The organism is Undibacterium sp. Tian12W (genome assembly GCF_049339405.1).
In the GTDB taxonomy this organism is placed as follows: domain Bacteria; phylum Pseudomonadota; class Gammaproteobacteria; order Burkholderiales; family Burkholderiaceae_D; genus Undibacterium.
The window spans coordinates 1-57671 of record NZ_JBMPPK010000012.1 but is presented as its reverse complement, the minus strand read 5'-3'; the positions used below and the strand labels follow the sequence as shown (position 1 = coordinate 57671).

General features: G+C 51.5%; 52 protein-coding genes (1 of these 52 running past the window's edge). 24 read left to right on the top strand and 28 right to left on the bottom strand.

Annotated features, from left to right (window positions below; translation table 11 throughout):
* The 3 genes from kdpD to ACO0LI_RS16280 form a co-directional block, all read left to right on the top strand.
* Positions 1 to 1540, top strand: the 3' portion of a protein-coding gene (gene kdpD / locus ACO0LI_RS16290) for a two-component system sensor histidine kinase KdpD (protein WP_423033737.1). It extends 1178 nt beyond the left edge of the window; the window shows 1540 of its 2718 coding nt (coding positions 1179-2718); the start codon falls outside the window, past its left edge; its stop codon occupies positions 1538 to 1540.
* A gap of 14 nt (positions 1541 to 1554) precedes the next feature.
* A complete protein-coding gene (gene kdpE, locus ACO0LI_RS16285) occupies positions 1555 to 2262 on the top strand; it encodes a two-component system response regulator KdpE (RefSeq protein WP_423033735.1) in 708 nt (235 codons plus the stop codon).
* A gap of 96 nt (positions 2263 to 2358) precedes the next feature.
* Positions 2359 to 3093 carry a TorF family putative porin gene (locus tag ACO0LI_RS16280; protein WP_423033733.1) on the top strand — a complete coding sequence of 245 codons (735 nt, stop codon included), beginning with the start codon at positions 2359 to 2361 and terminating at the stop codon, positions 3091 to 3093.
* Positions 3094 to 3247: 154 nt separating this feature from the next.
* Here ACO0LI_RS16280 and ACO0LI_RS16275 read toward each other — a convergent pair whose 3' ends face one another.
* The 11 genes from ACO0LI_RS16275 to ACO0LI_RS16225 all read right to left on the bottom strand — a co-directional run bounded on the left by ACO0LI_RS16275 (position 3248) and on the right by ACO0LI_RS16225 (position 14499).
* The gene (locus tag ACO0LI_RS16275) at positions 3248 to 3814 is read right to left on the bottom strand and encodes a hypothetical protein (protein ID WP_423033731.1); all 567 of its coding nucleotides are present in this window, start codon (positions 3812 to 3814) and stop codon (positions 3248 to 3250) included.
* An 11-nt stretch (positions 3815 to 3825) separates the two neighbouring features.
* Positions 3826 to 4251, bottom strand: coding sequence for a hypothetical protein (locus tag ACO0LI_RS16270; RefSeq protein ID WP_423033729.1), 426 nt, complete (start codon positions 4249 to 4251; stop codon positions 3826 to 3828).
* Between the two features lie 63 nt (positions 4252 to 4314).
* Entirely contained in the window at positions 4315 to 4962 is a 648-nt protein-coding gene (locus tag ACO0LI_RS16265) for a hypothetical protein (protein ID WP_423033727.1), read from the bottom strand.
* A gap of 17 nt (positions 4963 to 4979) precedes the next feature.
* Positions 4980 to 5924: a 4-hydroxy-tetrahydrodipicolinate synthase gene (gene dapA, locus ACO0LI_RS16260; protein ID WP_423033725.1), complete on the bottom strand. Its 945-nt coding sequence runs from the start codon at positions 5922 to 5924 to the stop codon at positions 4980 to 4982.
* A gap of 43 nt (positions 5925 to 5967) precedes the next feature.
* Entirely contained in the window at positions 5968 to 6372 is a 405-nt protein-coding gene (locus tag ACO0LI_RS16255; protein WP_423033723.1) for a hypothetical protein, read from the bottom strand.
* Between the two features lie 125 nt (positions 6373 to 6497).
* Positions 6498 to 7928, bottom strand: coding sequence for a hybrid sensor histidine kinase/response regulator (locus tag ACO0LI_RS16250; protein ID WP_423033721.1), 1431 nt, complete (start codon positions 7926 to 7928; stop codon positions 6498 to 6500).
* A gap of 136 nt (positions 7929 to 8064) precedes the next feature.
* Complete coding sequence (locus tag ACO0LI_RS16245; RefSeq protein ID WP_423033719.1) at positions 8065 to 9129, bottom strand: ABC transporter ATP-binding protein; 1065 nt, start codon at positions 9127 to 9129, stop codon at positions 8065 to 8067.
* Between the two features lie 68 nt (positions 9130 to 9197).
* Positions 9198 to 10976: an ABC transporter permease gene (locus ACO0LI_RS16240; RefSeq protein ID WP_423033717.1), complete on the bottom strand. Its 1779-nt coding sequence runs from the start codon at positions 10974 to 10976 to the stop codon at positions 9198 to 9200.
* Between the two features lie 130 nt (positions 10977 to 11106).
* On the bottom strand, positions 11107 to 12222 hold the full coding sequence (locus tag ACO0LI_RS16235; RefSeq protein ID WP_422953876.1) for an ABC transporter substrate-binding protein: 1116 nt from the start codon (positions 12220 to 12222) through the stop codon (positions 11107 to 11109).
* 81 nt (positions 12223 to 12303) lie between these two features.
* Positions 12304 to 13329, bottom strand: coding sequence for a Bug family tripartite tricarboxylate transporter substrate binding protein (locus ACO0LI_RS16230; RefSeq protein ID WP_423033715.1), 1026 nt, complete (start codon positions 13327 to 13329; stop codon positions 12304 to 12306).
* Positions 13330 to 13383: 54 nt separating this feature from the next.
* On the bottom strand, positions 13384 to 14499 hold the full coding sequence (locus tag ACO0LI_RS16225; protein ID WP_423033713.1) for an ABC transporter substrate-binding protein: 1116 nt from the start codon (positions 14497 to 14499) through the stop codon (positions 13384 to 13386).
* Between the two features lie 354 nt (positions 14500 to 14853).
* Here ACO0LI_RS16225 and ACO0LI_RS16220 point away from each other — a divergent pair, with 354 nt between their 5' ends.
* From ACO0LI_RS16220 to ACO0LI_RS16195, 6 genes are all read left to right on the top strand, one after another.
* On the top strand, positions 14854 to 15168 hold the full coding sequence (locus ACO0LI_RS16220; protein WP_423033711.1) for a hypothetical protein: 315 nt from the start codon (positions 14854 to 14856) through the stop codon (positions 15166 to 15168).
* Positions 15169 to 15331: 163 nt separating this feature from the next.
* Entirely contained in the window at positions 15332 to 16006 is a 675-nt protein-coding gene (locus tag ACO0LI_RS16215; RefSeq protein WP_422953873.1) for a response regulator, read from the top strand.
* Entirely contained in the window at positions 16006 to 17439 is a 1434-nt protein-coding gene (locus ACO0LI_RS16210; RefSeq protein ID WP_423033709.1) for a sensor histidine kinase, read from the top strand. Before ACO0LI_RS16215 ends, ACO0LI_RS16210 begins: the two co-directional genes overlap by 1 nt.
* A gap of 88 nt (positions 17440 to 17527) precedes the next feature.
* Positions 17528 to 17842, top strand: a complete 315-nt coding sequence (locus tag ACO0LI_RS16205; protein WP_162044126.1) for a metal-sensitive transcriptional regulator — start codon at positions 17528 to 17530, stop codon at positions 17840 to 17842.
* Positions 17843 to 17871: 29 nt separating this feature from the next.
* Entirely contained in the window at positions 17872 to 18720 is an 849-nt protein-coding gene (locus ACO0LI_RS16200; protein WP_423033707.1) for a substrate-binding periplasmic protein, read from the top strand.
* 4 nt (positions 18721 to 18724) lie between these two features.
* The gene (locus tag ACO0LI_RS16195) at positions 18725 to 19174 is read left to right on the top strand and encodes a hypothetical protein (RefSeq protein ID WP_423033705.1); all 450 of its coding nucleotides are present in this window, start codon (positions 18725 to 18727) and stop codon (positions 19172 to 19174) included.
* 158 nt (positions 19175 to 19332) lie between these two features.
* Here the strand turns inward: ACO0LI_RS16195 and ACO0LI_RS16190 are convergent, their stop codons facing one another.
* Entirely contained in the window at positions 19333 to 19932 is a 600-nt protein-coding gene (locus ACO0LI_RS16190; RefSeq protein WP_423033703.1) for a TetR/AcrR family transcriptional regulator, read from the bottom strand.
* Between the two features lie 9 nt (positions 19933 to 19941).
* Between ACO0LI_RS16190 and ACO0LI_RS16185 the strand changes: the two genes are divergently transcribed.
* Positions 19942 to 21132, top strand: coding sequence for an aldo/keto reductase (locus tag ACO0LI_RS16185; RefSeq protein WP_423033701.1), 1191 nt, complete (start codon positions 19942 to 19944; stop codon positions 21130 to 21132).
* Between the two features lie 4 nt (positions 21133 to 21136).
* Here the strand turns inward: ACO0LI_RS16185 and ACO0LI_RS16180 are convergent, their stop codons facing one another.
* Positions 21137 to 22690 carry a DUF4080 domain-containing protein gene (locus tag ACO0LI_RS16180; RefSeq protein WP_423033699.1) on the bottom strand — a complete coding sequence of 518 codons (1554 nt, stop codon included), beginning with the start codon at positions 22688 to 22690 and terminating at the stop codon, positions 21137 to 21139.
* Between the two features lie 801 nt (positions 22691 to 23491).
* Here ACO0LI_RS16180 and ACO0LI_RS16175 point away from each other — a divergent pair.
* Positions 23492 to 23821, top strand: a complete 330-nt coding sequence (locus ACO0LI_RS16175) for a hypothetical protein (protein ID WP_423033697.1) — start codon at positions 23492 to 23494, stop codon at positions 23819 to 23821.
* A gap of 157 nt (positions 23822 to 23978) precedes the next feature.
* Here ACO0LI_RS16175 and ACO0LI_RS16170 read toward each other — a convergent pair whose 3' ends face one another.
* Positions 23979 to 24998 carry an HDOD domain-containing protein gene (locus ACO0LI_RS16170; protein ID WP_423033695.1) on the bottom strand — a complete coding sequence of 340 codons (1020 nt, stop codon included), beginning with the start codon at positions 24996 to 24998 and terminating at the stop codon, positions 23979 to 23981.
* A 259-nt stretch (positions 24999 to 25257) separates the two neighbouring features.
* Between ACO0LI_RS16170 and ACO0LI_RS16165 the strand changes: the two genes are divergently transcribed.
* The 3 genes from ACO0LI_RS16165 (at position 25258) to ACO0LI_RS16155 (ending at position 27542) form a co-directional block, all read left to right on the top strand.
* Positions 25258 to 26280, top strand: a complete 1023-nt coding sequence (locus tag ACO0LI_RS16165; protein ID WP_423033693.1) for an alpha/beta hydrolase — start codon at positions 25258 to 25260, stop codon at positions 26278 to 26280.
* Between the two features lie 122 nt (positions 26281 to 26402).
* Complete coding sequence (locus ACO0LI_RS16160; RefSeq protein ID WP_423033691.1) at positions 26403 to 27224, top strand: NIPSNAP family protein; 822 nt, start codon at positions 26403 to 26405, stop codon at positions 27222 to 27224.
* A gap of 72 nt (positions 27225 to 27296) precedes the next feature.
* Complete coding sequence (locus ACO0LI_RS16155) at positions 27297 to 27542, top strand: hypothetical protein (protein ID WP_423033689.1); 246 nt, start codon at positions 27297 to 27299, stop codon at positions 27540 to 27542.
* Positions 27543 to 27552: 10 nt separating this feature from the next.
* Here ACO0LI_RS16155 and ACO0LI_RS16150 read toward each other — a convergent pair whose 3' ends face one another.
* Positions 27553 to 28941 (bottom strand): glycoside hydrolase family 18 protein, encoded by a 1389-nt coding sequence (locus tag ACO0LI_RS16150; RefSeq protein ID WP_423033687.1) that lies wholly within the window; start codon positions 28939 to 28941, stop codon positions 27553 to 27555.
* A gap of 126 nt (positions 28942 to 29067) precedes the next feature.
* Here ACO0LI_RS16150 and ACO0LI_RS16145 point away from each other — a divergent pair, with 126 nt between their 5' ends.
* The gene (locus ACO0LI_RS16145) at positions 29068 to 29319 is read left to right on the top strand and encodes a SlyX family protein (RefSeq protein ID WP_423033685.1); all 252 of its coding nucleotides are present in this window, start codon (positions 29068 to 29070) and stop codon (positions 29317 to 29319) included.
* Positions 29320 to 29467: 148 nt separating this feature from the next.
* Here ACO0LI_RS16145 and ACO0LI_RS16140 read toward each other — a convergent pair whose 3' ends face one another.
* The gene (locus ACO0LI_RS16140) at positions 29468 to 30691 is read right to left on the bottom strand and encodes a M20 family metallopeptidase (RefSeq protein ID WP_423033683.1); all 1224 of its coding nucleotides are present in this window, start codon (positions 30689 to 30691) and stop codon (positions 29468 to 29470) included.
* A 28-nt stretch (positions 30692 to 30719) separates the two neighbouring features.
* Positions 30720 to 31952 (bottom strand): urate hydroxylase PuuD, encoded by a 1233-nt coding sequence (locus ACO0LI_RS16135; RefSeq protein WP_423033681.1) that lies wholly within the window; start codon positions 31950 to 31952, stop codon positions 30720 to 30722.
* 362 nt (positions 31953 to 32314) lie between these two features.
* On the opposite strand from ACO0LI_RS16135, the gene ACO0LI_RS16130 reads away from it, so the two are divergent.
* A complete protein-coding gene (locus tag ACO0LI_RS16130; RefSeq protein ID WP_423033939.1) occupies positions 32315 to 33253 on the top strand; it encodes a LysR family transcriptional regulator in 939 nt (312 codons plus the stop codon).
* Positions 33254 to 33364: 111 nt separating this feature from the next.
* Here ACO0LI_RS16130 and uraH read toward each other — a convergent pair whose 3' ends face one another.
* On the bottom strand, positions 33365 to 33718 hold the full coding sequence (gene uraH, locus ACO0LI_RS16125; protein ID WP_186954319.1) for a hydroxyisourate hydrolase: 354 nt from the start codon (positions 33716 to 33718) through the stop codon (positions 33365 to 33367).
* A gap of 209 nt (positions 33719 to 33927) precedes the next feature.
* Here uraH and ACO0LI_RS16120 point away from each other — a divergent pair, with 209 nt between their 5' ends.
* The 5 genes from ACO0LI_RS16120 (at position 33928) to ACO0LI_RS16100 (ending at position 41999) form a co-directional block, all read left to right on the top strand.
* Positions 33928 to 35685: an allantoate amidohydrolase gene (locus ACO0LI_RS16120; RefSeq protein WP_423033679.1), complete on the top strand. Its 1758-nt coding sequence runs from the start codon at positions 33928 to 33930 to the stop codon at positions 35683 to 35685.
* Positions 35686 to 36330: 645 nt separating this feature from the next.
* Positions 36331 to 37719, top strand: coding sequence for a nucleobase:cation symporter-2 family protein (locus tag ACO0LI_RS16115; protein ID WP_423033677.1), 1389 nt, complete (start codon positions 36331 to 36333; stop codon positions 37717 to 37719).
* 35 nt (positions 37720 to 37754) lie between these two features.
* Entirely contained in the window at positions 37755 to 39113 is a 1359-nt protein-coding gene (locus ACO0LI_RS16110; RefSeq protein WP_423033675.1) for an 8-oxoguanine deaminase, read from the top strand.
* 117 nt (positions 39114 to 39230) lie between these two features.
* Positions 39231 to 40574 (top strand): hypothetical protein, encoded by a 1344-nt coding sequence (locus ACO0LI_RS16105; protein ID WP_423033673.1) that lies wholly within the window; start codon positions 39231 to 39233, stop codon positions 40572 to 40574.
* A gap of 75 nt (positions 40575 to 40649) precedes the next feature.
* On the top strand, positions 40650 to 41999 hold the full coding sequence (locus ACO0LI_RS16100; protein ID WP_423033671.1) for a hypothetical protein: 1350 nt from the start codon (positions 40650 to 40652) through the stop codon (positions 41997 to 41999).
* Between the two features lie 67 nt (positions 42000 to 42066).
* Here ACO0LI_RS16100 and ACO0LI_RS16095 read toward each other — a convergent pair whose 3' ends face one another.
* From ACO0LI_RS16095 to ACO0LI_RS16075, 5 genes are all read right to left on the bottom strand, one after another.
* Positions 42067 to 42900, bottom strand: coding sequence for a hypothetical protein (locus ACO0LI_RS16095; RefSeq protein ID WP_423033669.1), 834 nt, complete (start codon positions 42898 to 42900; stop codon positions 42067 to 42069).
* Positions 42901 to 43117: 217 nt separating this feature from the next.
* Complete coding sequence (locus ACO0LI_RS16090; protein WP_422953847.1) at positions 43118 to 43948, bottom strand: LytR/AlgR family response regulator transcription factor; 831 nt, start codon at positions 43946 to 43948, stop codon at positions 43118 to 43120.
* A 48-nt stretch (positions 43949 to 43996) separates the two neighbouring features.
* Entirely contained in the window at positions 43997 to 44881 is an 885-nt protein-coding gene (locus ACO0LI_RS16085) for a sensor histidine kinase (RefSeq protein WP_422953846.1), read from the bottom strand.
* Positions 44882 to 44916: 35 nt separating this feature from the next.
* The gene (locus ACO0LI_RS16080) at positions 44917 to 45174 is read right to left on the bottom strand and encodes a hypothetical protein (RefSeq protein WP_422953845.1); all 258 of its coding nucleotides are present in this window, start codon (positions 45172 to 45174) and stop codon (positions 44917 to 44919) included.
* A gap of 259 nt (positions 45175 to 45433) precedes the next feature.
* Complete coding sequence (locus ACO0LI_RS16075) at positions 45434 to 46069, bottom strand: ATP phosphoribosyltransferase regulatory subunit (protein WP_423033667.1); 636 nt, start codon at positions 46067 to 46069, stop codon at positions 45434 to 45436.
* A gap of 708 nt (positions 46070 to 46777) precedes the next feature.
* On the opposite strand from ACO0LI_RS16075, the gene ACO0LI_RS16070 reads away from it, so the two are divergent.
* Positions 46778 to 49021: a collagenase gene (locus ACO0LI_RS16070; RefSeq protein WP_423033665.1), complete on the top strand. Its 2244-nt coding sequence runs from the start codon at positions 46778 to 46780 to the stop codon at positions 49019 to 49021.
* 236 nt (positions 49022 to 49257) lie between these two features.
* Positions 49258 to 49632 carry a VOC family protein gene (locus ACO0LI_RS16065; RefSeq protein WP_423033663.1) on the top strand — a complete coding sequence of 125 codons (375 nt, stop codon included), beginning with the start codon at positions 49258 to 49260 and terminating at the stop codon, positions 49630 to 49632.
* An 11-nt stretch (positions 49633 to 49643) separates the two neighbouring features.
* Here the strand turns inward: ACO0LI_RS16065 and pyk are convergent, their stop codons facing one another.
* From pyk to gcl, 5 genes are all read right to left on the bottom strand, one after another.
* Positions 49644 to 51068, bottom strand: coding sequence for a pyruvate kinase (gene pyk, locus ACO0LI_RS16060; protein ID WP_423033661.1), 1425 nt, complete (start codon positions 51066 to 51068; stop codon positions 49644 to 49646).
* Between the two features lie 84 nt (positions 51069 to 51152).
* Complete coding sequence (locus ACO0LI_RS16055) at positions 51153 to 52421, bottom strand: glycerate kinase type-2 family protein (RefSeq protein WP_423033659.1); 1269 nt, start codon at positions 52419 to 52421, stop codon at positions 51153 to 51155.
* A gap of 264 nt (positions 52422 to 52685) precedes the next feature.
* Positions 52686 to 53573, bottom strand: a complete 888-nt coding sequence (gene glxR / locus ACO0LI_RS16050; RefSeq protein ID WP_423033657.1) for a 2-hydroxy-3-oxopropionate reductase — start codon at positions 53571 to 53573, stop codon at positions 52686 to 52688.
* 188 nt (positions 53574 to 53761) lie between these two features.
* Positions 53762 to 54541 (bottom strand): hydroxypyruvate isomerase, encoded by a 780-nt coding sequence (gene hyi / locus ACO0LI_RS16045; protein WP_423033655.1) that lies wholly within the window; start codon positions 54539 to 54541, stop codon positions 53762 to 53764.
* A gap of 108 nt (positions 54542 to 54649) precedes the next feature.
* On the bottom strand, positions 54650 to 56425 hold the full coding sequence (gene gcl / locus ACO0LI_RS16040) for a glyoxylate carboligase (protein ID WP_423033653.1): 1776 nt from the start codon (positions 56423 to 56425) through the stop codon (positions 54650 to 54652).
* 210 nt (positions 56426 to 56635) lie between these two features.
* Between gcl and ACO0LI_RS16035 the strand changes: the two genes are divergently transcribed.
* Entirely contained in the window at positions 56636 to 57544 is a 909-nt protein-coding gene (locus tag ACO0LI_RS16035) for a LysR family transcriptional regulator (RefSeq protein WP_423033651.1), read from the top strand.
* Positions 57545 to 57671 lie beyond the last annotated feature (127 nt).

The following is a 57671-nucleotide window of genomic DNA, read 5'->3' as shown; positions in this document are numbered from 1 at the left end:
AAAAAATGCAGCGCCTGGCAGTGCCAGTGAGCTGCCCAGCCCGCGCGTACCAGCACGGCATTGGCGTTATGTTTATGCGGTGCTGGCCAGTGTTTCCACCGGCCTGATAGCTACGCCCTTATTTGAGGTATTCAATCTCGTCAATATCGCCATGCTGTTTTTATTGACGGTGGTGCTGGTGGCCGTCAAATTTGGGCGTGGCCCTTCGGTACTTTCCACCATTGTTGGTATTGCTGTATTCGATTTCTTTTTTGTACCACCACGTTTTTCATTCGCAGTCAGCGACCTGCAATACCTGATGACATTCGCAGTCATGCTTTTGGTCGGTCTGATCACTGGTCATTTGACTGCTGATCTGCGCTATCAGGCCAGGGTGGCATCCCACAGGGAATCGCGGGCGCGTGCCTTGTATGAATTCGCCCGTGACTTATCCGGGGTTTTATTGGCAGAACAGATTTCAGAAACCACCCAGCTCATCATACAAAGAGCTTTCCGCGCCCAGGCAACCCTGTTGTTACCGGATGATAACGGGCGTTTGCTACCTCCCAACAATACGGTGAGCGGCCTGGACATGGGCATCGCGCAATGGGCTTTCGACAAGGTAGAAGCCGCAGGCATAGGCACAGACACCCTGCCCGCCAGTAATTTCTTTTACCTGCCGCTGGTGGCCCCTATGCGTACCCGTGGCTTGCTGGCGATACAGCCAGAGAGCAAGCGCTGGATCATGATCCCCGAGCAAAGGCAGCAACTCGATACCTTCGCCGCCCTGGCAGCTATCGCGCTGGAACGCGTGCACTATATCGAGGTCGCGCAAGATGCCCTGATCCATATGGAATCTGAACGCCTGCGCAATTCATTGCTGGCTGCGTTGTCGCATGATTTGCGCACGCCCTTGACTTCGCTGGTAGGCATCTCGGAATCCCTGGCCATGTCCAAACCCACGCTGGCAGATGCACAATTGCATATGGCGCAAGCCCTGCGTGATGAGACCTTGCGCCTGTCTGCCCTGGTGACTAATCTGCTCGACATGGCAAGGATAGAAAGCGGCGAAGTCAAACTGAATCTGCAATGGCAGACTTTTGAAGAAGTAGTCGGCACTTCCCTGCGCATTTGCAGCGCGCAATTGCAAACACATCAAGTGGAAACCAGGCTGGAAGCTGCTTTACCTCTCATCAATTTTGATGCTGTGCTGATAGAACGGGTTTTGTGTAACCTGCTGGAAAATGCCTGCAAATATACGCCAGAAAATTCTCGCATCACCATTTCAGCCGAGCTCAACGGCAGCATGTTGGAAGCCAAGGTCTATGACAACGGGCCGGGTTTGCCAGCCGGGCGTGAAGAAGCCATATTTGAAAAATTTACCCGTGGTGAACGTGAATCTGCACTGCCCGGCGTTGGCCTTGGGCTGGCAATTTGCCGTGCCATTATCGCTGCCCACAAGGGCAGCATGCATGCTGGACATTCGCCCGATGGTGGAGCCTGCTTTGTCTTCACCTTGCCTCTGGGTACACCACCAGCGATGCCAGACCTGGAAGAATAATCAGAAACAAAAAAATGAATACAACTAACCAAGCAATGCCAGTTGCCCTTCTGGTGGAAGATGAGCCGCAAATTCGCCGCTTCGTCCGCAATGCGCTGGAAGAAGAGGAATGGCAAGTCCATGAGTCAGTCAACCTGCAACGCGGCCTGGTGGACGCCGGTACGCGCCAGCCTGACCTCATCATTCTTGATCTGGGTTTGCCAGATGGCGACGGCATCGACTTCATACTTGATGTACGCAAATGGTCTAACGTACCCATCATCGTCTTGTCTGCCCGCGTCAGTGAACAAGACAAGATCAAGGCGCTGGACGCCGGGGCGGATGATTACCTCAGCAAGCCTTTCGGTGTCGGTGAATTACTGGCACGCGTACGCGCCACCTTCAGGCGTCAGCGCCAGCCTGGTGTCAATCTGGATGGCATAGTCCAGTTCGGTGATGTCAAGGTCGATATGAAAGCCCGCCTGGTCACCAAGGCTGGCAATATGGTGAAGCTGACACCGACAGAATTCCGGCTGCTGATGGTGCTGGTCACCAATGTGGGCCGTGTTGTCACCAACCCGCAATTACTGCGTGAAGTCTGGGGGCCCAGCCATTCCGAAAGCGGTCATTACCTGCGCATCTACATGGGACATTTGCGACAGAAACTCGAAGATGACCCGGCGCAACCGCGTTATCTGCTGACTGAGACAGCGATAGGTTACCGCCTGCTCTTACCTAGCTAAAAACATACAAATATTGAATAACCGGCAGCAGTCTTTGCTAGTCGGTGGGACTTTTGCATCCTTAAATTTTGCAAATACTTTTTTGAGAGGACTCAAATGAAAAAACTCATCATGGCAGCAGCCATCAGCACCGTCTTTTTTGCAGGATACGCCAGCGCAGAAGATGCCAAGCCTGAGCATGAAGTCAGCTTCAATGCAGCAGTGACTTCTGACTATCGTTATCGCGGCATTTCGCAAACACGCCTGCAGGCAGCATTGCAGGGTGGTGCTGACTATACTCATAACCCCAGCGGCTTTTATGTCGGCACATGGGCATCGACCATCAAATGGACCAAGGATGCCGGTGGTGGTGGTGATGTAGAAATTGATCTGTATGCCGGCAAGCGCGGTGAAGTCGCTAAGGACATCAGTTATGACGTCGGCATACTCAGCTACGTCTATCCATCAAATGGACTAGCAGTCAGTGCCAACACGACAGAAATTTATGGCCAGCTTTCTTACGGCCCGGCCTATGCCAAATATTCACACTCTGTGACTAACCTGTTCGGTTTTGCCGATAGTAAAAACAGTGGTTATCTGGACCTGGGCGCAAATGTAGAAATGGCCACTGGCCTGACACTGAACCTGCATGCCGGTCGCCAGCAAGTGAAGAACAATGGCGTTTACAGTTATACAGACTGGAAGTTGGGCCTGACCAAAGACTTTGGTATAGTCACAGGTGCAGTAGCCGTCATCGGCACCAATGCCGGTGAAGTCGCTTACGCATCGCCAGCCAACGGCAAGTTCCTGGGCAAGACAGCGCTGGTAGTCACGGTTAGCAAAACGTTTTGAATAAATCCTGATTAACATTGTAGGGTGCGCCATGCGCACCGTTTCCCTTGTCAAAAATGGTGTGAGTGTACGAGAAATGGTGCGCACGGCGCACCCTACAAAACTCAGGTCTCTTTTTTTGAATAGCTTTATTTGTGAATATGGAACAAGGCAATCATGGCAAATAGATTGCCTTGTAAAGCTGTTTCATCGACATATCATTTGCTACATCGAGGTAAATGAACTTGATATGGCACAGATGTTGACATAGCTGACTGACAAATCCCTGGCTTTGCATGCAAGCGATTTTATCTATAGTGATCAGCACTGGTAAATGCGTATTTTTACTGCGTGCCAGTCTGATGCATTTATAGAGTTTTGCCTGTTTTTCTTTATCCCATGTATCCAGTTCTGTATGACAGATCAGCAAATCACTACAAGATAAAGCAGTGACTGCATCTGCATAAAATGGCTTCGGAATATCCATCACAATATCGTGAAAATCGGTATGTCCGGGCACCAGCTCTTTGGTCATGGCATTGGCAGAAAGTAAACTGGATCTGGCGCCCGCTTTGATCTCCAAACGCGACCAAGCAATATTTTCAGCTTTGTTCCGGTATTGATTCGCCTGTTTTCTCTCGCAATTTTGTTTGAGCAATAAAACGTTCCTGCCCGAATGTGCCCGGCGTTCAGCCAGCCTGGTCGCAGTGCTAGAAGTTGCTGCCGCAAAGTCTGCAGTCACTATTGCCACTCTCATGGCAGGTGCAACCCTGAAGAAAACTGCTCATGCATGCCAGCCAACAGTTCTTGAGTTGCCAGCATGATTATTATCAGGGCCAACAATTTTTGCAAACTGATGAGTAGCAGTGCATAGTTCTTTTGACGCGGTCGTTGCTTACCCGGAAGTGCGATTACTAGCTGTATGAAGCTGGGAAAGACGAGCAACAGCATAGCTTCTATTAGCCAGCCATTTCTATTCGTTTGATACGCTGCGAGTGAAGACAGAGATGCTGCGGCCATCAAGCAAACCGAGATGCCAAAGCCCTGCTCAGTTTCTTTATTCTTTTGCTTGATCCCCATGAAGATGCCGATAGCAGTTGCGAGCAGTATCAGTCCAGAAATTATCTGCAATCTCAGGTCTTGTATCTGCAAACAGGCAAGTACAGCAAAGCCAGACAAAGTCATGCTGCTGTATGCAGCCAGTGCAATAAGCAGGCGTTTCATTGCGTGGGTATATATAACTCAGTGACTGGCAAACACTTTGCCGGACAAGACATGCATGGCCTTGATGGTCATAGGGTGAGCAGCAGGGTATTCGCAGACTGACAAGCCATGCTGATACGCCTGATGAAAACTGCCACCGCAGAATAAGGGGTAGGGAAATAATTCTGCAGAGTCCAGCTTGCTGACGAAATCTTTTACCCTGGCCACTTTATCGGCAGCAGCCTGCACATCACTACAGCTCATGACGACCAGGGTGCGCATGCGCGTGTTTTCTGCCTGTGCAAGTTGCATACGCGTGCCTAGTTCATGCTCTTGTAATTGCTCCAGTTGATCAAGGTCGATGACGAGTATCGTGACATGCGCCGCCTGCAAGGCGCTGCGGCTGCCCATACAGTCGCGTGCTTCTGCATCAATGACGATATCCTGGTAATGAAAACCCAGGTTTTCCAGTTCAGCCTGCATGCCCTTGCCGCTGACCCTGCGTACCGTGACTGGTGTGCAATCTATACTGCGGCGGCGGGCACGGCTCCAGTCCAGTGATGAATGACGGGCATCGTTATCGAGCAAGATGAGTTTGCTGCCTGACAGTGTACGCAAGGTAGCGAGGTTGTCGGCCACGATGGATTTGGCGCAGTCTCCCGAGCCATGTGCAATGGTGATGATCATAGGTAATTTCTTTGTGCTTAGCGCACCATGCGCAGCGAGCGGATATTATTGATAACTGGAGCAGGCAAGCGCCTGGCTTTGACAGGCAGGGGTAAATCTGCCAGCCTCTCCAGTTCCTGTGCGAGTTTGATTTTCCCGGCGAGGGACATGGCTGTCATGGGCAAGCGCAGTTCTTCCTGTATCAAACCCTGCATTGCCAGTGCCGCCTTGACAGGTGCCGGATTGGATTCAGAAAACAGCAGACGTATGAGATTCTGCATTTCGGCGAACAGAGCCTGTGCTTCAGGAAAATAATCAGCGCGCATGAGTTCATACAATTGCACGAACAGATCAGGCCGCACATGCGCCGCCGCAGAAATCGCTCCTTGGCCGCCCATGTTCAGCGTATCAAGTAACATGGCATCGTCACCGCATAAAACTTTCAGGTGGCTGCAATTTACCAGGCCCATCATTTGCGTGAGATTGCCGCTACTCTCCTTGATGGCGACAATATTTTTTTGCTTTTCCAGTGCGATAACGGTGCTCAGGTCTATATTCACGCCTGTCCTGGCTGGCACGTTATACAGGACGATATTTTTCTCAGTCGCTCTGGCAATGGTCTCAAAATGCAGGCGCACACCTTCTTGCGAAGGCCGCAGATAAGACGGTGCGCTGACCAGAAATCCTTGCAGATGCTGGTCATCATAGTCGTGCACTTTTTCAGCCAGCAAGTGCGTATCACTACCACTGATACCCATGAGCACAGGGCAAGAATTTTTCGTCACTTCCAGCACGGCAGCCAACAACTGCTTTTGCTCATGCTGAGTCAATGTCGCAGCTTCACCGGTCGTACCACAGACCACCAGGCCGTGCACGCCTGCAGCCATCAATTGCGTAGCAAGTTGCTGTATTTTATCGAGCTCAGGTTTGCCATTTTTAAATGGCGTGACGAGCGGAACCCAGATGCCTTCATAGATAGACATGGTGATCTCTTTTTAAAAATGGTAGTGAGAGTGATGCTGTGAATCAGGCCGCCAGCAGCGGTGTAATTTTCCCGAATTCAGCTTGCGGCAAGGCGCGCATGATGTGACTGATGATGGTATCGACCGAGGACTTGCTCAGGCATAACCATACCTTCATTTTGCTCGCGTGGTCTATCGGTTTGACGCGCATGAACAGAACCAGTTCGCCACAGGATTTGAGTATCAGATGACGCAATTCAGTGATGCTGGCAGCATCAACCGTGATGCGCATGACGAAATCATTTTGTACCAATTTCGCCGGCGTTTTATAAGTAACCAGAGGTTGATTCAGCGCATAGGCGCTTTTACGCTGGCGATGATTTTCAAATAAAAATTTCTCGCGTTTGCAGGACTTTAATACGTCTGAATAATTTTCAGAGGTGTAGGTGTTGTCAGGGTAGTGATTCATCATAATCTCGTGTTGTTTGACACAAAACAAGATTAGCAGCCACGGCGTAAAGATTCTCTAAAAAACAGGGGTAAAAGTCGTAAACAGTATGTAAATTCTTTGCACCCATATCTTACTAATGGTTCTTACTCTTTCGTCTCACTCAGTAATTGCTTGAGGTTCATATGCAGGTTTTCTGCCTGTATGGGTTTGTGCATCAGTGTCAATGCGGCAGCCTTGGCAGCTTCTGACAATTGTGGCGAGATATTGCCGGTGATGAGTATGGCGGGTATCTGCAGATTGAATTCTTCACGCAGCTTGGCAACCAAGTCTATGCCGTTTTCATTGGAACCGAGGCGGTAATCACAGATCAGCAAATCAGGAATCTTGATTTCTTCACTGCACAGTGCCATCGCCTCTTTGCCGGACGTGGCGGTAATGACGCGGGCATCCCAGAGTTCCAGCAAGGCACGCATGGCTGTCAGTATGCTTTCATCATCATCGATAACGACGATCAGGGCTTGCAGCAAGGAGGCGCTGTTGCTGGCCTTGCTGCGGCCATGTTTGTCTGTTACATCCTGGCTGGCAGCCAGAGGCAGACTGATGGCAAATGTCGAGCCCTGGCCAAGTTGAGATTGCAATTTGATGGGGATATTCAAAAGCCGCACCAGTCTTTGTACGATGGCCAGGCCCAGCCCCATGCCTGCGGTGCTGCGTCGGGATTCAGATGCTGACCCTACTTGGAAGAATTCTTCAAAGATGGTTTCCTGGTCATGTTTGGAAATGCCTATGCCGGTATCTTCCACGGCGATTTGCAACTGCTGGTCAAACTCCAGGCACTTGACCACGACCTGGCCTTTTGGAGTATAACGCAGGGCGTTCGCAATCAGGTTGCGCAGGATCTGTTCGACGAGGTCGGCATCGCTATTGACGATGGCCATGCTGTGGTTGATTTCAAAATGCAGGCCCTTGGCGATTGCCTGGGGAGTGAATTCCACATCGAGTTTGCCGAGTACTTCGGCAATCGCAAATTCCTGCAATTGCGGTTCGACGATTTCCGCATCCAGCCGCGACAGGTCGAGCAGATTCGCAAACATGTCATCCATGGTACGTGCGCAGTTTCTGAGATTGTTCACGACAGGGCGCACAGCGGCTGGCAGCTCAAAATTAAACAAGGCACCGAGATAAAGATTCAGCGCATGCATGGGCTGGCGCAGATCATGGCTGGCAACGGCGAGAAAGCGTGTCAGTTCGCTTTGTTGCGCTTCTTGCCGTTTGTTCACTTTCAGCAAGGTCTGGTTGATTTTTTCGAGTTCTTCTTTTTGCGCCTGTATTTCCGCAGTCCTGAGCCTGATTTCAGTTTCCAGCGCCCGCTTCTGCCGTTTCAGGGCGCGCACATGCCAGGTATAAGCCGCAGTAATGATAACAAGTGCCACCAGGGTCAGCGTCAGCCAGAACCAGATGTCTTGCCCTTGCGGCGATATCAGACCAGCGGCAGGCGTGGCCGCGCTGGCCACTTGCCAGGGGCAGACCAGCATGGCAAAGACTGTTAGCAGGCGTTCGCGGAAATTAGCCATCTTGAGGGCATGTGGGGCAAATTAGATGAAATAAGTCCTCAGTATACAGTCTTGAGCAAAATTCCTGCCCTGAATGTAAAAAAGCCCCACATTGTTATTCAATGTCGGGCTTTCCTGGACCGTACAGTGGCTACTTTTAGTATAACCAGAGTTTGTCGGCATCCAGTTGCAGATAATACTCACCGGGACTCAGCTTGAAAGGCGAGTAAGCACGCAAGCCGCCTTCTGTCTGACCAAACAGGCATTCCCAGCGGTCACCGAGATACATGCAGGTCGTCAGTGGCAATTTGATGGCGTTTTCAGTCTGGCTGTCAGTGATCCTGACTTTTTCAAGGCGGATGATGGCAGTCGCTTCTTCTCCGACATTCTTGCCACGCACAGTCGCCCTCAATTGCGCGCCGTTGACACTGATGGTCGCGGTGTCGCCATTGCGCTGGATTACCTTGCCTTTGAGCTTGTTATTGCTGCCCATGAATTCAGCCGTGAACAAGGTGTCCGGCGTTTCATACATGCTTTGCGGTGTGCCCTGTTGTTCTATGACACCATTGTTCAATAACAGGATACGGTCAGAGATTGCCATCGCCTCGCCCTGGTCATGCGTGACCATCAGGGCAGACAGATTTAACCTGACGATCAGTTCACGCAAGAAGGCACGTGCTTCTTCACGCAGCTTGGCATCGAGATTGGACAGGGGTTCATCCAGCAGTATCACTGGTGGGTTGTACACCAGTGCCCGGGCAATCGCCACGCGCTGTTGCTGGCCGCCTGACAATTGATGCGGGAAGCGTTCACCCAGATGACCCAGGCCCAGCTGGCCCAGTACATCCTTGACCTTGTCACTGATTTCGCTGGTGCCCAGCTTGCGCAACTTCAGACCGTAGGCGACATTGTCGAATACTGTCTTGTGTGGCCACAGGGCATAGGACTGGAATACCAGACCCAGGTTGCGCTGTTCTGCTGGTATTTCCAGATTCTTGCTACCATCAAAAATGGCACGTTCACCCAGGGTGATGGTGCCGGTCTTCGGTGATTCCAGCCCCGCTACGGCGCGCAACAAAGTGGTTTTGCCACTGCCAGAGGGGCCCAACAGGGCAACTACCTCGCCACGCTGCAAATTCATCGACACCCCTTTGAGGATGGGGTTGGCGTTCGCGCCGGAACCATATTCCAGGGTTAAATCTTGTACGCTTAATTCAGACATAGTGTGCTCTCGTATAATTTTTTAAGGCTATGTAATGTTTTGTTCTTGTCGCGCTATCAGTGGCTGGCTCAATGACTCAGTTTCACGCCAAAGCGTAAGGCCAGACCCAAACCTATGGCAACCAGAGTGATATTGATAAAGGACAGCGCAGCTACCAAATCAACAGAACCACCCGCCCACAACGAAACGATGAGCGCACCAATGACTTCAGTACCTGGTGACAGCAGATACACGCCAGTTGAATATTCACGCTCAAAAATCAGGAAGACCATGAGCCAGGCACCGAGCAGACCAAACTTGACCAATGGCAGCGTAACGTCCCGCGTGACCTGACCGCGGCTGGCACCAACGGCGCGCGCCGCTTCTTCAAGTTCAGGGCCAACTTGCAGCAAGGCGGTGGAAATCAGGCGCAGACCATAAGCCATCCAGACCACGGAATAAGCAATCCAGACCGAGAAAATGGTGGACCGCAAGGCACGCAATTGCGGTATCACATTTTCTATGAGCCAGATGCAGAAGGCATTATCAAAACCTTTCAGGCCACCTTCGAGCCAGCTGGGCACGAACAGGAACACCCACAGGAAAGACAAACCAGCCAGCAAACCAGGAATTGCACGTGGTACCAGCACGCTATAGTCAAGCAGGCGGGTAATGCCGTCAGGTTTCCTGTGCATCGCCAGCGCGACACCGGCATAGCAAATCACGGCAAGTGCACCACCGATGATACCGATCAGCACGGTATTGAAAATGCCGCGCATCAGCGAAGGTTGCTCAAGTATGTCCTTGAAATGCTGCAGCGTGATCACGTCAGCCAGTTTGACACCCTCACCCCAGTACGAGACAAAGGCACGCAGGACGATGCCGGATAATGGCAGCACGATAGTGAAGATCAGCCAGGCAGCCAAAACAGCAAAGGCCAGCCATTTCCATTTACCCAGTGGCAGCGGTTTTTGGCGCGAGCCCTTGCCCTTGATCGAAACATATTTATTCGCAGACTTCAACAACCAGCGCTGCACCATGACCAGCGGCATGGTCACCGCGACCAGGCAGACTGCGGCTGCGGCCATCAGGTGATAAGACGGCGTACCCAGTTTATTGGTCAGCTTGTACAAATAAGTCGCCAATACCAGATGGCCTTCAGGGTCACCGAGCACCAGCACCAAGCCGAACACTTCAAAGCCAAGGAAGAACACCAGCACAGCAGCAAAGGCCAGCGCAGGCATGATCATAGGCAGGGACACATGCATGGCAACCTGGAAAGGCGATGCGCCAGCGACCCGTGCTGCTTCTTCCACGTCCGAGCCCAGGCTTTTCAAAGCTGCGGATGAATACAGGTAAACGTGGGGCACATGCGTCAGGCCAGCGATCATGACTATGCTGAAGAAGGAATAAATATTCCATGGCTCAACCCCGGTTAATTGCTTGACCCACAGGGTATAGAAACCGACCGGCCCCATCGAGACGACATAGCCAAAACCCATCACCATGGGTGAGACAAAGATAGGTACCAGCAACATTGGTTCTATCCAGCTACGGCCTGGCAAGTCGGTACGTATCATCAAAAAGGCCAGCAAGGCACCGAGAGGCACGGCGATGCCAGCGAGACCGGAGGCAAGAATCAGGCCATTCCAGAAAGCCTGACGGAAGTCAGGGTCGTCAAAAATAAAGCGATAAGAATCCAGTCCCAGTTCTTTTACCGGCGAAAAGAAGGGAGCATTTAAAAAACTCTGGAACAAAATCAGTGACAGCGGCGTAAAAATCGCCAACAGCGTCAGGGTCACCACCAGGCCACGCGGCCAGTTGATTTGCGACCACCGGCTGCGCGGAGGGAGACTCAGGGTGCTCATGCTTAGCCCAATATCAAGGGTTGAGATTCAGTAGTAATGCGGTTCGCCATACAGGCGGCGCGGAGAAAATGTCCCGCAGGAAGAGCCGTTTGGCACCGTACCGTTTGGAGCTGGCACGGTGCTCGCAGGCTTATTTTTTACCGGCAGCTTCTTTCCATTGTTTGAGGAAAGCGAGGCGTTTGTTTTGATCGAGGTATTGCAGCAACATCGGATTGACTGGCAAAGGTTTGAGGCCAACGCCGATAAGTTTTGCCAGGTCAGAGTAAGTGGTTTCACCCTTGACGTCAGCACGTATCGCATACAGCTTGGCTTCATTGGCAATCATTGTCTGGCCGCGTTTTGACAAGGTGTAATCCAGCCACAGCTTGGCTGCATTCGGGTGCTTGGCTGCCTTGCTGATGAACATCACGCGTGACAGCACCAGGGTGTAATCTTTAGGGATTTGCACACCTATCGACGGGTCTTTGGCAGCGCGTACCAGGGCATAAGAGCCGAGGATGTTATAACCGAGCAGGTTCTCGCCGGAAGACAGGCGTTCCAGCATGGTGCCGGTAGATGACTGCACGCGCACGCTGGCATTGCCAAAGGCTTTCGCCAGGTCCCAGAATTCCTTGTTTTCACGGCTGTCCTGGGTAATGAACATGAAGCCTACGCCAGATTTTTCGATGTCGTAAGTCGTGACCTTGTTCTTGAACTTGTCGAGTTTGCTGTTGATGAGCTTGGCAAATTCGGCATGGGTTTTGGGTACTTCATCGGCGGTTACCAGGCGTTTGTTATAGACGAAGACCGCTGGTTCAAAAGTTGTGCCGTAAGCAGAATTATTCCAGATCGCCCATTGCGGAATGCCACTGATTTCTGGTGATGCATACACCAGGCCATAACCGTCAGAGACCAGCTTGGTCTGCAAATCCATGGCAGATGACCACATCAGGTCGGCGCTATTGCCACCAGCGGCCATTTCCGAGATATAGCGGTTATACACTTCGGTGGAATTCATGTCATTGTATTCAACCTGCACGTCCGGGTACATGCTGCGGAAATCCTTGATCAGCGGTTCCACGGCCTTGGTGTCGGTCGCGCTATAGATGACCAGTTTGCCCTCTTTCTTGGCTCCATCGACGATCTTGCTGTAGTCAGCGGGGTAACCAGCTGGTGCCTGCGCTTGCGCCGTAGTCTGGGTACTCAGCAGCACGCTGCCCGTAGCCAGTGCCAGCATGCTCTTGACGAAAAGTCTTTTTGTTTGCATTTGTCTTCTCCTGTTATTGTTTGTACTTTAGTACCAAGTGATGAGGGTTATAGGGTTTATAGGGTTCACTACTGACAGGCACTAACGCACCATGCCAAATTCTTTTGCCTGCAGACGGTAATTGTTGACGGCTTTCTGTATGTATTCGGTCAGTTCCTTGCCTGTCATGGCGAAAGGAAACAGGCCGTGAATTTTTCTTTGTTCATCAAAGGCTGGGGTATTCATGGCTTGCTGGAAATGCTCCACCCATTTCTGGTAATCGCGGTCGCTGACCTGCGGGCCCATATAGACGCCGCGTATGATGGGCCAGGTCACGTCAAAACCCTGTTCGCGCGCGGTAGGCACATTCGCCAGCGGGCCGGGCAGGCGGGCATCGGACAACACTGCCAGCACACGTATTTTGTCATCCCGCGCATGCAGGCTGGCTTCCGATGCATCGCCGGACACTGCCTGTACATGGTCAGCCAACAGGGCGGTGAAAGATTCGCCGCCGCCTTCAAACGCTACCAGGCGCATGCTCTTGGGGTCTATACCCACCTGTTTGCCGACCTGGGCCATTTTTAACCAGTCCTGGCTGCCAACCGTGCCGCCGGCACCGATGGCGATATTTGCGGGCTTGCTCTTGATCGCATCCATCAGTTCGCGCAGGTTCTTGTAGGGGGAATCCTTGCGTACCGCGATCATGCCGTAATCAGTACCGATAGCCGCGACCCAGCGCACATGGCTGGCGTCGGATTTACCAAACTTGCCTTCTGCCAGATTCAGCAGCGAGCCGCCGGAATAGGCAACCAGGGTATTTGCCTCGGCTTTTCTCTGGGTGATGATGGTAGTCCAGGCAATCGCGCCGACGCCGCCGGGCAGGTAATTGATCTGCATGGGCTGGCTGGTGTTTGCATGCTGTGTCTGTTGCGCCTGCTGTGCCAGCTTGCAGGTCAGGTCCATGCCGCCGCCGGGTTTGGCCGGGACTATGCAGGTGGCTGCTTCATGCTTTTCTGTTGCTTCCGGCCTGGCGGCAAGCGCCTGCAGGCTGGCCAGCAGGCTGCAGAGCAGGAAAGTCAGATTGGCAGGCCGGATATGCATGTTAAGACCATAGGCTAGGGGTTGCATGGATCATACCTAATTGAAACTTTCAGTAGGCTTTCATATCAATACTGACATAGCTTACCTTAGTATGATGCCATTTTTACCAACAATGGTCAGCTCTACAAAATGCGAACCATCATGGTCCCTGGGGCCATAGCTGACTTCCACCCCGCCGAGATCGACATTGCGCATGTTCTCCAGCGCCTGTAGCAGTTTTTTGGAATCTGGATTATTGCCGGCCCGGCGCAAGGCTTCTGCCATTAATTTTGCAGCAACATAACCTTCCAGTACAGCATAGGACAAAGGCGGCGGATTTTTGGCTGATTTCAGTACTTTTTGCAGTTCCCTGACCACAGGGATACCTATATCGCGCGGATAAGGCATGACTTGCATGACACCGATGCCACGTCCCTCCGCCCCCAGAGATTTGAAGAAATCATCAGAATTGACATTCGACAGCATCAAAAATTGCGGTCTTTGCCCCAGCTTCTGCATTTGCCGTATGAAGTCGGCGCAGGCGGCTGGGGTACATGCCATTAATACCGCCTGTGGTGATGCGGCCGCGATACTGGCAACGGCGGCATCGACTTTCATTTCTTTCCTGTCATATTTGGCGATGACGGCGGCACGCATGCTGCGTTTTTCCAGGTTGCTGACAAAACCGTTCAGGCCATCTTTGCCAAAGCTGTCATCCTGATGCAGGATGGCCAGTTTGCTGAGCTTGAGTTCCGCCAGCGAAGCCACCATCTTGGCCGCCTCATCCTGATAGCTGGCACGCAGATTAAATACCTGGGCATGCAGTGGCTGGTGCAGGCTTTGCGCGCCAGAGAAAGGTGCAATCAGCGGTATCGCATGCTTTTCCAGCAGCGGCAGTATGGCTTCTATGGTCGGTGTGCTGCGGTAGCCAAACAGGGCAATCGCATGGTCTTCATTGATGAGTTTTAAGGTATTTTCTTTGGTCAGCGCCGGATCGCGCTTGTCGTCATAGCTGATGAATTCTATATTCTTGCCGTGGATGCCACCCTGGCGGTTCAGTGCATCGAAATATAATTGCGCACCTTCGCGGTTTTCTTTGCCGGTGGCCTGACCGGATAATTCTACGGACTGGCCGATGACGATCTTACCGTCTGCACTGGCGAGGGCGGGGCAGATCAAACAGGCGAGCAGGAAGAAGCTGAGGCGCAGGGGCATCATGATGGTAGTCTCCGGAATTTTTTTGTAAGGGAGCATAGAGCCCGGGAGCTTTCAGTTTGCTTGCAGTCAGGGGCTTTTGGGAGATTTGTGATTCGAGAATATTCAAGCATTGTGTGCATTGGGATAATCTTATTAATGTCATTCCTGCGTGCTTTTGGCAGGAATCTAGTGGCGTTCATCGTATGCCGTATTGCTCGTTACATGACGTACTTTGACAAAAGCGTTTGCCCTCCGTGGATACAAGCCGGGTCTCGGCCCGGCAGCCGAAATTCTTTCTTTGCGTCGCCAAAGAAAGAACTCAAAGAAAGGCGACCCAGGCGTAGCACTCCACTGCGCCGCTTGCAAGCGACTTAGATGTTGGCAGCGCAAAGCATGCTTTGCGAAACCCTGCCAACATCCCCTGCGGGGTTCCCATTTGTGCGGTACAAAAAATGGGAAGGCCCGAAACTCGCTTCGCTCAAACAGCGGTCCTTCTGTTTCCATTTTCTGTACAGCACAAATGGCGGCTACACATGGGAACTACAGAAAGTCAAAAGCAACGTCAACACCAAAGTCAAACCCAAAGTCAAACCCAAAGTCAAACCCAAAGTCAAACCCAAAGTCAAACCCAAAGTCAAACCCAACAGCAACGTCAACAGCGACGCTCGCTATATTGCGACCGCTCTTTAGAAAATTACCGAAAAAACAAGCTTACAAATACAAACCCCCTTGTCATTTTGACTTCCCGTTCCCTCAAAGACCGTCCTTTTCTTGTCATAAATAGTCACACAGATAGTGACGCTTTTTGAGCATGCTGGTAGCCTAGCGTGTATCCGGAGCAAACAGGCTGTGTATGCGCATACTATTAGTTGAAGACCATATCGAGTTGTCCCACTGGCTGGCCAAGGCTTTGCGTGACGCCCACCTGACGGTGGAAACCGCGATGAACGGCGCCGATGCCGATGCGCTCCTGCACACTCAGGAATATGCGCTGGTCATCCTGGACCTGAGCCTGCCAAAAATGGATGGCATGGAGGTGCTGAAACGCATGCGTGCGCGTGGCAGCAAGACGCCAGTGCTGATTTTGACAGCCCGTGGCGGCCTCAATGACAGGGTGCAGGGTTTGAATTCAGGTGCTGACGATTACCTGCCCAAGCCATTTGAGCTGGCTGAACTCGAAGCGCGTGTCAAAGCCTTGCTCAGGCGCGCGCAGGGTAATGAAGCCGTGACACTGACCTGTGGTGCCCTGAGTTTTGATACCGTCACGCGGCAGTTTCATTATGAAGGCCAGCCATTGTCACTGACGCCGCGAGAATATGCGGTGCTGGAAACCCTGATCAGTCGCCCTGGTCAGGCAGTATCCAAGGACAAGCTGTTCGATGAAGTATTTGCCCTTGATGATGATGCCAATCTCGATGCCATAGAAATCTATATCCACCGCCTGCGCAAAAAACTGGACACCGTCAGCACCGGCAAGGTTGTCATCGTCACCCTGCGTGGCATAGGTTATCTGCTGGAAGCACGCTGATGGAGCGGCCTTACCGCCTCGGGAGCTTACGCGGCCAGTTCTTGCGCTGGCTGTTGATCCCCCTGGTCCTGCTGGTAGCCCTGAATGCTTTTTCGGTTTACCGCAATGCCCTGGATGCGGCTGATCTGGCTTACGACCGCTCTTTGCTATCGTCGGCTAGGGCACTGGCAGAGCGCGTGCAGATCGTTGATGGCAAGGTGGTGGCGAATGTGCCCTATGTCGCGTTAGACAGTTTTGAAACTGATACCCTGGGGCGTTTGTATTACAAGGTTACTGGCGTCAATGGCGAGTTTGTTTCTGGTTATGAAGACTTGCCGGATTTACCGAAGAACGTGCCGCGTTCAGAGATCTACCCTGCCCTCGTGCATTTTTTTCATGCTGATTACCAGGACCAGCCTGTGCGCATCGCCGCCCTGCACCAGCCTGTGTATGACGACCAGATGCGTGGCATTGCCCTGATAGAGGTCGGTGAAACCCTGGATGCACGGCGCGGCCTATCACGCAAAATCCTCATCGATACTCTGCTACGTCAGGCTGCGCTGGTGCTGGCGGTGGCACTCATGGTCTGGGTGGCCTTGCGTTTTGTGCTGGCCCCCATCATGCAGTTACGCGCCGATGTAGAGGCGCGTGAGCCGACTGATTTGTCCGGCTTTGACCCAAATGTCGTGCATAAGGAAATACGCCCCTTGGTGAACGCCATGAATGCCTATATGGAAAGGCTGCAGACCCTGATCAACGGGCAAAAACGCTTCATCGCCGATGCCTCGCACCAGTTGCGCACACCATTGACAGTATTGAAGACCCAGGCTGAACTGGCGCTGCGTGAAAACGATGTAGCCGCCATGCGCCAGATCGTCGCCAGCATTGCCCAGACTACCGATGCCACCGTCCATCTGGCAAACCGCCTGCTGACACTGGCGCGTACTGGCCATGGGGCGGTAGCGGCAGAGTTAGACGACATCTTGCTAAACCAGCTCGCGCAAGAGGTCTGCCTGGAACTGGCGATGCCAGCCGTACGCAAGCAACTGGACCTGGCGCTGGAGGCTGAGCAGGCCGTGCCTTACCGTGGCAACACGCTGCTGCTGCACGAAATGCTCAGCAACCTGCTCGACAATGCCATACGCTATACCCCAGAGGGGGGCCGTATCGTGCTGCATGTATATCAGCAGCATGGCCAGGCGCATATCGATATCCAGGATACCGGGCCGGGTATCACAGAGGCCGAACGTGAAAAAGTATTCGAACCCTTTTACCGCGCCTCTGCCAGCTCGGTTGCCAATCCTGGTGGGACTGGCCTGGGGCTGTGCATAGTGCATGACATCGTCAAGCTGCATGGCGGCGAGATCAGCCTCGGCGATGCCAGCCTGAATACTCTAGCCACATCTGAAACACCGGGCCTGCGCGTACATATCCGTTTCCCGCTGCCAGCCTGACTGGTGTAGCATACTCGGTAGTAGTATAAGAAGAATACGCAGAGACTTATACGCAGAGACTTCATTAACATCGCGAAGGAGCATTTTCATGGCAGATACTCCCCCACTGAAGATAGTGCAAGGCACGGCTTTGAATGATCAGCAGAAAAAAGACCTGCTGCACCGTCTGGCCAGGGTGGAAGGTCAATTACGCGGCGTGCAAAAACTCATCGCCAAAGCAGCCGTACCGGCTGATTGTGAGGCAGTAGCACAACAGATGTCCGCCGCCCGCAAGGCGCTCGACCGTTCTTTTGTGACCTTGCTGACCAGCGCCGTTGTCACCCATGCAGAAAAGGCCGAGACAACGGAAGAAGCCGTCGCCAGTACCCGACGCCTGGCGTCCTTGCTGGAAAAATTCGCCTGATGCCGGACTAAACCTGCATCAGTCACCACATGTCCATCCTGGCAAAAGTAGCAGCGGGCAAGTATATGTGCAGGCTCTGGCAGCCTGTGCTGCTGGGTGTGCGTTTGCTGTTCTTGTCCTTTGCCCTGTTGATTGCTACTCCCGGTTCAGCGACAGAAGCAGCAAAGCAGGATAAACTGGTCTTGCTGATACGTGAGTTGCGTAATGAGGCCGGTGAGATAGTCCCGATACGTGATGAGATCCGGCATTTGCTGAATTATTTTGAGCATCACCTGCAAATCAAATTTGAGATTCGCCGCTACCCGTGGACGCGCCTGCTGGTGAACGCCAAAAACGGCGAAGGTATTATCTTTGGTCTTTCAAAAAACCGTGAACGCCTGCAGACCTACCAATTCTCTGAAGCCATTTATGCAAACTATGTCTGGCTGGTCACGCGCAGTGATGCCAGCTTTAGCTATAACAGCATGCTGGACCTGAAAGGCAAGACCGTCGGTGTCATACGCGGCACCAGCTACGGTGATGAATTTGATAGCCAGCGTAATGTCTTGTTCCAGGTTGAAGAAGATGTAGGCTCACACGGCGCACGCCTCAAAAAACTCATCAATAAAAGAATGGATGTGATGATCTTCGGTGACCGTCGCGCCCAGGCAGATGAAGTCGAACAATTATTGATACGCATACTGCACAAAGAATCAAGCAGCAGTGACAAGGCCCTGGAGCACGGCTTCAAGGTCTTGCCCAAGCCCATGCTGGTCGATGAATTGCATTTCGCTGCCGCAGGTACGCAGTATGAAGAATGGATACGCAAACTCAATGCCGCAATACTGGCAGGCAGAAAATCAGGCGAGATCAGCCGCATACTGATCAGTGACAAATGAGTGCATGCAAGCGCCCGCCTGTCAAATTGAGGAAATGAATGTGCCAGCTTTAATGTTTGAAGACATCTGCCGCAATCTTCCAGGTAATGCAAATTGGCCAGGTAGTTTTTATGAGCAATTAGCAGAACACGGAATATGGAATACAAAAGAATTCTGGCTGTTGCATCGCGATCTTGTCCTCGCTGCAAATAAATTGAGAGATGTAGGGTCAGTGGACAAGCAATTTGCATTGACAATAGTCAGGCTTCAGGCGAATGTAGATAGATTATTTGCTGCTCATTTTGATGAAAATGACGTTTTCAAAATTCTTGCTATAGACAATGAGTTGGGCACTGTATTGAACAGTGATGAACTGCACGCATTCAAAGAAAGATTTGATCTGGCAGTAACAGGCGTATTCTCTGGAGAGATTTTCCCTGAACACGCATTCGAATTAGTTAATCCATTGCTGTGATGTCTGGTTTGGCAATTCAATAAATGCAATAGCATTTATGTGCTTTGCAAGGTATGCGCATCATTATGCTATTCATTCAGTAGTATCGAAATCAGTCCAATAATCTGCCAGCTATATCTAACTCGGTCAACATCAGCATGCAGATGCTGGAATCGGTATCACTGCCAAATTTTCATTGCAGCCTCAACTACCTTAAGTAATTTTTCGCGCGGCGCACCATCTCTTGCCAGTGTTGACATGCCTTGAATGATGGACATGGTGAGTGCTGCCAGTCCTTCGGCATCTGTTTCAGCAGGCATTTGCTTGCTTTTTATGGAACTCGTAATCTTCTCCCTGAGTTGTGTTTCTATACCATGCCGGATTTTTGCCAACTCCACTTTGACGTCATCGGCGGCAACCGAGCAACTGATCGCTGAACTCGCCAATAGGCAGCCAGCGGGTGTGTCCTTGCCAGTGAATCCGATTGCTGCTGCATTCAGTAAACCCAGTGCGGCCTCACGTGCTGTGGCAGCTTCATTGATAATTGTCCCGGACGTCACTGGCCCTGATAAGTAAAGGGCGACGGCATTTAAGAATAATCCCTTCTTGTCGCCGAATGCAGAGTAGATGCTTGACGGAGTTACCTCCAGGGCTGTGGTCAAGTCGTTCAATGAGGTCGCTTCGTAACCGTGCTGCCAGAACAGCATCATGGCTTTTTGCAATGCTATATCCCGGTCAAATGATAATGGCCGGCCTTTCTTGCGGGGAGTCATTTTCATATATTTGTAGTGATCACTAGTAAATTAATTGCATTCTTGAGAAATCCGGGCTATGATTTTCCTATCAATCACTCGGAAAGTAAAGCTATGCCACTCACAGACTACCGCACTCTTGGGCGTTCTGGCCTTGTCGTCAGTCCATTTTGCCTGGGGGCCATGACTTTTGGCACTGCACGCTGGGGATCTGGTGAAGAGGCGTCCCATGCAGTATTCAATGCTTATGTAGAAGCCGGGGGTAACTTCATTGATACTGCAGATGTCTATTCAAGTGGCCGTAGTGAAGAGATGCTGGGCAGGTTTATTCAAGAGCAATCACTACGAGACCGTGTTGTGCTTGCGACCAAGTCAGGTTTTGCAGATGGGCATGGGCCTCATGCCGGAGGCAACGGGGCAAAGCACATATACGCTGCCCTTGAGCGATCGTTGCGACGCTTGCGCACTGATTACATCGATATGTATTGGGTACACGTTTGGGATTCTGTCACACCGGCAGAAGAGCTGCTTGAGACTATGGCAGCACTTGTCCGTTCAGGCAAAATTCGATATTGGGGCTTGTCTAACACACCAGCCTGGTATATCGCCAAACTGGCGACGCTGGCGCAAGTGCGCGGTTTGCCTGGTCCGATTGCGCTGCAATACTTTTATTCGCTTGCTAACCGTGACGTCGAAGATGAGTATGTGCCGATGGCTGCGGAATTTGGTATGGGTATAGTGCCATGGAGTCCACTTGCATTTGGCCTGCTGACGGGGAAATACGACCGTACTGTAGTTGAAGCTTCTGCACCCAGAGCTGGAGGATTGCCACGTGAGGCAGCTAAAGAAGGTGAGCAGAGAGTAGAGGGGGACAAGCGGCTGGATGGTGCCAACCCTTTCGGTGATACCCTCTTCACCGATAAAAATTGGGAAATTGTTGATACGCTAAAGAGGCTTGCCAACGAAACCGGATTGAGCCCAGCGCAAATCGCTCTATCCTGGATCACCGCACAGCGCGGCGTGACATCGACTTTAATGGGGGTAAGCCGGATGGAGCAGGTATCTGCTAACGCAGCAGCTCTGGAAGTCGATTTGTCGGCGGAACACAGAAAAGTGCTTGATGAAATCAGTGCACCTGAACAAAAAATGCTTTACAGCCTTTTTACTCCTTTGCTTCGCCAGCATGCTGTATTTGGCGGTAGCACTGTGCGGACCTGGCTTTCGTAAAATATCAAGCCGCCAGATGCCGTGCCTGCCTTTGCGGCAAAGCCTTTGCCACAACTTCCCTGGCAGCTTCTTTTCTGGTCTGTCTTTGTGGTGCCGATGGATCAGCTTTGTTGCCTTGCTTGTGCATGGCCTGCCCGGCATAGTCCTGGGATGCCGCAGCTTGCACTGCCTCACTGCTTGCGCCATGTACTTCCAGCAGCCACTTGTTGACGAGTGCAGCCAGTTTGTCGAGGGCGATGCGGTGCGTTGCATCTGTATTGACGAACAGCCAGTCTGACAAGGCCATGAAGTTTTCAAAGGCAGTGTCTGCCAGTATCAAAGGCAGGCTGTGTGAAAAACGCCCTGAGTTGGCGATCATGTCCCAGTAACGGGCAAAGCGTATCAGTCTTTGCATGTCGCCAAAGGCAATGTCTTTGTTGGCCAGGATGGTGTAAGGCGGTTGCGGGTCAAAAGCCAGTTGATAGGCTTCAGTGTGTCGGATAATTGGTGTGCCGCGCAGACGTTTTAAAATACCGAACTGGATTTCATGCGGGCCCAGGGCCACCAGCTTGTTAAAGCCAGCGGCAAAGCTCTCCATGGTTTCACCCGGCAAGCCAGCGATCAAATCCACATGCAAATGCGCATGTGAATGTTCGCACAGCCAGCGTATGTTCTCGGCAGCTTTGTCATTGTTTTGCTTGCGGCTGATGAGAGCCTGCACGTCGGTATTAAAACTTTGTATGCCTATCTCGAATTGCAGGCTGCCTTCAGGGAATTTTTGTATGCCTTCTTTCAGGGCGTCTGGCAAATGATCTGGTACCACTTCAAAATGGGCGAATACCGGGTCATGCGGTGCTGCTTCGAGTTTATCGAGAAAGAACTGCATGATCTTCAAGCTGGTTTTGATATTCAGGTTGAAAGTGCGGTCAACAAACTTGAACAGGCGGGCACCACGCTGGTACAGCACTTCCATCTCTTGCAGGAACTGGTCTATATCAAACGGCCAAGCCGTCTTGTCGAGTGCGGACAGGCAGAATTCGCATTTGAAGGGGCAGCCGCGTGAAGCCTCGACATACAGGGTGCGGTGACGGATGTCCTGGTCGCTATACAAATGGTAAGGCAATTGTATGTCGGCCATAGGCGGTTGCAGACCCGCATGCACTTTCATCAGTGGTTGCGGGCCATGCAGTATCTGCTGGCACAGGGCAGGGAAACTGACATCACCCCAACCGGTAATCACATAGTCCGCCAGGCGTATGATTTCCTGGTCGCCAGTTTCATGCGATACCTCGGGGCCACCGAGTATCACCACGACATCCGGTGCCACCCGTTTCAGAACAGCGACGATCTGCGTGGTTTCAACGACGTTCCAGATATACACACCAAAGCCGACGATGAATTTTTCACCGGGCTGGCGCAGTGCCAGGATTTTTTCGACGATATCAGTACTGCGCGCGCCGGTGACAAATTCCTGTATCCGCGTGACTGGCTGCAGCTCACCCATATTTGCAAGCAAATAACGCAGCCCCAGCGAAGCATGGGTATAGCGGGCGTTCAGGGTGGTCAGCAGGATAGTCATGGTGCGAAAAGGCGGGAGCAGCTAAAAGTAGCTATTGTACGCCTCAACGGCAGGCATCCTGCCATGATTACTGTGCATCGCTGCATTCTGGCAAAGCCAGACGGTCGCGCATATGCTGGTGAAGAAACTTACTTATCTGGCACTGTATACCTCAGACCTGATTCAGCTATAAATTCGGTCTGTAAATTCAGCCTGTATAGATACTACTTGTGTGCAATTACTAATTACTACTGATGACAGCATCAGACTCAGTCAGTCAGGGCAGCAGTCAACATAACGATAGTTGCCAGTATTTGAGCAAAAACGATAGCGGTGATCATGTTTATTTCCTTGGTTGATTAAAAACAAGGTCATGATACTGGCTGGAAACTTGTTAATCCAATCACATGATCAGATGTCTGTTATATGAAATGTGAATGTCATTGTTAAGTCATATTCCCAATTCACATGGATGTAATACAACATCCATAGCTCACGGCGAAGCGCATATTCGCCTGTATCGCCTGTATCGCCTGTATTGCTTATATATATGGGTTTGCAGTCTGCGCTTTTTCCATCCTTGTCTCATCGCTTTCGCATGTCGTGCAGGATAGTGCCAGTACTAGTCCAGGTTACCTGAGCCAGCCATTCAGCCCTCTTGTCTGCCTTTTTCCCACATCAAATTCTCCGGCGAAAAAAACGTTGAAGAGGTGTTTTTGACACTTCAATCTCCGTTTCCTGCATTTCGTCGCATGCCCCTCGCGGATTGACAGCGCAAGCTCTAAAGTACACACATCAACCAACCACAAAGAGGAAAACGAAATGAAAAACGCAATCAACAACACATTTAAATCTGGCCTGATTCTTTCTACAGCATTGCTGACAGGCGCACTGGCAATCACTGCTGCTTTCACTCAAAGCAAAGCAGAAGCAAGCATGAATGTTGCCAGTATCGCCAGTGTAACGATCTCTGCAAAACGTATGACTGAAGAGCAAAAAATGGCGTATGACGCCACACAAAATGCAATGCAAACTGTGTTGATCAGCGCTAAAAGAATGACTGATGAAGAAAAACTGGCGATGGATGAAGCTGAAAAATTCCAGCATCAACAAGTGGCACAAAAAGCCGCTCGCAAAAATATCCAGGGCTGATCAGCATGTGTTTTTTGCGCGATAGCAATCGCCAGAAACGCGCGGGATGCCAGAGTCTGCAAGCGGTTTTTTTCTTGACGACAGCCCGTTTTTAAAACAAAGATTTTCTATATTTTCAGGAAGTTTTTGTTTTGAAAATGGGCCAGGAAAATAAATACTAGGCCTCATCCTTTTCCTGTACATGCAGCGCCGTAAAACAGCGCTGCATTTCTGCGTCTGCAGTCAGATGCAGTTCCTCATCGTCGTCACTGATGACAGCGGCATTCACCAGCAATCTTATTTTGCTGATGTCGCCCGCCTGCTTCAACACCAGTCCCAGATCCTGTAATGGACCATCATGGCTGACCTGGTCTTTCAGGGCTTGCATGACGGCATCAGGAAAATCCCATTCCTTGGCAATGCGGTAAGACAGGATATGTGCCATGTGTAAAAAGCGCAGGCGAAATTCTGTCGCCAGCGGCATGACCGGTGCCACCATGATCTGATCGAGGCTGCGAAACGCAATGATCAGGCCGATGTTTTGCACCAGACCGGCCAGGTAGGCATGAAAGCCATCAAGCCCGCGCTCCTGCGCCAGCAGGCGGCAAGCCTGCGCACATTTTTCTGACTGTTCCCAGATCAGCGGTGCAACCACGCAAGTGATACGGCCAGACTGCAGTTGTATCAGCGGGCGGAAAGCCGTGCGCGCAACCAGCAGGCGCAGGCCATTGATGCCGAGCAGGCGTATCGCATTGTCGAGGCTGCTGATCTTGTCTGCCGGGCTGTAATAAGAGCTGTTGACTTCAGTGATGATCTCGGCGACCAGGCTCACATCCCTGCCGATATGGCTGGCCAGTTCATCACCAGAGACATTTTCATTGCGCAGGCTCTTCAACAACTGCGGCAACACGCTGGGTACGCGTGGGATATGGCGGGCATCACTAAAGTCTGCCCTGACCAGGCGTTCCAGTGCAATCAGCAGTGGTTTATCTGAGCCATGCTGTACCTGCTTGCCATAAGCACCGAGCAGCCAGGGGTAAAACCGCGAATCGACATCAAAGCCAGCTTGCCAGGCACCCTCTTCGGACACGATATCTTCAGGTGCGCTGAAGACAGTGGCTGCCTGCAGTGCTTCTGCATCAGCCGCAGCAGAACCTATGCCCAGCCGCCGGCATAAATTGCGCAGCAAGCCTAGCACCTTGCCTCCTGCTGGCAGTGGCAAACAAAAACGAAGGGGGACAGCAAGACAGTCGCCATCATGTCTGAAGCACTCCTGTAGTGGTTGCCTGCTATATTCGCATAAACCCGGTCTTGCATGCACGCCTGCAACACCTACTTGCCCTGATAATGTTACTTTGCTTTACAAGTTGTTGCATAAATAGACTAGTGCAACTAGCGCCGGATTTTTTAAGATAAGGGCTTATGCTGGTCCCGCCCTGATGTTACGGAGTTTCATGATGCCCAAGCCTGCCGATATGACCACCCCGCCCCGCTATGCCCTGCAAGCGATATCAGTTTGCCTGGGTTTCCTGCTCGCCTTGCCCCTTATTGCTTCCACTGCTGCCAACGCTGGCACCCTGCGCGACAAAATGATGGAAAGACGGCAGGAAAGAAAAGAACAGCGGGCAGAGCAGGCGGTTGAAAAAAATGAAATGACTGAGGCAGAAACAACAGACCTGGCACCGCAAGGCCTGCCAGCTGGCACCAAAGTCTTGCGCGATATTGCCTATGGCAGTGACAAGCGTCAGACCATGGACGTGTATCTGCCAGCGAATGCTGCCTCGCAAAAATCCATGCCTGTCATCTTCATGGTGCATGGCGGCGCCTGGAAAATAGGCAGCAAAACCGCACGTGGCGTGGTCGAGAACAAGGCCGCGCACTGGCTGCCCCAAGGCTATATATTCATCTCCATCAATTACCGCATGTTGCCCGACATCAAACCGCTGGAACAGGCTGACGATGTCGCCAAAGCCCTGGCAACAGCGCAAAACAAGGCGGCAGAATGGGGCGGGTCGGGCAAGCGCTTCATCATCATGGGCCATTCCGCCGGGGCGCACCTGGTTGCCCTGCTGGCCAGCAATCCGTCCATCGCAGCCAGGGCAGGTGCCTCTGCCTGGCTGGCAACCATTGCGCTGGACAGCGCCGCTTATGACATCGACAAGATCATGGGACAAAAGCATTACCGCTTTTATGATGAAGCCTTTGGTTCTGATCCCGCTTACTGGCAAGCCAGCTCACCCACTCTGCAATTGAAACAAGCCGCAGCCCCCTTTGTGGCCGTGTGCTCCAGCATCAGGCCAGACAAGCCCTGTGCCCAGGCGGGTGTGTTCATCGACAAGGCCAAGTCATTGGGCATGCAGGCGATGCTGTTGCCACAAAGCCTGAGTCATGCTGACATCAATAAGAATCTCGGACTGGATAGTGCGTATACCACCGCTGTAGATAATTTCTTGAGGCCGATTGTTAAGGCCCGTGATTAAGTTTGTGATTTTTTAAATCTTGTTTCTCATTAGGACTTGAATTGTCCTAATACCAGTCTATGCTGGGTTCCACGGCGCTAATCATTTCTGGTTACGCGATTAATTGTCTTGGAGATCAGCAAATGAACACCTCTGCCGTAGCCCTGATGGGTGCTGCACTATTGGGAGCAGTCACTACGCCCATCGATGTTGAAGGGATTGGCAATGATGCCAATGGTGAATGCTGCAGTGTTATAGAGTTGCGCCAGTATGTGACTTACCCAGGCAAACGGGATGCACTGATCTCACTGTTTGAGAAACACTTCATAGAAAGCCAGGAAGAAACTGGCATACGTGTGCTCGGTCAGTTTCGCGATATTAACGATCCCTATCGTTACACCTGGTTGCGCGGCTTTCCCAATATGGAAGCACGCAAGCAGGCATTGACGGTTTTTTATTCAGGCCAGACCTGGCAGACTTACCGCAATGAAGCCAATGCGACCTTGTACGATAACGACGATGTGTTGTTGCTGCGCCCGGCCTCCGCTGGCAGTGGCTTCAAGCCGGGTTCGCATACTAGGCCCGCGCCAGACAGTGTGGCACCACGTACTGGCTTCGTCGTGGCAACGGTTTACCATTTTGCGCAGGAAGTGACGCCAGACTTCATCAGCAAATTCAATGAACGCTTGATGCCCATGTTTGAGCGCCATGGGGCACATATCATGGGACGTTTTGTCACTGAAAAAAGCCGCAATACTTTTGAGCGCCTGCCCGTGCGTGAGAATGTGAATGTGTTTGTCTGGTTTGCTTCCTATGCAGACCGTGCAGCTTATGAAGTCTGTCTGACAAAATTGGCCGGGGACGCGCTGTGGCGGGATCAGGCATTTGCTGATCTGTACAAGTCATTGCAAGGCTGGCCTGAGATCATCATGCTGGAACCTGCATCACGTTCTATTTTGCCTTAATACCTGATTTTTACAAATTCGCGCATAGCTGGATTAATATGTGCACACTCTTATTTTCAGCGGCATATTGTGATGGTCTTTCTTGCATTTACACGTCAGGGTCTTGATGAATTGATCGCGTTAAATAAGGCATCTGTGTTATCTGTCTGGTGTGGCAGTAATGTTCTGACAGAAGCAGAATACGATGATATGTCAGGCAAGAATATTTCCCGCTTCGTCTATCCATTGGCAAGCCCTGCTGATGCAGACTTTTCATGTGCGCTGGAAACGATTGCAGATCATCATCCAGGAGAAAAAATCTGGGTAGAGAATCTGTAATAAACTCTCATTATTGGGGCTGGTAGTGTATCCCACCCGCCAGATCAACGTCTGCTGTCTTTTCATGCAGGTTCCTGTATAAGCTGCGCAAGAGACTGCCCTCTTCATCATCTTGCCCCAGGTGCCAGAACATGGCACCGGCCAGTTTGTATTTTTTCAGGTAGGCGACTTTATAAGCGAAGGATTGTTCATCGTCATAGCTGATAAAGATTTTCTTATCCTCGTTATAAATCCACGGCACCTTGGTCTCTTTACTGAAATAGGATTTGTAACCCAGATTAGCAGTCAGCAGTTTTTTGATTTCAGCATAGCCAGGCGTGCGTGGGTCTTTGCGGGCAATACAGGCATCGCAGCCTGTGAGTAACGTGGGATCGCCTGCATAGACATCGCCTGCAAGTGTCTGATGGCTTTGATACAGGCCATGGTTTTCCCCGGCTTCTACCGCAAAATAGGCGCGACCATAAAATGGCAGGCCCAGCACAAGTTTGCTCGCAGGTACTCCGGCACGCAGGTATTGCTGCACCGTCGCATCCACCGTCAATGCCATTGGTGAGGGGAAGCGCTTTTCCATTTCGGTCGCTGACAAGGCCGGTTTGAATGCCAGCTTGCGCAAGGGGTTGTCATACATATGCTCAGGTGCGTCACCAAACAGGTGGGCATTATGGTTGGTCTGCTTTTCCCACGCACCATTGAAGTCATAACTCATGAGATTGACATAATCAACCTGCGCTGCAATCTGTGTCAATTGCAGATAAGTTCGCGCCATGCTGAAAGCACCACCAGCCACGGCAATAGACAATTGATTACTCTGTTTGGCGCGCTTCAATTGCTGGCGCATTTCCTTGAGCAGGGCGACAAAATTCTGCGCGTCTTCTGCACGTGGATATTCCCAGTCCAGGTCCAGTCCATCGAAGCCATATTCACGCATGAAAGCCACACAGGATTGCGCGAGTTTTTTGCGACCTTCAACCGTCGCAGCGGCCTGGCGGTAGCGTGCTACCGAGGGGCTGTCATCATTTGTATAAGCCCAGCCACCGATGGAAAACTGCAAACGTAAAGCGGGATTATATTTTTTGAGGCCCTGTAATTCACGAAATATCTTGCCCGCAGCCTGCTGGTTGGTTCCTTCTTCCAGCGCACATTTTCCATCTTCGCTGAGCGTCAGGAACGAGAAATTCAAATGCGTGAGCATGCGCGCTTTTTCTGGCGTGATCGCAGCAACAGGGAATGCGGTTTTGCCCTCGTCATAATGATTGATATCATCTTTGCCAAGGGCGTAATATGCCATGACCACTGGCCTGCCTGCATCCTTTGCCTGAACGGCAGGCGTGGAACATAAGACCAGTATGCCGGACAGACATGACAATAAGAGACGTGATGGGAGTTTGGCGATTTTCATGCACATAGCATGCAAGCAGGGGCAAAACAGGTCAACAGGTTTTTATTTCATCCTGAATTTGAACATACCACTTGTGCGCAGCGCTTCTGAGGCAGACATACCAGTCCATTGGAATACCAGACTGGTATGGCATACTGTAGCCCTGATTTCAAAGAAAGCCGCATCATGACGACAGAAGAAAGACTGATAGACCTGGAAATACGCCTGACCCGTCAGGATGACCTGGTTGATACTCTGAATACTCAGGTATACCGCCAACAAAAGAAAATCGATGAACTTGAAGCGCTTTGCACTGCGATGGCCGCCCGTTTAAGGGAAGTGGCAGTGGCTGCCAGCCAGCGCACTGCCGTGGTGGATGAGAGGCCGCCGCATTATTGAGAGTGCCTGAAGCGAATGAATAAATCAGGCACTTTGGTACTTGATAAGATAAGCTGCAATCTCAAATTCGTCGCTCCAGCGCAGGCTGGAGCCCAAGGGCGTTTGTCGCATACCGTAGTTTCCAGCATGCGACCAGTACCACGCTACATCACACCAGCAAATCCGCCAGACTACGCGCAATGACTTTGGTGGCTTTGCGCAAATCTTCCAGATTCAAACGCTCATCTGCTCGCTTGGCATGGGATTCCAGCACGGTGCGCGGCCCTGCACCATAAATAACGCCCGGTATGCCTGCTTCCGAGAACAGGCGTACATCGGTATACAAAGGCGTACCCAGTGCCGGAATCGCTTCACCAAACACAGTCCCGCCATGCTTTTGTATCGCCTCCACCAGCGGTGTATTACCAGGCAATGGACGCATGGAATTCGCCAGCAAGATACGTTTTACATCCACGCTGATGCCGGGCAATTCAGCCGCGGTATCGCTGATGACTTTGCGCAACGTCGCTTCGACTTCTGCCGGATTTTCTTCCGGTATCATGCGGCGATCGAGTTTGAATGTAACGCGGCCAGGGATGACGTTGGTATTCGTGCCACCTTCTATCGTGCCCACATTCAGGTAAGGATGGGTAATGCCTTCGACTTTCGATGTGACTTGTTTGTACAGCGTGTTTTGCGCATACAGGGCATTCAAAATCTTGACTGCCGCCTGCAAGGCATCGACACCAGAGTCAGGGATAGCTGCATGGGCCATCTTGCCATGCACCGTCACTTCCATCTGCAGGCAACCATTGTGCGCCGTGATGACCTGGTAAGAAAAACCTGCAGCTATCATCAGGTCAGGTTTGATCAGATTGTGCTTGAGCATCCAGCCGGGTCCGACTTCGCCACCGAATTCTTCATCGTAAGTAAATAACAATTCCAGTGTGCCTGCTGTTGGTTTGGCCACTGCTTCCAGTGCGCGCAAGGCAAAAGTGTAAGTCGAGAAATCACATTTGCTGACAGCCGTAGCACGGCCATAGATATTGCCATTTTCTATTTCACCGCCGTATGGGTCTTTGGTCCAGCCTTCACCCGGTGGCACCACGTCACCATGAACATTCAGCAGCACGGTCTTGCCAGGACCATACTGACGGCGCACCAGCAAATTCGTAATGCTTTGCAAGCCAGCGTCTTTGACTTCGCTATCAGGCACTGCATGTTTTTCTGCGCTGATACCCATGTCTTGCAGCAGATCGGCGGTGCGTTCTGCATGCGGAGCATTATTGCCGGGTGGGGTATCAGTCGGTACGCGTACCAGTTCTTGCAGAAATTTGACCTGTTCGTCAAAGTGGCTGTCTATCCAGGCGTCGAGTTGTTCGTAGTTATTCATGTCTTTATACTTTCTAAATTTTTTTGATTTACTTGGCACCAGCCTGGAACCAGGCGCCGACAACTGCACGTTCTTCTTCCGTCATTTGCGTCATATTCCCTATAGGCATGGCCTTGAGTTGCACGGCCTGCATATTGACCTTGACCGCATTCTGTTTGATCAGCTCTGGTGTATCGAGCTTGATGCCTGCCGGTGCAGTGGCAAAGCCAGGCTGGGTCGGTGCAGCTGAATGGCAAGACGCACAACGCTGCTGGATGATGCCCTGCACTTTGGTGAACTGGGCCTTGTCTGCTTCTGCCGCCGACAGGGCCGGGTCAGGTGCTGCCACTTTGGCCGGCGGTTTTGGTGCAATCGCAATTGCCACTGCCAGCAATAAAGTCACGCCCGCCGCAGGATAAGCCCAGTTGGTAATGCCCTTGTGGCGCAGGTTGAAGAAATGACGTATCAAGACACCTGCCGCCATGATAGTCGCCAGCACCAGCCAGTTGTACTCATGGTTATACGTCATTGCATAATGGTTGCTGATCATGATGAACAGCACCGGCAGGGTGAAGTAATTATTGTGTACGCTGCGTTGCTTGGCTTTCTGGCCGTGGATGGGGTCTGGCGATTTACCCTGCTGCATGGCTTCGACCAGCTTGCGCTGGCCGGGGATGATGAGCATCAGCACATTACCCACCATCATCGTACCTATCATGGCGCCGACGTGGATATAGGCGGCGCGGCCACTGAGGAATTTCGACAACACAAATGCTGTCGCCACAATGAACACGAACATGATGATGCCTAGCAGGCCTTCACGCTTGCCCAATGGTGAACGGCACAGCAAGTCATACACAGTCCAGCCCACCAGCAAGGTACCCAGGCCTATGCCTATGGCTTGCCAGCTTGTCAGGTCAGCGACGGACTTGTCTATCATCATCGCAGACGCATTGAAGTAATAGACGATGAACAACATCGCAAAGCCAGACAGCCAGGTGGCATAGGCTTCCCATTTGAACCAGTGCAGTTCTTCCGGCAATTCCTCGGGGGCGATCAGGTATTTTTGCGGGTTATAAAAGCCACCGCCATGCACGGCCCACAATTCACCGGATACCCCCTTGTTGGCCAGTTCAGAACCGGGCTTGGGCGGGCGGATAGTATTGTCGAGCCAGACGAAGTAGAAGGATGCGCCTATCCAGGCGATGCCAGTGATCAGGTGTAGCCAGCGGACGATCAGGTTCAGCCACTCAGTGCCATACGCAAGTAAAAAAGCTTCCATGTTTTCTCTCATGTTAGAAGCTCGTCTGCCTCCGCGGGCTCTTCAGACGAGAGGGATATAAAAATATCCCAAAGTGGTCGCGAACCGAAGCTCCGCTGCGACCAGTGTTATTAAGGAATATACATTCCCATTATTCACGATGTCAGTGCTAAAAAACCACAAAATGTGTCTATCTTCTGTAAATGTCTCCTATTACAGCAGTTAGACCAAGGGCAGGTAAGGGTGGATTATCAAAGTCCAGCATTAATAGCAAAAAACTTGGTGAAGTCTGGTAACGATAAACTTTTTCCCTACAAACTTCATTGAAAACGAAGTATATTAAAAATATGGATTTCGATATAGGTTTGAAGACAGGCATCAGCATGGCACAACTACCCAATCATCTCGACCTGCATCTGATACGCATTTTGTATCTTTTGCTCAGTGAGAAAAACGTCTCCCGCGTGGCTTTGAAGCTTAACCAGCCGCAGCCTTCGATTTCTGCCTCGCTACGCAAACTGCGCGAGCTGACAGGCGACCAATTGCTGGTGCGCGGTGGCCGTGGCATGGTGCCTACCCCCCATGGTGAAACCCTGCTCAAGCCTGCCAAACGCATACTCGATGAAACCGAACTCTTGTTTGAACGCAAGGTGCCCTTCGTGGCCCAGCAAGAGAGCAAGACCTTCCACATCGCAGCACCAGATTCCCTGCATGTGCAATTCCTGCCCAGCGTGGTAGAGCGCCTGCGCCGTGAATCACCCAAAAGCCGCATCGTCATCCATGGCCTGGGGGCAGAAGTCGATTATGTACGTCACCTGTCTGACGGTGACCTTGATCTGGTCATCGCCAACTGGGATGAACCGCCGCAACACCTGCACCTGTCTAAGCTGTTTGAAGACCCCATCGTCTGTGCCATGCGTGCCGATAGCCCCTATGCCAAGCGCACCGGCACTGACGACATGACGCTGGAAGACTACCTGAGTCTGCCGCATGTCGCGCCTTCGCAACTATTATCTGGCTACCATGGCGTCATCGACGCCCATCTGGAACGCCAGCACCTGCGCCGCAATGTCGTGGTCGAGTCCGCCTACTTTGGCCTCATGCCGCATATGCTCGCGCAATCCGACATGGTGCTGACGACGGGCAAGCAATACCTGAGCTTTTATGAAAAAAGCCTGCAACTCAAGACTTTTTCCATTCCCATCAAGTTCCCGCCACTACGCTTTTACCAGCTCTGGCATGAACGCGTCCATCATTCGCCAGAACACAGATGGCTGCGTGAGCAGATAGCCCAGGCAGCCAAATCCCTGATATCCAAATAAATTGACAGGACCTTCGCAAAATTGTCCCAGCAAGGCGCAGCGACGAAGACAGTACTTTAGTACGGCTAGGAGTTGCAACGCGGCTGGGGCGGTTTTGCGGAGGTCCTTTGTTTAACTGCCGCGGTAAGTTGAATAAGCCCATGGCGACACTACCAGCGGAACATGGTAATTCTGACTGGCATCGGCCACGCCAAAAGCCAGGGTCACGCGGTCTATGAATTTGGGGCTGGGCAGGTCCACACCCTGCTTGTCGAAATAATCACCTGCCGCAAATACCAGCTCATACAGGCCAGGTTTCAGGCTATCGCCTTCCAGCAAGGGCGCATTGCAGCGGCCATCATTATTGGTGGTTTCTGTCTTCAGCAGGGTTTTCTCGCCTGCATTGACGGCATATAACTCCACTTGCACACCCACGCCGGGCTTGCCAACGGTGATATCCAGCACATGTGTACTGAGCTTTCCCATACTGATCTCCTATATTGATGATTTGAAATACGCTATCAGCCAAATCTTATACTGCCAGCAGTCTATCAATATACTATCGAAGATATACAGATCATGAAGACAGCAGCACATTGCAGGCCAGAATTGGGCTTAAGCTTCATCATCATGCCGGGACAACACCGGTCACATTAAAGCATAGGCACAATAATAGGCACATTGCCTGACCAATTATGACGACAACTCTGGACCACCTGAACCACTGTAGCCCGCAAGACTTTGTGCATATCCTGCACGGTATCTATGAACATTCACCCTGGATACCTGAACGGGCTGCTGTCAGCCGCCCCTTTGCCAGCATTACGGCTCTCAAGCTGGCCTTGCAAACCGTGGTCAGCCAGGCGACAGAGGCCGAGCAACTGGGTCTGATCCGTGCCCACCCCGAGCTGGCAGGCAAAGCCGCGATTGCGGGTGAACTGACAGCAGAATCAACGGGTGAACAGGCCAAGGCAGGCCTGACCAATTGCAGCCCTGAAGAATTTGCAATACTGCATAAACTCAATGCCGACTACAACAGCAAGTTTGGCTTCCCCTTCATCCTCGCCGTCAAAGGGCCAGATGGCAAGGGCTTTACGCGGGAAACCATCATCGCCACCTTCCAGCGCCGCTTCAAGAACCAGCGGGCAGATGAGCTGGCAGAATGCCTGCGCCAGATAGGCCGCATCGCCGAATTGCGCCTGAATGATTTGCTCGAACACACTCTGCAATTTGGCAACACCATCATGCAATGGTCAGAAACCCTGACCGCCTGGAGCAATGATGAAGATGGCCTGACTTGCGCTTACATGACACCCTCGCACCAAAAAACCGCAGAGCAACTGGCGGCCTGGATGCGTGAAGCAGGTATGCATGTGCATATCGACGCAGTCGGCAATGTGGTAGGCCGCTACCTGTCTGATGCCACCGATGCCAAGACCCTGCTGACCGGCTCCCACTATGACACCGTCTGCAATGGCGGCAAATACGATGGCCGTGAAGGCATCCTGCTACCCATCGCCATCGTCAAGCACCTGAACGAGAGAAATGAAAAACTGCCTTTCAACTTCGAGATCATCGGTTTTTCTGAAGAAGAAGGCGTGCGCTTCAAAAGCACTTTCCTCGGTAGTAATGCCGTCATCGGCCAGTTTGACCTGGCCTTGCTGGACAAGACAGATGCCGACGGCATCAGCATGCGTGAAGCACTGACTGCTGCCGGGCATGATGTCAAACAAATCCCCGCGATAGCGCGTGACCCTGCACAAATCCTGGGCTATGTAGAAGTGCATATAGAACAGGGCCCGGTCTTGCTGGGCCGTGACCTGCCGGTGGGCATCGTCACTTCCATCGCTGGCAGTTGCCGTTATCAGGTGCAACTCAAAGGGGTTGCCAGCCACGCCGGCACCACACCCATGAGCATGCGCAAGGACGCTGCCACTGCCGCCGCAGAAATCATTTTGTATGTAGAACAGCGTTGCGCCAATGGCACGTCCCTGGTAGGGACAGTGGGCCAGTTACAGGTGCCGCATGGTTCGGTCAATGTGATACCCGGGTCCTGCAATCTGTCACTGGATATCCGTGCCGCTGACGATGCCACCCGCGATGCTGCGGTAAATGACATCCTGGCTAAGATAGAAGCCATCTGCCAGCAGCGCAATATCGAAGTGAACATAGTCAAAGCCGTATCCGCCCCGGCAGCCCCCTGTGCCCCATGGCTGATGCAGCAACTGGCAGCAGCCACGCAAAGGGCAGGTTTGCCAGCTTTTGAATTGCCATCAGGTGCGGGCCATGATGCCATGGCGATAGCCAAAATGACCGATGTGGCCATGCTGTTCACCCGCTGCGGCAACGGCGGCATCAGCCACAATCCACTGGAAACCATGAGCGCCGACGACGCAGAAGTCTCGGCACAAATCTTGCTCGATTTTTTAAGGAATTTTAAGGGTAGGGATTAAGACCTAAGAGCTCACCACAGAGACACAGAGGGGGCACAGAGGGACACAGAGGGACACAGAGGAAGGGCAGATTCATTTGTGTATTTTCTCAATAAATGTTCTAAAGATTTTCTCTGTGCCCCTCTGTGTCTCCGTGCCTCTGTGTTGAGAGGTCTAGTTTTTCAGTTCAACAAACCAGGATTTCTGGCGCCACTTTCAGTATTGCCTGCTTCAGCTTCGCAATGAAGACCTGATGCAGAACCAGGACTGAGCTTGAGCCTGCTGCCATGTTTGCGCTTGATAGCGCTGCATGGTTTGAGGCGACGCAAGAATATGCTTTCACCGGCATTTTTTTACGACGCAGATCAATCCTGACGAGATGTCTTCTTCCAGTTCATGGGGGATGCACTTCGTCAGGCAGCAGTAAAAAGCGCAGTCGGACACTATGTTTCGGCTGTATTTGTAGCCGCTCTTTGTGACGATACCATCGTCATGAAGGCAAACCAGGAGTCTTGCACATGATGCATTTCCCCCTCATCCCGATTACCAGTCGCTTAAATTTTTAGCAGCTCAGTATGTGCATTTCCAGCCATCACTGACAAAAAATTCCGTCAGAGAACCCAGCAGTGATGTGTCATAACCAAACCATCTAGCAAGGAAGAGACAATGCAAACAGCGATACACCCGGTAGATGAAAAGCTACCAGCAGCAAAATTATTCACTCTGGGCATACAGCACGTGCTGGTGATGTATGCCGGGGCGATAGCCGTGCCTCTCATTATCGGCGGTGCCCTGCACCTACCCAAAGACCAGATAGCCTTCCTCATCAATGCCGATTTATTCTGTTGCGGCCTGGTGACCCTGATACAAGCCCTGGGTATCTGGAAGTTTGGCATACGCATGCCTGTCATGATGGGCGTCACCTTTGCGGCAGTAGGCCCCATGGTGGCGATGGCGGGCAACCCCAACCTTGGCATACTCAGCATTTATGGGGCGGTCATCGCCTCCGGTATTTTTGGTCTCATCATTACGCCCTTCATGAGCCGGGCTGTCAGGTTTTTCCCACCTGTCGTTACCGGCACCATCATTACCGTCATCGGTATTACCCTCATGCGCGTGGGTATCAACTGGGCAGCGGGTGGGCAACCGATGATTTTTGATGCGGCCAGCAAATCCATGCAGCCCAATCCCAATTACGGTGCTCCTGAAAACCTGGCGATTGCCTTTTTTGTACTGGTCTCCATCATGCTCATGACACGTTATTTGCGCGGCTTCCTGGGCAATATCTCGGTCTTGCTGGGCATGGTGGCGGGCTTTGTGGTTTCGCTAGTCTTGGGCAAGGTCAGTTTTGATGGCCTGGGCGAAGCAGGCTGGTTTGCCTTCATCATGCCCTTCCAGTATGGCATGCCGACCTTTGACCTGGGTGCCATCATAGGCATGTGCCTGGTCATGATCGTCACGATGGTCGAATCGACAGGCATGTTCCTCGCGCTGTCTGAGCTTACCGGCAAGCGCATCAGCAATGAAGAGCTGGCGAATGGCTTGCGGGCTGACAGCCTGGGCACGGTCATCGGCGGTGTCTTCAATACTTTTCCTTATACTTCGTTTTCACAAAACATAGGCCTGGTTGGTGTCACTGGTGTGCGCAGTCGCTATGTCTGCGCAGCTGCGGGTGTGATATTGGTGGTATTTGGCATGTTCCCAAAAATGGCGCATGTGGCAGCATCGATGCCCGTGTATGTACTCGGTGGTGCAGGCATAGTCATGTTTGGCATGGTGGCCGCCACGGGTATCAAGATACTCGGCAATGCCGGGCTCAATCACCAGCGCCACAACCTGTTCATTGTTGCGGTCAGCATAGGGGCAGGCATGATACCGCTGGTGGCACCGCAGTTCTTTTCGCATTTGCCGCACTGGCTGGGCACGATAGTCGATAGCGGCATCTTGCTGGCTACCATTGCGGCAGTGACGCTCAATCTGTTTTTCAACGGTCAGGGTGCGGAGTCGGAAGCCAAGGCATCTGCCATGGCTGCGGCCCACAGCTCTGACTATTAATTTTCTCTGTTATTTTATTTGTTATTTTATTTGCTATGGCCAGCTTACTTATCAAAAATGCCCGCGTCGTCGTCACCATGGACGACACGCGCCGTGAAATCAGCAATGGTGCGGTATACGTCATCGACAATGTCATCGCGCAGGTGGGGTCAAGTGCAGACTTGCCGCAAACTGCCGATGAAGTCATTGATGCGACTGACCATGTCGTCATGCCCGGCCTCATCAATACCCATCACCATATGTACCAAAGCCTGACTCGTGTCATACCTGCGGCGCAAAATGGCGAGCTGTTCAACTGGCTGACCAACCTTTATCCGATCTGGGCCAACCTGACACCAGAAATGGTGCAGGTTTCCACCCAGGCCGCGATGGCAGAGCTGATCTTGTCTGGTTGCACCACCAGCAGTGATCATCTCTACATCTACCCAAATGGCTGCCAGCTTGATCACAGCCTGCAGGCAGCGCAAGAGATAGGCATGCGCTTTCATGCTGCGCGTGGTTCCATGAGCGTGGGCCAGTCAAAAGGTGGCCTGCCGCCAGACCGCGTGGTGGAAGACGAGGCCAGCATACTGCGCGACACCCAGCGCCTGATAGAGACTTATCACGACAGCAGCAGCCACGCCATGCAGCGCATCGTCGTTGCACCCTGCTCGCCATTTTCTGTCTCGCGCGATCTCATGCGCGAATCAGCAACACTAGCGCGCAGTTATGGGGTATCGCTGCATACCCATCTGGCAGAAAATGCCAATGACATCGCCTACAGCCGCGAGAAATTCAATATGACCCCGGCAGAATATGCCGAAGACTGCGGCTGGGTAGGCCATGATGTCTGGCATGCGCACTGCGTGCAACTCGATGATGATGGCATCTATATGTTCGCCCGCACAGGCACTGGCATTGCCCATTGCCCCTGCTCGAATATGCGCCTGGCGTCTGGCATCGCACCCATACGCAAGATGCTGGATGCCGGTGTCAGCGTTAGCCTCGGTGTCGATGGCTGCGCCTCAAATGATTCCGGCCACATGCTGGGTGAAGTCAGGCAAGCCATGCTGCTGCAACGCGTGGGCTTTGGTCCTGATGCGATGACAGCCCGGCAGGTGCTGGAAGTGGCTACCCTGGGTGGTGCCAAGGTACTTAACCGCGACGACATAGGCGCACTCAAACCCGGCATGTCGGCGGACATCATCATGTTCAACCTCAAGCAGATAGGCTACGCCGGTGCCTGGCATGACCCGGTCGCGGCTTTGGTCTTTTGCACGCCTTCAGATGTCGCATACAGCATCATCAATGGCCGTGTCGTGGTACGTGATGGTCAAATAACTTCTATAGATTTACCAGTAGTGATGGAAAGACATAATCGTCTGGCTCATCAACTGGCAGAAGCAGCACGTTGAGCTGATCTTGCGCTCTTCAGATGCTGACGGTGGTAAAAAAATCTTGCTGTCAGCATCAATTTTCGTATATCCGGAACTTGCTGGTATGCTTGAGTCATTGACTTTAATAACTCATGCATGAAAAAACAGATTCCATTAAATCCAGCTGAAATTACAGAGCTGCAAAAACAATTTTTCCATTCCCTGAAGCTGGGAACAGGCAGGGCGATGTTGCTGATGAAAGCGCATCCGCAAATAGATTTCTCTAAGCAGATACTCGCTGCCACTGTCAATAACCTCGCTTATGACAGACAATGTGAAGGGAGCAGGGCCGTATATCTGTACAGCCTGATCATGCGATTACGGCAAAAAGATGAGTTGATTCGTACTATCATCAAAAAATTCAGTGCCAAAAAACGCAATGACTATGGCATGGATCAGCTTAGCGATCTCGTCCTGTATTTCCATCAGGATGGCATAGCCGGAGCGAAAGAGGCTTTGTTAAGCAGGTTTGAAAAAACTTTCAGCAATGGCTATGAGCTGTATGCGAGAGGTGTGTTGCTGGAAATTGAAGGCATGGCAGGCCTGATCATGGCTGCTGAAAAAGTGGGACAGCTTCCAGAGCAAGAAAGAGCAGATTACGAAGACCGCTGGCGCGTCGATGATTTTCAAGAGATGAACAAGTCTGTCGATGTCTATGCAGAATTGGCCAAGGCTGCAGAGACAAATCCAGCGATCAAAAATTACCTTGATTTGATCTTGTCTGCTGAACCCAGGGAAAAATACAGGCGTAGCAAAACTATTCCTTATACAGTGGCAGAAATTGAAGAGCTGATTGATGAAGCAGTTCGCTTCCCTCGCTTTTGGGCCTCGCACATTTCAGGAATGACACAGGCAGATATAGAAAAAATTGCCAGGAATTTTCTTGCTGAAAAAGACGGTAACAGAAAATACAAATACCTCCCCTTCTTTTATCAAACGAAATTCCCTTTTGATTACGGGTTCCTGCTGAAGTTGGCAAGCGGCAGGAACGTGAAAAAAAACCGCCGGATAATGCATGCCGTGAATGCCCTTAGTCACTTCAAAGGCGATGATATTCGTGCACTTGCATTTAAAAAATTTGCCAGTGAAAAGACGCCCTGGGATTACCTGAAACTGCTGATCAATAATTATCAAACTGGTGATGCGAAAATTTTACTTGAGATCATACAACGTTCAGACAATGTTCATCACATACATGACCTGGTAGCAGGCATCATTGACGTTTATGACGCCAATCCGGATAAAGAATGCAAGGCGCCGCTGGAGGCCATGTACTACAGCATGAACTGTGCAATGCATAGATGGAGCGTGATAGATCTGTTAAATAGAAATGGGGTCTTGTCTGAGGAAATCGTGGAAGAACTTGCTTATGATACCGATGAGGACTTACGAAAATTATCCCGTAGCATAAAACGTTCTCGCTCCAAAGTTCATGCTTAGCGATGCTTATCTAAGGTTTGCTTATACCTCCGTGGTTTTACCAAAATTTCCTGTAAAAAAATAATCTAATTCTGCATGGTTAAAAATAACTATTTAGAACTACCTGACATTGCCGAATTGAAAAAGCAGTTTTTTCATTCCCTGAACCTGGGAACAGGAAGGGCGATGCTGCTCATGAAGGCGTATCCTCAACTGGATTTTTCCAGAGAACTCATTGCGGCATCCGTCAGGAATCTCGCAAATGATGCTCAATCTGAAGGTAGCAGAGCCGATTATTTATACCCTATGATCAGGCGGGCTAAGAATAGGGCCTTGATAGAAAAAGAAGTACTTCAAAAACTCAAAAAGAAAAAATCCGACGTCTCTGATCTGAATCAATTGTGTGACCTTGCCCTGCATTTCTATCAGGATGGAAATCTTCATGCACGCGATATTTTTCTTGAGCGTTTCGAGAAATCTTTTGAAGATGGCTATGAGCTTTGTGGAAATGAACGGATCATGAAGATGGATGGTTTACAGGGATTATTCAAGCTAGCGGAAAAGATAGGCAAACTCCCTGAAGAAGAATGGGCATGGTATGAATATCGCTGGGATATAGACGAGTTTCAGGACGCTAATCCTGCGCTGGATGTCTTTAAAGAATTTGAGTCTGCAGCTAAAGAAAATCCATACATCCAGAATTATTTCAAATTAATATCTTCAATTAAACCCTTCAAGCGTACACGTAGAAAAATGCCTCCTTATACAGTGACAGATGTAGAAGGGCTTATCAATCGTCCAAGCAGGCGTGTCGGGTTTAATCGTGATCGTACGCTCAGGATGAAGCAGCAGGAAATAGTTGCCGTTGCCAGGAACTTTCTTGACGAAAAGGACAAGCTCAGAAAATTCAGATACCTGCGATTTTTCTATGCGACCAGATTTCCTTTTGATTATGCGCCTTTGCTAAAAATTGCGAGCAGTAAAAAAAATCATCAGAATGTGGCAGTGAATAATGCCGTGCTCGCGCTTAGCCATTTTTCTGGTGCTGACATACGTGCCCTGGCCTTGAAAAAAATGCAGGGAGAGCGTATCCCCTGTGAGTACCTGCATTTGCTGGTTAGTAACTATCGGGCTGGGGATGCTGAAATGTTGGTGGAAATAATAGGGCGAGCAAAGAATTTTGATGAAGTGCATCTGCTGGTGCAAGGCATTATCGCCATATTCAAGGCCAATCCCGTGGCTGATAGCAAGGCACCACTGGAAACCATGTATCACAACATGAATTGTGGAATACACAGACGGGACTTGGTAGAACTATTGAACGACAATCAAGTGCTGTCCGATGAGATTCTGGAGGAATTGCCCTATGACTCGGATGAGGGTGTGCGAAAATTATGCCGAAAAATAAAACGCCAGCGCAGCAGTGCTGCTGCCGTGATGAATTAAGCTGAGCTGATCGCCGTCTGGTTCACATGCATGGAAATGCATGTGAACTCTCGGTCAGTTTGCTCATTCAAGCTGCGATAGCAGCTCTGAGTGCATTTCTTTCCTGCTCAGTAAAGTCAAGTGTCGTCAGATCATCATTGAGCAGGACGATATGTTGTGAGCCGGTGAGCCTGACGGCCAGTGCCATATCTTCCTGATGTGGCAGGAACAGAGGACTTTCTTTCTTGCGCAAGACATGACGGAGTTTCTTCTTCACGCCATCCATATCGATTTCAAAAAATACCGTGCGTTGGTTTTGTATGTCTTTGACTTTGACCATGACCGGTAGCAAGCCTGGTTTTGTTTGTATCAGGCGATTAAAGAGATGGCTTAGCCAGGCCGCGTACAGGCAACCGAAAGTCACGAAACCAAACAGCAGGGTAAAAGTCAGTATCATGAAAAAACGGTTGGTGATATGCTCGGTCGCCATGGTCGTTGTGATCATGCCGGGATTGGATCTGGACCTGACGGCTTCGGTGGACATCGACGGTTGAAAACTGACAAACCAGAAGCTGTGTTTGATCTCTTTTGCTACGGTATCTTGCGGTGTTGGCAGGTAACGGATTTTGACATCGCAGTCGATAAAGATGACTTTGCGGCTCTTGCAGCTACCGTGGATTTCTGCGCGTTCATCCACGACAGGGTCTTTGGATACCTTGTAGTCATACAGAAAATCTGGCACCGTCATATAGACCAGGCCGACCACAAAAAGCAGCCCGACCATGGACAGGCCTATCAACATCAGCACCCCTTGTTTTCCGGTTGCGAGTATTTGCATGCTTCGCTTGGGGAAGGCAGCGTTGATGGATGCAAGTTGTGCTTCCGTGCTAGTACCGCGTGTTTGAAATTGTGTCTGGGACATGTCTGGTTTTCCTGGCAGTATAAAGATACTTCTGTATGTATCTTTGACAAGCTGGCAGTATCTGAAAACCAGATAAACGGGGGTAGGATTATTTCAATTTTTTACACTCAGATTATCAGCCTGAAATTGTGACTATCATTCGGTAACTAGCATGTCTTCTGATAGCTGAATGGAAAAATGTTAGTGTTGATAAACTGGCCCCTGAAAGTACTAGCTATTACATCTGCTGGAACAAATGCGTGTGATTGCGGCTGACTTCGAGTTTTTCTGCATGACCTTTCAGGCCTATCAACTGGCGGCCACGGAAATCGCGGGTGACTTCGGCAATTGCAGAGACGCGTACCAGGGTGGAGCGATGGATGCGCCAGAATTCTTTGGGGTCGAGTTCGTCTTCGAGCTCTTTCAGTGATTTGCGTATCAGGTATTCAGCCTGCTCCGTCTGCACCAGCGTATATTTTTCATCGGAGCGGAAAAACAAAACTTCTTTGGTGCTGACCATGCGCAGGCTGCTGCCTACGCTGGCCTGTATCCAGCGCAGGTATTCACGCTTCTGGCTTTGCTGTTGCATTAATTGCGTCAGCATTTGTTCAACCTGTCTGGCCTGGTCGCTGGCGGCGTTGGTGGCATTGGTGCCATTGGCGGGGGCGGCTTTTTCGTGCTGGCGCTTTTGCAATCTCTCCTGCAGGCGCTGGCAGGTGCCTGCCAGCCTGTCGGCCTCTACCGGCTTCAACAGATAATCCATGGCACCGCGCTCGAATGCCTGTATCGCATATTCATCATAGGCAGTCACAAACACCACCAGTGCCTGCTTGGCCAAAATGCTGGCGGCTTCTATGCCGTTCTTGCCGGGCATGCGTATGTCGAGAAAGATAATATCGGGATGCAGTTCTTCTGCCTGTTCTATGGCGACTATGCCATTCGCAGCTTCAGCAATGATGGACAAGTCTGGCCATGCTTGTTGCAGGCGTGCGCGTAGCTGATCGCGCATCGGGCTCTCATCATCGACTATCATTGCCGTTGTTGCTGCTGCTGTTGCTAATGCTGGCATGCTGTTCCCTGATACAGGATTGTGGAATAAGCAATAAGAATAATGTTCTTATTGTTTTGTGTCTATAGGCACCAGTATGCCGACGACTGCACCGCCAGCCTGAGGTGCTTCAATGACCAGCTGAGCCTTGCCTGAATACAGCACTTTCAGGCGTTCACGTATATTCGTCAGGCCCATGCCATCATCTGCATGCATGTCAAAACCCATGCCATTGTCGCTGACTTCAACCAGCAATTGCCCATCGACTTTCTTTGCTGTGATGCGGATATGGCCACCTGTGGTCTTGGGTTCCAGGCCATGCTTGATGGCGTTCTCGACCAAGGTTTGTATCATCATCGATGGGAAGGGCAAAAATTCCAGCTCCGATGGCAAGTCTATATCGTAAGTCAAACGCTCCTGCATGCGTGCCTGCATGATATTCAGATAGGCACGGCACATGTCCATTTGCAGACCCAGCTTGCCATTGCCCTTGTCACGCATTTGCGGCATAGCTGAGCGCAGGTATTTGATCAGATGCTGATGCACGATGGTGGCTTGTGCCGGATTGGTTTCTATGAGCTGACCTATCAGCGCCAGGGTATTGAACAAGAAATGCGGTTCTATCTGTGCCTGCAGTGCTGCCATTTCTGCTTCCAGCAAGCGGCGTTCCAGTGCTTCAACATCGGCACGGGTTGCGGCAGCAGTGGCGGCGATCTCTGCACTACGCTTGCCACCTGCCAGGCTCTTGATGATGAAAGAGGCGAATACCAGCGCGGGCATCAGGCCACCCAGGCCCAGGGCACCACCTACTATCATGGCGACCAGCGAGATGCCGAGTAAAGATGACCAGGGTACTACTGCCAGCCAGTCAAAGAACTTCCACCAGACCACGGTCACCGTGTCGGTGATATCCATGATCAGGTCGAGTACCTTGTTATCGTCGCGATGTTTCATACCATTTCCATTCGCCGCCAGTTTTACCAGGCGGCTTATTCAGTTTGTGGGTTGCTTGCTGTTTTGTCTTTGTCAGCAAATATTTTGGCAATGATAGCGCCAAACACCAGGCCATTTGCCAGTGATGATAAATGCAATATGCCGCCAGTGATCAAAGTCAGCAAAGAAGTCAGCAAGAGCTTCTTCCATGATGCCTGTAATACCCAGTCAAGAGCATGGCGGCCTGCATAGACCAGCGTGTCTGCCAGGTTCTTGGCAAAGTCCAGAACCGGGTTGTTGTTTGTGTTGTTCATGTTATCGCTCCTGTTAGTTGTTGTTTCAACGGTGACCAAAGTGTTTTCTGTTTGAGTATGCATTTTTCTCTCCTGTCTGCCGGATGATTTTCTTCATCCATGGACGCAGAATAGCAGGCACTTTTACAAGGCTATAACCCGTTGCGACTAACAGTAACTTGACTGGGTTCAACGGTTATTTATGGGGATGAATGGGACCAGAAACTTGAAAGAAGCTCGCCGGATCAATGCTCGGCAAGCTTCTTTTTTAGGACAGATTTTATGTATTACACAACATCAGTCTATCAAAACCAAGGCCAAAACCTACGCCCTGCTGATAGCTGCCACCGCCTACAACTTGCTTCTGTGCGCCTAGTGCAGGAACAGATATTTCAAAACCAGCTTCAGTGTAATAATCGAGGCCGCGTTTGACTGAGCTAGCGACTTCATAAGCACCGGTTTTCAAAGCCACCATCTGTTCAGCCATGGCCAGCAACTCTGCACGACAGGCAGGATTGTCAGGATTGATGATTTCCACACCAAACTGGAAAAATTCGCGATAGCGTCCTTCCTGTGGTTTTTCATACCGCCAGCAACGTTCGAAATACCAGAGCTTCAGATTTTTCTTTTGCTTGAAGTGTTTGTCGGCGAGCAGCTGTACCGTAGCCGTAGCCTCGGGACGCATGCACAGTTGCCTGCCCTTTTTATCCGGGAAGACATACATCTGCGACAGCACTTCCGGGCCAGCCTTGTTGACATAGATATTCGCCGGTTCCAGCGATGGCAACATGATTTCATTAAAACCATTAGCTTCAGCGATACCGATCAGGGCGTTAAGGAGACGGCGTCTTTCCCTGACTTCATCACCGACCAGAATACGCGTACCACGACTTTGTTCTTCTACTCTTAATTCCATATTTCACTCCATCACTGCATTGCAACATAGCTGCAGGGCGAGAGCGCTTTGCCCTGCTGGCTGCAGAAATAAAAAAGCCCTCTGTGCAGGCTGAGAGGGCTTTCTTGGTGATGGGGCTTAACATTCATCCAGGCAATAGCTCTCCCAGCCAGCGATGTGACTGATGTTGAGCTACATGCAAAACGGATGTGGAAAAAATATTCATGTCTTGAGCATAAAGTTGCTTTTGCTTAATGTCAACAGGGGTATCGAGCAGAAAACAAAAAGTTTTTTTGCTACCTTAAGAAAATTCAGTCTGTTACGTCTAATTACAACTTTTCAAAACATTATTCTTTCCAATCAATGGCTTACAGCACTAAAATTCCGCCCTGCTTAACAAATGCCCAATTTTCTGGTTTTGTTAAAAATGATCTAGATATTTATAAAATATATTACTAATATATTTCAACCAAATCATAAACAAATTTAGTAAACACGATTTGGTTAATGCAGTATCCGGCGCTAATAAATAGGGAGTTGACGGATATTGCTAAAGGGAAGCGGAAGCAGCGGCATGCAGATGCATGTCTGCTGCTTCTACATATATGGGGGCTGGTAAAGACCTTCTTCGAATTATTCAGGCGACGCTAGCTTACAAGCTAGCGGATGAAAAAGCCTGAAGGGGATGGTATTGCCTGAAACTCTACAATCATCAGGGAGACGTATTACATGTTATATCCACATAAAATAGCAAGCATGGCGGGGCTGATGGCCCTTAGCTTCACAGGTCTGGTTCAGATGGTGCATGCGGCGGATGCCGAAGACCATGCGCGTCTTAAGCAAGCGCCTATGCCGCATCAAAGGCAAAGTCTGCCGCCAACGGCAGAGCAAAAGAAATTCAATCTGCCACCAACCAATGCGACACGCCTGGACCTGGGCATCGTCAACAAGCAAAAAAATCTGATGGCACCACCACCGTCAGATGATTGCAAAAACATGGCGACGCTGGCGAATTACAGCGGCGATGCACTGGCGACTTACATCGTCAACTTGCCCAGCTATGAATGCCATTATGGTCTGTTTTCATTGAATGCGACTGATGCAGCGAAGGTGTATTCTCCAGCCAATTTCACTGCAGTTATCAATCGCTTTGCGCAAGAAGCGACCAACTACAATGCCACCAACATGGCATTGGTCAACCTTATCATCTACCTGCGCGCCGGTTACTACCTGGCAGGCAGCAATACGATACCTGCACCGTCGGCAAATTACCTGACCAGCATGCGTGGGCCTATCAAGCAATTGGTCGATGGCAATCAGCTGTTCAAGACCAACAACGTTGGCCCAAGCACAGCGGCTGAGACTTTGAAACTGGTGACCAACCTGCATGATGAAGCTTACTACCTGAGCAGCGTCAAAAACATCATCACGCGCTACACGAATACTTCATCCAATCCAGCGGCAACAGATGCCTTGAAGTCTTCCACTGTTGCTGACGCTTACACGGCTGCATTGACCATCCTGTTCTATGGCCACTCACGCCCTGATGCATTACCTATCCTGCGTAATGACGTGTCGTATGCGACTGCACTGAACAATTTCGTCGTCAACAACAAGGCAGCATTGCTGGGCACCAGCCTTGAGTATCAACTCAGCGATACCGAGAATGAAGCTTTCCGTTTCATGCAGTATGCCAATCTGCTGCCTACGGTCAAGCCCATGGTCAAGTACCAGCTCAGCCATTCCAGCATGACAGGCAATGACAGCATGCTTTGGCTGAATGCCGCGTCAGCAGTCAAGTACTATGACACTGCCAATTGCGCAGAATACGGCACCTGCAATTATGAAACTACGCTGGCCAATACTATCCTCAAAAACAACTATACGTGCAGCCCCAGTCTGAAAATCCGTGCCCAGGACATGACCACGGCACAGTTGCAGGACTCATGCTCCATGCTGGCAACTGAGGAAAATTATTTCCATACCATGCTGCAAAGCAAGCGTCAGCCAGTAGCCGGTGACAACAACACCGCGCTCGAAGTAGTCGTGTTTGATGACTATACCAACTACAGCAAATATGCTTCCATACTGTATGGCATCGACACCAACAATGGCGGCATGTATCTGGAAGGTGACCCTAGCTCAACCACCAATCAGGCGCGCTTCATTGCGCATGAAGCATCCTGGCTGCGCCCGACTTTCCAGGTCTGGAATCTGCAACATGAATACGTCCATTACCTTGATGGCCGCTTCGACATGAAAGGTGATTTTGGTGCAGGCACTGCCAAGCCTACCGTCTGGTGGATAGAAGGCATAGCCGAATACCTGTCACTGAAAAACAATAACCAGAAAGCCATAGACGTAGCAAAAACCGGCACCTACAAGTTGAGCCAGATTTTTGGCAACACTTATTCCATGGCTGACTATGTGACACGCGCCTATAGCTGGGGTTATATGGCCACCCGCTTCATGATGGAAAAACACCGTAGCGACGTCGATGCAGTCATCGCCAAGTTCCGCGTTGGTGATTATGATGGCTACCAAACCTATATGGCCAATATAGGCACACGTTACGACAATGAGTTCACAGCCTGGGTTGCTGCCGCAACTACAGCAGGTGAGCCACCATTGCCAGTCGATAACAGCCTGCCTGATTGCCCGGCCGGTAGCTATCTGGCTAAAAATTGCGTGAAGCGTAATTTTGCTTCCAGCACCCAGGCCTATACCTACATCATGGTTCCAGCCGGTGCGAAGAATCTGAAACTGACAACCAGTGGCGGTACCGGTGATGTGGATCTGTATGTATCCATGGACAAATACCCAAGCACAGGTATCTACGATTACGGTTCAGTCAAGAGCGGCAATGATGAAAGCGTGACCATCGCCAACCCAGTTGCCAATCGCTGGTACTACATCATGCTCAACGCCAGACAGAGTTTCTCTGGCGTGAGTGTGTCAGCGACTTACGACTGAGAGTAATCAACTGAAATTGCGTAAATAAAGCTTGCAAACCAAGGCCTGCAAACACAAATAAGCCACCTATAAATAAGCAATTGAGTGTTGGGGCAGACATGCAAAATGTCTGTCCCTTTTTTTATTTGCCAGAAGGTGCAAAAGTACGCCAGGCCAACATCCTGCTTTTTTGCTATTCTTTATATATGCCTGAACTCGCTCAGGTACACAGAATAAACAAATCACAGGAGATCAAAATGCATAAAAGTAGATTGGCATGTTTTGTGATTGATTGCCAGGTGGAAGATATTGAGCCTGGAACCAATTTCTGGGCCGGGGCGTTGGGTTATCCGGCGGCAGATGCGGATGAGAAATACGCGGTACTGGATGCCACCCCTGCCGGCCCGAAAATGCTGGTGCAAAAGGTTGAACACCCTAGCCGCATTCATCTCGATATAGAAACCGACAACAAGGAAGCTGAGGTTCAGCGTCTGGAAAAACTCGGTGCCAAAGTCGTCAAAGTCATGGAACGCTGGGTCGTCATGGAGGCTCCAACGGGACACCGGTTTTGCGTCGTCAATCCCCAGCGCCTCGATTTTCATACCGCCAGCGATGTCAATGTCTGGGAGTGAAGTGCTGATTGCTAGGGCTGCGGCCAGATCTCGGCTATCCGCAATAGATTGGTGGAGCCGGGCTGGCCAAAAGGCACACCCGCGGTAATCGCGATCTGTTCACCGACTTGTGCCAGGCCTTCTTGCCAGGCGGTGTTGCAGGCAGTGGCGACCAGCATGTTTTCATCCGGTACAGCATCGCTGACGGTGGAATGCACACCCCAGACCAGGGCCAGACGACGTGCTGTCGCTGGCCTCGGGGTGATACTCAGGATTGGTGCCATCGGCCTTTCGCGCGCGGCGCGCAGGCTGGTGTGGCCGGAACTGGTATACGTGACCGTGGCAACCGCGCCGACTATTTGTGTGACTTCACGCAAGGCAGCGCAGATGGCATCGCCTTTGTTGTTTTGCGGTGTCTCATGCTGGGCCGCGATCATGTTCTTGTACAACGGGTCGCGCTCTACTTCACAGATAATGCGGTTCATGATTTCAACTGCTGCAACCGGGTAGGCACCACTGGCAGATTCTGCCGACAACATGACCGCATCGGCCCCGTCATAAATCGCACTGGCGACATCCGAGGCTTCGGCGCGTGTGGGCACAGGTGCGGCTATCATGGATTCCAGCATCTGGGTGGCGATGACGATGGGTTTGCCATGGCTGCGGCAAACGCGCAAGATGCGTTTTTGCACGCCGGGCACGCGTTCTGGCGGCAACTCCACACCAAGATCACCGCGCGCCACCATGATGGCATCTGATACAGCGACGATTTCTTCCAGCCGGTCCAGCGCTGCCGGTTTTTCGAGTTTGGATAATACTCCTGCACGCCCTGCTACCAGCGCCTTGGCTTCCACCACGTCTTCCGGCCTTTGTACAAAAGACAGGGCGATCCAGTCTGCGCCCATATCCAGCGCAAATGAGAGGTCGCGCCGGTCTTTGTCTGTCAGCGCCGGGATGGGTAATACCGCATCTGGCACGTTCACACCTTTACGGTCAGACAGGCTGCCACCGACGATGACACGGGTGCATATGCTGTGACCATCGCTGTCCAGGACTTGCAGGCGCAGCTTGCCATCGTCAAGTAGTAGCGACTGCCCCGCAGTGATGACGGCAAACAATTCAGGGTGAGGCAGGCAAACGCGTTTGACGTCGCCAGGAGTGCTGTCACTATCGAGTACAAACTCCTGCCCAGCGGTAAGTATTACCCTGCCATTGCTGAACTGGCCTACACGCAGTTTGGGCCCTTGCAGATCGGCCAGTATGGCAATAGGGCGGCCCAGTTCGGCTTCTATCTCACGCACGATATGGCAACGCAACTGGTGGTCAGCATGGCTGCCATGACTGAAGTTGAAACGGAATACATCGGCACCGGCTTCAAACAATGCCTTGATGACTTCTTTGCTATTGCTGGCAGGGCCCAGGGTGGCGACAATCTTTGCTTTGCGGCTACGGTGCATAGTATGCTTTCATTTGTAATAGGCGGCAGCCATCACGGCGCTTTGCACCGTGATTCTTGCTGCCTCTGGAATCTGGATTACGACTTACAAGATCAGGATGGCCCTGAAGTCATTGACATTGGTGCGGGTAGGGCCACTGACGACCAGGTCATCGAGTGCGTTGAAAAATCCGTAGCCGTCATTGTTTTCCAGCAGGCTGCGGGCGCGTAACTGTTTCGCTGCGGCGCGTGCTATTGAATCTGGCGCGTACAGTGCGCCGGCATTATCTTCCGAGCCATCTATGCCGTCGGTATCACAGGCTATCGCGTGGATATCTGCATGACCGTCAAGTGCCACAGCCAGGCTCAGTAAAAATTCTGCATTGCGGCCACCACGCCCCTTGCCGCGCACGGTGACGGTGGTTTCACCGCCAGAAATCAATACGCAAGGTTTCTGGAATGGCTGGCCATGTTTGGCAACCTGCTTCGCGAGCGCAGCATGTACCAGGGCGACATCACGCGCTTCGCCCTCTATACCGTCTGACAAGATATACGGCGTGACGCCTGTTGCACGTGCGGTAGCTGCGGCGGCTTCCAATGCTTCCTGTGCTGTAGCAATCACATGATGGCTGTGACCTGCAAAACGCGCATCATCCGGCTTGGGTGTTTCACCTTTGCCGCTTTCCAGATGCTGAAAAATCTCTGCTGGAATAGCGATGTCGTATTTGCGCAAGATCGCCAGCGCCTCTGCGCAAGTTGTTGCATCTGGCAGCGTAGGCCCGCTGGCGATGATGCCGGGTTCATCACCGGGTACATCGGAGATCAGCAGGGTCACTACCCGTGCCGGGGCACAGGCCAGTGCCAGGCGGCCACCCTTGATGGCTGACAAATGCTTGCGTACGCAATTCATTTCAGAGATCGCTGCACCGCTTTTCAACAAGGCCTTGTTGATGGCCTGCTTCTGTTCGAGGCTGATGCCATCCGCAGGCAGGGCCAGCAGGGCTGAGCCTCCGCCAGAGATCAGGCAGAGTACCAGGTCATCCTTGCTCAGCCCTTGCACCATGTCCAGTATGCGTGCTGCGGCCTGCTTGCCTGCTTCGTCGGGCACTGGGTGGGCAGCTTCTACCACTTCTATCTTGCGGCAATCTGCACCGTGGCCATAGCGTGTTACTACCAGGCCCGACAGTTCACCCTGCCAGTGATCTTCCACTACTTTGGCCATGGCTGCTGCGCCTTTGCCTGCACCTATGACCAGGGTGCGGCCTTTTGTTGGTGGTGTTGGCAAAAAGGCGGGCAGGCACTTCTCGGCGTTGACAGCGGCGACGGCGCTGGTGTACAGATCGAGCAAGAACTGGCGTGGGGCTAGAGTGGTCATTGTGGGCTTTCTTGAAAAACTATGTCTTTGTAGGCCGGGCCGTGCGTCGTAGGTTGGGCTACGGTTTACCAGCCCAACACTGGGCCTTTGATTAACTCATACGTCATTGAAACGCCGATTGTTGGGCTGATGAAGCGTAGCCCAACCTACGAGTAAATTCATTTGCATGAACTACTGAATACTAATTTCAAATCCAAGTATGCCTTCAAACAGCTTATCGCCAGGTGAATTTTTTTCGTGCATCCACATGAAGGCCAACAACGATCAAACCTTGGCAATCTCATGATTAGACATAATCTCAATTGCCCGGCACAGAGCCGAGTGATCAAGACCACGCATGCCATTCGCCGAGCAGGCATTCATTAATTCCTGCGCGGTTGCGGTATTTGGCAAGGATACCCCTAAAGCTTTTGCCCCCTGCAAAGCCAGATTCAAGTCTTTTTGATGTAGCTCTATCCTGAAGCCGGGATTGAAAGTGCGTTTGACCATGCGTTCACCGTGGACTTCCAGTATGCGGGATGCAGCAAAGCCACCCATCAGTGCCTGCCTGACCCTGGCCGGGTCTGCACCAGCCTTTGATGCAAACAGCAGGGCTTCCGCCACGGCCTGTATATTCAGGGCAACGATGATCTGGTTGGCAACCTTGGTGGTCTGGCCATCGCCATTGCCACCGACCAGAGTGATGTTCTTGCCCATGAGTTCGAACAGGGGTTTGACCTTGTCAAACGCAGCTTCCGGCCCACCGACCATGATGGTCAGACTTGCCGCCTTGGCGCCAACTTCCCCACCGGACACAGGCGCATCAAGGTAGTCACATTTCAGGGTGTTGATTTTCTTGGCGAAGTCTTTGGTAGCGATGGGCGAAATAGAACTCATATCGACCACGATCTTGCCAGCTTCGAGGCCAGCAGCAACACCGTTTTCACCAAACAGCGCAGCTTCTACATGCGGTGTATCCGGCACCATGATGATGATGATGTCAGCACGCCTGGCGACTTCTGCGCCCGAAGTACACACTGTGGCACCGCGTTCTATCAATTCAAACGGCGGGTTCTTGATGTCGTGCAAATACAGCTTATGCCCACCCGCCTGCAAATGCCCAGCCATAGGTGCGCCCATGATACCCAAACCTATAAATCCAATTTTAGCCATGATAAATGTTCCAGATAATATATTAGTAAGTGATGAAAACCATTAACCACAGAGGCACAGAGACACAGAGGAAAAACTTAGAGAAACCCCTTTCATTCAAAAAAGGAAAGAGAATGAAATACTGCTTTTGTTTTTCCTCATGCCTTTCTCTGTGTCTCTGTGCCTCTGTGTTGAGAGGTCTTAAGATATTAGAGACCGTGCGATTTAATCCAGCCCAGTCCAGCGACAGTGCCGTTCTGTGGTTTGTATTCGCAACCTACCCAGCCCTGGTAGCCCATGTCGTCCAGTGCGGCGAAGATAGTGCGGTAATTGATCTCACCTGTGCCCGGTTCAAAGCGGCCTGGGTTGTCGGCCAGTTGTATATGTTTGATCTTGCCCAGATTATTCTTAACGGTATTGATGATTTCACCTTCCATACGCTGCATATGATAGATGTCGTATTGCGCGAAAATATTGTCTGAGCCGGTGGCACGTATCAGGTCCAGTGCCTGTCGCGTGCCGGATAAAAAGAAGCCGGGGATGTCGTAGGTATTGATGGCTTCGATAAGCAGGCTGATATTCGCTGCTTTCAGTTTGTCCGCCGCATAATGAAGATTGCTGACCAAGGTTTGCTCTGCTTCTTGTGCGCTGACATTTGCCGGGCGTATGCCGACCAGGCAATTCAGTTGCTTGACATTCAAGGCTTTGGCATAAGCGATGGCGACATCCACGCCTTGGCGAAATTCATCAACACGATCAGGGTGGCAGGCGATACCGCGTTCACCTGCTTCCCAGTTACCAGCGGGCAGGTTGTGCAATACAAGTTGCAGATTATTTTCCTGCAGTTTTTCTGCGATCTGTTTTACTTCAAAAGCATAGGGGAATAAAAATTCCACAGCCTTGAAACCTGCCTGCGCGGCAGCGGCAAAGCGGTCGAGGAATGCATGCTCGGTAAACAGCATGCTGAGATTGGCGGCCAGTCTGGTCATCGCATATCCTTGTAGATGAGTGACCGTAAGCCTCCCGCAGGCATGCTGCGGGAGTTCACGGGGTGCCGGACGGGGAGGCCAGGCACCTGTAAATTTTTCGTCCAGTGTTTAATCAAGTAGAGCAATGGCGGTGGGGGCATGGCCATCTTCCGTCGCCAGCTCTTCAAATTCATTGATATTGCTGATCTCGGTACCCATGGCAATATTGGTCACGCGCTCCAGTATGATTTCGACGACCACCGGCACGCGGAACTCTTGCATCCAGCGCTGGGCCTGGGCAAAGGCATCTGCAATGGCACTGGGCTCGGTCACACGGATTGCCTTGCAACCCAGGCCTTCAACGACGGCGATGTGATCAACCCCATAGCCATTCAATTCTGGCGCATTGATGTTTTCAAACGCCAGTTGCACGCAATAATCCATATCAAAGCCGCGCTGCGACTGTCGTATCAAGCCCAGGTAAGAATTATTGACGACCACATGCAGGTAAGGCAGCTTGAATTGCGCGCCGACGGCCAGTTCTTCTATCATGAACTGGAAGTCGTAATCGCCAGAGATGGCAACCACCTGGCGTTGCGGGTCAGCAGCGCAAACGCCAAGTGCTGCCGGTATGGTCCAGCCCAGCGGGCCAGCCTGGCCGCAGTTGATCCAGTGACGCGGGTAATACACATGCAGGAATTGCGCAGCGGCGATTTGCGACAGGCCTATGGTGCTGACATAGCAGGTTTCGCGGCCAAAGGCCTTGTTCATTTCTTCATAGACGCGTTGCGGCTTCACCGGCACATTGTCAAAATGCGTGCGGCGCAGCATGGTGCGTTTGCGTTGCTGGCAATCGGCTAACCAGGCAGAACGGTCCTTGAGTTTGCCTGCGGCTTTCCATTCTTTGGCAACTTCGATGAAAAGTTTTAATGCCGCACCTGCATCAGAGACGATGCCAAAATCAGGGCCAAACACACGGCCAATTTGCGTGGGTTCTATATCGATGTGGACAAATTTTCTGTCCTTGGTAAACACGTCAATGGAACCAGTGTGACGATTCGCCCAGCGATTACCTATGCCCAGTGCAAAGTCTGATGCCAGCATGGTCGCATTGCCATAGCGGTGGCTGGTTTGCAGGCCCACCATGCCTACCATCAGCGGGTGGTCGTCAGCTATTGCACCCCAGGCCATCAGGGTAGGTATGACAGGCACGCCGGTCAGTTCAGCAAATTCCACCAATAAGGCTGAGGCATTGGCATTGACGATGCCGCCACCAGCGGTAATCAAAGGGCGCTCTGCATCATTGAGCATGGTCAGCGCCTTTTCTATCTGGGCACGGCTGGCCTTGGGCTTATACACTTCCAGCGGCTGGTAAATGTCAGGGTCAAATTCTATCTCGGCCATCTGTACATCAAATGGCAGGTCAATCAGTACCGGGCCAGGGCGGCCAGAACGCATGATGTGAAAAGCCTGCTGGAATACCATGGGCACCAGTGCCGGTTCACGCACCGTTACCGCCCACTTGGTGACAGGCTTGGCAATGGATTCTATATCCACAGCCTGGAAGTCTTCCTTATACAGCCGCGCCCTTGGAGCCTGCCCGGTAATGCAGAGTATGGGTATGGAATCTGCCTGGGCAGAATACAGGCCGGTAATCATGTCCGTACCTGCCGGGCCGGATGTGCCTATACAGACGCCAATGTTGCCAGCCTGGGCGCGGGTATAGCCTTCGGCCATGTGGGAAGCCCCCTCCACATGGCGCGCCAGTATGTGTTTGATGGTGCCTTGCTTCTTGAGCGCCGCATAAAACGGGTTGATCGCCGCACCCGGCACCCCAAACGCCTGATGCACGCCTTCTTTTTCCAACACATAAGCCGCCGCCTGCGCCGCCGTCATCTTTGCCATTTTGCTCTCCAGTTTTGCTATTAGTTGTGTGTATGCAGATCTTGAAACACATGCTAAAGGCAAAAATGCGGTCTGATAAGACGACAAATTCTCGTCTTATTCAATACAAAAAGTATGGAATAATGGCTCTTCAAAGATTTTCTCTGTGCCTCCTCGGGGTCTCTGTGTCTCTGTGGTGAGGGGTTTTAAGCAATCAAAACACAATAGATCATGGACAAACTCACCCAAATCGAAGCCTTCGTCGATGTCGTCGAAAAAGGCAGCCTGGCACGTGCCGCGCTGGGCCAGAACATCACCCCGGTCATGCTGGGCCGCCGCATCGATGCGCTGGAAAAGCGCCTGGGCGTGAAGCTCATGCACCGCAGTACCCGTCATCTGACGCTGACAGAGCAGGGTACGGTCTACCTCGATCATTGCCGCAAATTGCTGGCAGACCTGGGTTATGCCGATCAACTGGTATCTGAAGGACGACACAAGGCCACCGGTCATCTCATCGTCTCTGCCCCCGCCGCCTTCGGCCGCAAGCATGTAGCGCCGCATGCGCCGCAATTCGTCAAGGCCAATCCTGCCGTACAGATTTCCTTCAACCTGACTGACAGGGTGGTCGATCTGATACGTGAGGGTTATGACCTGGGTATACGTATAGGCGGCAATATTGATCCCAATTTCGTTGCAGTGAAGCTGGCCAGCAACCGCCGTGTGGTCTGTGGCACGCCAGCTTATTTTGAACGGCATGGCATACCGCGCACGCTGGAAGACTTAGCCCAGCATAATTGCCTGGCGTTCAATTTGCAGGGCGGGCAACAGCGCGGCTGGTATTTCCAGCAAAACGGCAAGCCTGTGACCATCAAAGTGGCTGGCAATCTCGATTGCAATGATGGTGAATTGCTACATCGCTGGGCTTGTGAAGACCTGGGCCTGGCCTGGCGTTCCTCTTGGGAGATACAGTCACAACTGATCTCAGGCGAGTTGATTACCGTGCTGGATGATTATGCCTTGCCACAATACGACATCGTCGCTGTGTACCCGCAACAACGGCATTTGCCGGTGAAAACGCGGTTTTTTATCGATACCCTGAAAGCCATCTATGGACAGCCAGATTATTGGTTAAAGAATTAAGGAATCTCTGATTAAGTCCCCGAGCAATGATTCAGAAACGGTAATATAAGCTTATTTTCCATTGAATCATAAATACCATGAGACAGACAACATTTGCCGAAGGTGGCTTTGAACGCTATGCCAAGAC

What these genes read in the sequence shown, in the direction of transcription:
- kdpE (WP_423033735.1), top strand. Translation starts at nt 1,555, where the DNA reads ATGAATACAACTAACCAAGCAATGCCAGTTGCCCTTCTGGTGGAAGAT.
- ACO0LI_RS16280 (WP_423033733.1), top strand. Translation starts at nt 2,359, where the DNA reads ATGAAAAAACTCATCATGGCAGCAGCCATCAGCACCGTCTTTTTTGCA.
- ACO0LI_RS16265 (WP_423033727.1), bottom strand. Translation starts at nt 4,962, where the DNA reads ATGATCATCACCATTGCACATGGCTCGGGAGACTGCGCCAAATCCATC.
- dapA (WP_423033725.1), bottom strand. Translation starts at nt 5,924, where the DNA reads ATGTCTATCTATGAAGGCATCTGGGTTCCGCTCGTCACGCCATTTAAA.
- ACO0LI_RS16255 (WP_423033723.1), bottom strand. Translation starts at nt 6,372, where the DNA reads ATGAATCACTACCCTGACAACACCTACACCTCTGAAAATTATTCAGAC.
- ACO0LI_RS16250 (WP_423033721.1), bottom strand. Translation starts at nt 7,928, where the DNA reads ATGGCTAATTTCCGCGAACGCCTGCTAACAGTCTTTGCCATGCTGGTC.
- ACO0LI_RS16245 (WP_423033719.1), bottom strand. Translation starts at nt 9,129, where the DNA reads ATGTCTGAATTAAGCGTACAAGATTTAACCCTGGAATATGGTTCCGGC.
- ACO0LI_RS16240 (WP_423033717.1), bottom strand. Translation starts at nt 10,976, where the DNA reads ATGAGCACCCTGAGTCTCCCTCCGCGCAGCCGGTGGTCGCAAATCAAC.
- ACO0LI_RS16235 (WP_422953876.1), bottom strand. Translation starts at nt 12,222, where the DNA reads ATGCAAACAAAAAGACTTTTCGTCAAGAGCATGCTGGCACTGGCTACG.
- ACO0LI_RS16230 (WP_423033715.1), bottom strand. Translation starts at nt 13,329, where the DNA reads ATGCAACCCCTAGCCTATGGTCTTAACATGCATATCCGGCCTGCCAAT.
- ACO0LI_RS16225 (WP_423033713.1), bottom strand. Translation starts at nt 14,499, where the DNA reads ATGATGCCCCTGCGCCTCAGCTTCTTCCTGCTCGCCTGTTTGATCTGC.
- ACO0LI_RS16220 (WP_423033711.1), top strand. Translation starts at nt 14,854, where the DNA reads ATGTTGGCAGCGCAAAGCATGCTTTGCGAAACCCTGCCAACATCCCCT.
- ACO0LI_RS16215 (WP_422953873.1), top strand. Translation starts at nt 15,332, where the DNA reads ATGCGCATACTATTAGTTGAAGACCATATCGAGTTGTCCCACTGGCTG.
- ACO0LI_RS16210 (WP_423033709.1), top strand. Translation starts at nt 16,006, where the DNA reads ATGGAGCGGCCTTACCGCCTCGGGAGCTTACGCGGCCAGTTCTTGCGC.
- ACO0LI_RS16205 (WP_162044126.1), top strand. Translation starts at nt 17,528, where the DNA reads ATGGCAGATACTCCCCCACTGAAGATAGTGCAAGGCACGGCTTTGAAT.
- ACO0LI_RS16200 (WP_423033707.1), top strand. Translation starts at nt 17,872, where the DNA reads ATGTCCATCCTGGCAAAAGTAGCAGCGGGCAAGTATATGTGCAGGCTC.
- ACO0LI_RS16195 (WP_423033705.1), top strand. Translation starts at nt 18,725, where the DNA reads ATGCAAGCGCCCGCCTGTCAAATTGAGGAAATGAATGTGCCAGCTTTA.
- ACO0LI_RS16190 (WP_423033703.1), bottom strand. Translation starts at nt 19,932, where the DNA reads ATGAAAATGACTCCCCGCAAGAAAGGCCGGCCATTATCATTTGACCGG.
- ACO0LI_RS16180 (WP_423033699.1), bottom strand. Translation starts at nt 22,690, where the DNA reads ATGACTATCCTGCTGACCACCCTGAACGCCCGCTATACCCATGCTTCG.
- ACO0LI_RS16175 (WP_423033697.1), top strand. Translation starts at nt 23,492, where the DNA reads ATGAAAAACGCAATCAACAACACATTTAAATCTGGCCTGATTCTTTCT.
- ACO0LI_RS16165 (WP_423033693.1), top strand. Translation starts at nt 25,258, where the DNA reads ATGCCCAAGCCTGCCGATATGACCACCCCGCCCCGCTATGCCCTGCAA.
- ACO0LI_RS16160 (WP_423033691.1), top strand. Translation starts at nt 26,403, where the DNA reads ATGAACACCTCTGCCGTAGCCCTGATGGGTGCTGCACTATTGGGAGCA.
- ACO0LI_RS16155 (WP_423033689.1), top strand. Translation starts at nt 27,297, where the DNA reads ATGGTCTTTCTTGCATTTACACGTCAGGGTCTTGATGAATTGATCGCG.
- ACO0LI_RS16150 (WP_423033687.1), bottom strand. Translation starts at nt 28,941, where the DNA reads ATGAAAATCGCCAAACTCCCATCACGTCTCTTATTGTCATGTCTGTCC.
- ACO0LI_RS16145 (WP_423033685.1), top strand. Translation starts at nt 29,068, where the DNA reads ATGGCATACTGTAGCCCTGATTTCAAAGAAAGCCGCATCATGACGACA.
- ACO0LI_RS16140 (WP_423033683.1), bottom strand. Translation starts at nt 30,691, where the DNA reads ATGAATAACTACGAACAACTCGACGCCTGGATAGACAGCCACTTTGAC.
- ACO0LI_RS16135 (WP_423033681.1), bottom strand. Translation starts at nt 31,952, where the DNA reads ATGGAAGCTTTTTTACTTGCGTATGGCACTGAGTGGCTGAACCTGATC.
- ACO0LI_RS16130 (WP_423033939.1), top strand. Translation starts at nt 32,315, where the DNA reads ATGGCACAACTACCCAATCATCTCGACCTGCATCTGATACGCATTTTG.
- uraH (WP_186954319.1), bottom strand. Translation starts at nt 33,718, where the DNA reads ATGGGAAAGCTCAGTACACATGTGCTGGATATCACCGTTGGCAAGCCC.
- ACO0LI_RS16120 (WP_423033679.1), top strand. Translation starts at nt 33,928, where the DNA reads ATGACGACAACTCTGGACCACCTGAACCACTGTAGCCCGCAAGACTTT.
- ACO0LI_RS16115 (WP_423033677.1), top strand. Translation starts at nt 36,331, where the DNA reads ATGCAAACAGCGATACACCCGGTAGATGAAAAGCTACCAGCAGCAAAA.
- ACO0LI_RS16110 (WP_423033675.1), top strand. Translation starts at nt 37,755, where the DNA reads ATGGCCAGCTTACTTATCAAAAATGCCCGCGTCGTCGTCACCATGGAC.
- ACO0LI_RS16105 (WP_423033673.1), top strand. Translation starts at nt 39,231, where the DNA reads ATGAAAAAACAGATTCCATTAAATCCAGCTGAAATTACAGAGCTGCAA.
- ACO0LI_RS16100 (WP_423033671.1), top strand. Translation starts at nt 40,650, where the DNA reads ATGGTTAAAAATAACTATTTAGAACTACCTGACATTGCCGAATTGAAA.
- ACO0LI_RS16095 (WP_423033669.1), bottom strand. Translation starts at nt 42,900, where the DNA reads ATGTCCCAGACACAATTTCAAACACGCGGTACTAGCACGGAAGCACAA.
- ACO0LI_RS16090 (WP_422953847.1), bottom strand. Translation starts at nt 43,948, where the DNA reads ATGCCAGCATTAGCAACAGCAGCAGCAACAACGGCAATGATAGTCGAT.
- ACO0LI_RS16085 (WP_422953846.1), bottom strand. Translation starts at nt 44,881, where the DNA reads ATGAAACATCGCGACGATAACAAGGTACTCGACCTGATCATGGATATC.
- ACO0LI_RS16080 (WP_422953845.1), bottom strand. Translation starts at nt 45,174, where the DNA reads ATGAACAACACAAACAACAACCCGGTTCTGGACTTTGCCAAGAACCTG.
- ACO0LI_RS16075 (WP_423033667.1), bottom strand. Translation starts at nt 46,069, where the DNA reads ATGGAATTAAGAGTAGAAGAACAAAGTCGTGGTACGCGTATTCTGGTC.
- ACO0LI_RS16070 (WP_423033665.1), top strand. Translation starts at nt 46,778, where the DNA reads ATGTTATATCCACATAAAATAGCAAGCATGGCGGGGCTGATGGCCCTT.
- ACO0LI_RS16065 (WP_423033663.1), top strand. Translation starts at nt 49,258, where the DNA reads ATGCATAAAAGTAGATTGGCATGTTTTGTGATTGATTGCCAGGTGGAA.
- pyk (WP_423033661.1), bottom strand. Translation starts at nt 51,068, where the DNA reads ATGCACCGTAGCCGCAAAGCAAAGATTGTCGCCACCCTGGGCCCTGCC.
- ACO0LI_RS16055 (WP_423033659.1), bottom strand. Translation starts at nt 52,421, where the DNA reads ATGACCACTCTAGCCCCACGCCAGTTCTTGCTCGATCTGTACACCAGC.
- glxR (WP_423033657.1), bottom strand. Translation starts at nt 53,573, where the DNA reads ATGGCTAAAATTGGATTTATAGGTTTGGGTATCATGGGCGCACCTATG.
- hyi (WP_423033655.1), bottom strand. Translation starts at nt 54,541, where the DNA reads ATGACCAGACTGGCCGCCAATCTCAGCATGCTGTTTACCGAGCATGCA.
- gcl (WP_423033653.1), bottom strand. Translation starts at nt 56,425, where the DNA reads ATGGCAAAGATGACGGCGGCGCAGGCGGCGGCTTATGTGTTGGAAAAA.
- ACO0LI_RS16035 (WP_423033651.1), top strand. Translation starts at nt 56,636, where the DNA reads ATGGACAAACTCACCCAAATCGAAGCCTTCGTCGATGTCGTCGAAAAA.